Source organism: Streptomyces sp. NPDC008092 (genome assembly GCF_042957285.1).
GTDB lineage: Bacteria > Actinomycetota > Actinomycetes > Streptomycetales > Streptomycetaceae > Streptomyces.
In genome coordinates, this window is record NZ_JBIBHY010000004.1 from 1 (window position 1) to 51,657 (window position 51,657).

The 51,657-nt window shown below is 67.4% G+C and carries 40 protein-coding genes; 9 read left to right on the plus strand and 31 right to left on the minus strand.

What is annotated here, in order from left to right; genetic code table 11:
- Window positions 1–101: 101 nt before the first annotated feature.
- Both ACFZB3_RS13090 and ACFZB3_RS13095 read left to right on the plus strand, forming a co-directional pair.
- Window positions 102–2,636, plus strand: coding sequence for a CHAT domain-containing protein (locus ACFZB3_RS13090; RefSeq protein WP_391374109.1), 2,535 nt, complete (start codon window positions 102–104; stop codon window positions 2,634–2,636).
- Window positions 2,633–3,118, plus strand: a complete 486-nt coding sequence (locus ACFZB3_RS13095) for a hypothetical protein (protein WP_391374112.1) — start codon at window positions 2,633–2,635, stop codon at window positions 3,116–3,118. Before ACFZB3_RS13090 ends, ACFZB3_RS13095 begins: the two co-directional genes overlap by 4 nt.
- Window positions 3,119–3,357: 239 nt before the next feature.
- Here ACFZB3_RS13095 and ACFZB3_RS13100 read toward each other — a convergent pair whose 3' ends face one another.
- The 13 genes from ACFZB3_RS13100 to ACFZB3_RS13160 all read right to left on the minus strand — a co-directional run bounded on the left by ACFZB3_RS13100 (window position 3,358) and on the right by ACFZB3_RS13160 (window position 18,015).
- A complete protein-coding gene (locus ACFZB3_RS13100; RefSeq protein ID WP_391374114.1) occupies window positions 3,358–6,282 on the minus strand; it encodes a hypothetical protein in 2,925 nt (974 codons plus the stop codon).
- Window positions 6,279–7,382, minus strand: a complete 1,104-nt coding sequence (locus ACFZB3_RS13105) for a hypothetical protein (RefSeq protein WP_391374117.1) — start codon at window positions 7,380–7,382, stop codon at window positions 6,279–6,281. The genes ACFZB3_RS13100 and ACFZB3_RS13105 overlap by 4 nt, the downstream gene beginning before the upstream one ends.
- 54 nt (window positions 7,383–7,436) lie before the next feature.
- Window positions 7,437–8,366, minus strand: a complete 930-nt coding sequence (locus tag ACFZB3_RS13110; RefSeq protein WP_391374120.1) for a hypothetical protein — start codon at window positions 8,364–8,366, stop codon at window positions 7,437–7,439.
- Window positions 8,367–8,381: 15 nt separating this feature from the next.
- Window positions 8,382–9,281 (minus strand): phage distal tail protein, encoded by a 900-nt coding sequence (locus ACFZB3_RS13115; protein ID WP_391374123.1) that lies wholly within the window; start codon window positions 9,279–9,281, stop codon window positions 8,382–8,384.
- Window positions 9,281–14,110 (minus strand): phage tail tape measure protein, encoded by a 4,830-nt coding sequence (locus ACFZB3_RS13120; RefSeq protein ID WP_391374126.1) that lies wholly within the window; start codon window positions 14,108–14,110, stop codon window positions 9,281–9,283. Before ACFZB3_RS13120 ends, ACFZB3_RS13115 begins: the two co-directional genes overlap by 1 nt.
- 1 nt (window position 14,111) lies before the next feature.
- Window positions 14,112–14,417: a hypothetical protein gene (locus tag ACFZB3_RS13125; RefSeq protein ID WP_043684329.1), complete on the minus strand. Its 306-nt coding sequence runs from the start codon at window positions 14,415–14,417 to the stop codon at window positions 14,112–14,114.
- Between the two features lie 26 nt (window positions 14,418–14,443).
- A complete protein-coding gene (locus ACFZB3_RS13130) occupies window positions 14,444–15,025 on the minus strand; it encodes a hypothetical protein (protein WP_391374128.1) in 582 nt (193 codons plus the stop codon).
- 16 nt (window positions 15,026–15,041) lie between these two features.
- On the minus strand, window positions 15,042–15,527 hold the full coding sequence (locus ACFZB3_RS13135; protein ID WP_391374130.1) for a hypothetical protein: 486 nt from the start codon (window positions 15,525–15,527) through the stop codon (window positions 15,042–15,044).
- 130 nt (window positions 15,528–15,657) lie between these two features.
- Window positions 15,658–16,092: a hypothetical protein gene (locus ACFZB3_RS13140; protein WP_391374133.1), complete on the minus strand. Its 435-nt coding sequence runs from the start codon at window positions 16,090–16,092 to the stop codon at window positions 15,658–15,660.
- A 58-nt stretch (window positions 16,093–16,150) separates the two neighbouring features.
- A complete protein-coding gene (locus ACFZB3_RS13145) occupies window positions 16,151–16,588 on the minus strand; it encodes an HK97 gp10 family phage protein (protein WP_391374136.1) in 438 nt (145 codons plus the stop codon).
- Between the two features lie 4 nt (window positions 16,589–16,592).
- Window positions 16,593–16,970 (minus strand): hypothetical protein, encoded by a 378-nt coding sequence (locus tag ACFZB3_RS13150; protein ID WP_391374138.1) that lies wholly within the window; start codon window positions 16,968–16,970, stop codon window positions 16,593–16,595.
- Window positions 16,971–17,071: 101 nt separating this feature from the next.
- Window positions 17,072–17,494, minus strand: coding sequence for a DUF6093 family protein (locus ACFZB3_RS13155; protein WP_391374141.1), 423 nt, complete (start codon window positions 17,492–17,494; stop codon window positions 17,072–17,074).
- The gene (locus ACFZB3_RS13160) at window positions 17,491–18,015 is read right to left on the minus strand and encodes a DUF6093 family protein (protein WP_391374144.1); all 525 of its coding nucleotides are present in this window, start codon (window positions 18,013–18,015) and stop codon (window positions 17,491–17,493) included. Before ACFZB3_RS13160 ends, ACFZB3_RS13155 begins: the two co-directional genes overlap by 4 nt.
- 287 nt (window positions 18,016–18,302) lie before the next feature.
- Between ACFZB3_RS13160 and ACFZB3_RS13165 the strand changes: the two genes are divergently transcribed.
- From ACFZB3_RS13165 to ACFZB3_RS13175, 3 genes are read left to right on the plus strand one after another with little or no spacing between them, the layout of a single operon-like run.
- Window positions 18,303–18,680 carry a hypothetical protein gene (locus tag ACFZB3_RS13165; protein ID WP_391374147.1) on the plus strand — a complete coding sequence of 126 codons (378 nt, stop codon included), beginning with the start codon at window positions 18,303–18,305 and terminating at the stop codon, window positions 18,678–18,680.
- Complete coding sequence (locus tag ACFZB3_RS13170) at window positions 18,673–20,463, plus strand: caspase family protein (protein WP_391374150.1); 1,791 nt, start codon at window positions 18,673–18,675, stop codon at window positions 20,461–20,463. Before ACFZB3_RS13165 ends, ACFZB3_RS13170 begins: the two co-directional genes overlap by 8 nt.
- Window positions 20,460–22,172 (plus strand): hypothetical protein, encoded by a 1,713-nt coding sequence (locus ACFZB3_RS13175; RefSeq protein WP_391374152.1) that lies wholly within the window; start codon window positions 20,460–20,462, stop codon window positions 22,170–22,172. The genes ACFZB3_RS13170 and ACFZB3_RS13175 overlap by 4 nt, the downstream gene beginning before the upstream one ends.
- A gap of 169 nt (window positions 22,173–22,341) precedes the next feature.
- On the opposite strand, the gene ACFZB3_RS13180 is transcribed toward ACFZB3_RS13175, so the two are convergent.
- The 12 genes from ACFZB3_RS13180 to ACFZB3_RS13235 form a co-directional block, all read right to left on the minus strand.
- Complete coding sequence (locus ACFZB3_RS13180) at window positions 22,342–23,475, minus strand: hypothetical protein (RefSeq protein WP_391374155.1); 1,134 nt, start codon at window positions 23,473–23,475, stop codon at window positions 22,342–22,344.
- A gap of 115 nt (window positions 23,476–23,590) precedes the next feature.
- Window positions 23,591–25,672: a methyltransferase, FxLD system gene (fxlM, locus tag ACFZB3_RS13185; RefSeq protein WP_391374158.1), complete on the minus strand. Its 2,082-nt coding sequence runs from the start codon at window positions 25,670–25,672 to the stop codon at window positions 23,591–23,593.
- Between the two features lie 24 nt (window positions 25,673–25,696).
- Window positions 25,697–26,962, minus strand: coding sequence for a lanthionine synthetase LanC family protein (locus ACFZB3_RS13190; protein WP_391374161.1), 1,266 nt, complete (start codon window positions 26,960–26,962; stop codon window positions 25,697–25,699).
- Window positions 26,959–30,030, minus strand: a complete 3,072-nt coding sequence (locus tag ACFZB3_RS13195) for a thiopeptide-type bacteriocin biosynthesis protein (protein ID WP_391374164.1) — start codon at window positions 30,028–30,030, stop codon at window positions 26,959–26,961. The genes ACFZB3_RS13190 and ACFZB3_RS13195 overlap by 4 nt, the downstream gene beginning before the upstream one ends.
- A gap of 86 nt (window positions 30,031–30,116) precedes the next feature.
- The gene (locus tag ACFZB3_RS13200) at window positions 30,117–30,290 is read right to left on the minus strand and encodes an FxLD family lanthipeptide (protein WP_391374166.1); all 174 of its coding nucleotides are present in this window, start codon (window positions 30,288–30,290) and stop codon (window positions 30,117–30,119) included.
- A gap of 223 nt (window positions 30,291–30,513) precedes the next feature.
- Window positions 30,514–31,095, minus strand: coding sequence for a GntR family transcriptional regulator (locus ACFZB3_RS13205; protein WP_391374169.1), 582 nt, complete (start codon window positions 31,093–31,095; stop codon window positions 30,514–30,516).
- A 194-nt stretch (window positions 31,096–31,289) separates the two neighbouring features.
- A complete protein-coding gene (locus ACFZB3_RS13210; protein WP_391374172.1) occupies window positions 31,290–31,496 on the minus strand; it encodes a hypothetical protein in 207 nt (68 codons plus the stop codon).
- A gap of 43 nt (window positions 31,497–31,539) precedes the next feature.
- Window positions 31,540–32,493, minus strand: coding sequence for an endonuclease/exonuclease/phosphatase family protein (locus ACFZB3_RS13215; RefSeq protein WP_391374175.1), 954 nt, complete (start codon window positions 32,491–32,493; stop codon window positions 31,540–31,542).
- Between the two features lie 132 nt (window positions 32,494–32,625).
- Window positions 32,626–34,017, minus strand: a complete 1,392-nt coding sequence (locus ACFZB3_RS13220; RefSeq protein WP_391374178.1) for a glutamine synthetase family protein — start codon at window positions 34,015–34,017, stop codon at window positions 32,626–32,628.
- A complete protein-coding gene (locus ACFZB3_RS13225; RefSeq protein WP_391374181.1) occupies window positions 34,017–35,516 on the minus strand; it encodes an amino acid permease in 1,500 nt (499 codons plus the stop codon). Before ACFZB3_RS13225 ends, ACFZB3_RS13220 begins: the two co-directional genes overlap by 1 nt.
- 76 nt (window positions 35,517–35,592) lie before the next feature.
- The gene (locus ACFZB3_RS13230; RefSeq protein WP_391374184.1) at window positions 35,593–36,615 is read right to left on the minus strand and encodes a hypothetical protein; all 1,023 of its coding nucleotides are present in this window, start codon (window positions 36,613–36,615) and stop codon (window positions 35,593–35,595) included.
- 167 nt (window positions 36,616–36,782) lie between these two features.
- Window positions 36,783–37,364, minus strand: a complete 582-nt coding sequence (locus ACFZB3_RS13235) for an ATP-binding protein (protein ID WP_391374187.1) — start codon at window positions 37,362–37,364, stop codon at window positions 36,783–36,785.
- A 130-nt stretch (window positions 37,365–37,494) separates the two neighbouring features.
- Here ACFZB3_RS13235 and ACFZB3_RS13240 point away from each other — a divergent pair, with 130 nt between their 5' ends.
- Window positions 37,495–38,739 carry a helix-turn-helix domain-containing protein gene (locus tag ACFZB3_RS13240; protein ID WP_391374190.1) on the plus strand — a complete coding sequence of 415 codons (1,245 nt, stop codon included), beginning with the start codon at window positions 37,495–37,497 and terminating at the stop codon, window positions 38,737–38,739.
- A 66-nt stretch (window positions 38,740–38,805) separates the two neighbouring features.
- Here ACFZB3_RS13240 and cutA read toward each other — a convergent pair whose 3' ends face one another.
- On the minus strand, window positions 38,806–39,132 hold the full coding sequence (cutA, locus tag ACFZB3_RS13245; protein ID WP_391374192.1) for a divalent cation tolerance protein CutA: 327 nt from the start codon (window positions 39,130–39,132) through the stop codon (window positions 38,806–38,808).
- Between the two features lie 131 nt (window positions 39,133–39,263).
- Between cutA and ACFZB3_RS13250 the strand changes: the two genes are divergently transcribed.
- The 3 genes from ACFZB3_RS13250 to ACFZB3_RS13260 are packed head-to-tail and all read left to right on the plus strand — an operon-like array spanning window position 39,264 to window position 43,221.
- A complete protein-coding gene (locus tag ACFZB3_RS13250; RefSeq protein ID WP_391374195.1) occupies window positions 39,264–40,508 on the plus strand; it encodes a hypothetical protein in 1,245 nt (414 codons plus the stop codon).
- Between the two features lie 47 nt (window positions 40,509–40,555).
- Window positions 40,556–41,689, plus strand: coding sequence for a caspase family protein (locus tag ACFZB3_RS13255; RefSeq protein ID WP_391374198.1), 1,134 nt, complete (start codon window positions 40,556–40,558; stop codon window positions 41,687–41,689).
- On the plus strand, window positions 41,686–43,221 hold the full coding sequence (locus ACFZB3_RS13260) for a hypothetical protein (RefSeq protein ID WP_391374200.1): 1,536 nt from the start codon (window positions 41,686–41,688) through the stop codon (window positions 43,219–43,221). The genes ACFZB3_RS13255 and ACFZB3_RS13260 overlap by 4 nt, the downstream gene beginning before the upstream one ends.
- A 394-nt stretch (window positions 43,222–43,615) precedes the next feature.
- On the opposite strand, the gene ACFZB3_RS13265 is transcribed toward ACFZB3_RS13260, so the two are convergent.
- The 5 genes from ACFZB3_RS13265 to ACFZB3_RS13285 all read right to left on the minus strand — a co-directional run bounded on the left by ACFZB3_RS13265 (window position 43,616) and on the right by ACFZB3_RS13285 (window position 51,529).
- Window positions 43,616–46,720 (minus strand): DEAD/DEAH box helicase family protein, encoded by a 3,105-nt coding sequence (locus ACFZB3_RS13265; RefSeq protein WP_391374203.1) that lies wholly within the window; start codon window positions 46,718–46,720, stop codon window positions 43,616–43,618.
- 3 nt (window positions 46,721–46,723) lie between these two features.
- Window positions 46,724–47,995 (minus strand): restriction endonuclease subunit S, encoded by a 1,272-nt coding sequence (locus tag ACFZB3_RS13270; protein WP_391374205.1) that lies wholly within the window; start codon window positions 47,993–47,995, stop codon window positions 46,724–46,726.
- Entirely contained in the window at window positions 47,992–49,971 is a 1,980-nt protein-coding gene (locus ACFZB3_RS13275) for an N-6 DNA methylase (RefSeq protein ID WP_391374208.1), read from the minus strand. Before ACFZB3_RS13275 ends, ACFZB3_RS13270 begins: the two co-directional genes overlap by 4 nt.
- Before the next feature lie 395 nt (window positions 49,972–50,366).
- Entirely contained in the window at window positions 50,367–51,197 is an 831-nt protein-coding gene (locus ACFZB3_RS13280; RefSeq protein ID WP_391374210.1) for a hypothetical protein, read from the minus strand.
- Window positions 51,198–51,202: 5 nt separating this feature from the next.
- The gene (locus ACFZB3_RS13285) at window positions 51,203–51,529 is read right to left on the minus strand and encodes a hypothetical protein (protein WP_391374213.1); all 327 of its coding nucleotides are present in this window, start codon (window positions 51,527–51,529) and stop codon (window positions 51,203–51,205) included.
- Window positions 51,530–51,657 lie beyond the last annotated feature (128 nt).

A 51,657-nucleotide genomic window follows, 5' to 3' on the forward strand; every position in this document is an offset into this window, starting at 1 on the left:
TCCGAATAGTCCTTCATCGCCATCGGCGGTCTTCTCGCTTCCTCCGGATCAAGCAGATCCAGTATCAGCGTGTCCACCACTCAGGGGGAGGCTCCAGCATCGTGCACGAACGGTTCGCCCAGGACGAGGTCGATTCGGATCTGCTCGATTCTCTGCAGCAGGCGCTGGACAAACTAGGGTACGAAGGCTTGGTCGACGCGGTGTTGAGTGGGCTCTTCGAGCTCGCATGGCATGGAACCGTCCGAGAGATGCTGCCGGTCGTCGGTGAAGGGCTGCCGCTGGATACGCTCCTCAACCGGCTCAGCGCGATGCGCCGCCACGCGACCAGTGACAACCCAGTCGTAGATCTGACCGCGGTGGGCGATGAGATCCGGACCCAGTACGAGCACGACAAGGACGTCGAGGCGAAGGTGAACGACTGGTTGACTCGGTCCATCTATCACCTGGCCGACGCCCAGACCGCCCTCGACCACGCGGCAGACAAGCCCGGGCCAGACCACATGGACCTGCACGCCGCAGCACTGATGCAGGTTGGCCGGGTCCGGGAGGCGATAACCATTCTTGAACAGGCGGTGGCAAACCCGGCGGCAGACGGGGCACCCGCGCCGGAATCCACCGTGATGCTGCTCGCGGGCGCGTACGAGCAGGCCGGCGCGGTCGACCGCGCGCTGATAGTGGTTGAGGACCTGAATCGGCGTCGGCCCGGCTACTTCGAAAGTCTCGACGCGCTGTTCGTCCTAGCGATGCTCCAGACCAGCAATGGCCAGCATGCCGACGCGCTCAACACGCTGAACCGGGCAGCGCCGTTCGCCCGTACCGCAGCGGCACGAGCGATGGTGGCGGCGTCCCGGGCGTTGACAGCGTACGACCTCGGCCAACGTGACGACGCACTCGACATCCTGATGGGCATCGACCCAACCGATGCCGAGCGGACCGACGACTACTGGTGGGGCTTCATCCGTATCCTGGCGCGAGTATGGCGCAACCTCATTGTTGCCGGAGCCGTGTCCCCGCAGGCGCACTCGGATCTGCTCGACCGCATCGACGCGGAGCTCGCAGCCCTCGCCAACGGCACATCCGGCGTCGCTGCCGACGCAGCAGGGCAACGGGCCCAGCTAGCAGAGGCGCGCGGGCAAGCCGCAACGCAGCTCTACACCGAAGCCGACGCCCACCGCCGAACCCTGGGCCCATCACGCGAGCCTCGTGAGGTCATCGAGATGGCGCGGGCGGCCTACGAAGGCGGGAACGCTGTAGGGCGCGCGCCGCTTGAGGAGGTCGCCGAGGCGGTGGCCGCGAGCATTGGCGAACTAGACGACCCGCTCATCGCCGCGATCCAACTCCGGCCGCTCAGCGCGCGGCTCACGGAGCTGGCAGGGGCGGTATGGGACTACGTCGCGCGGGGCAGCAATGTTGCCGAGCAGTGGGAGACGTTGCTGGCCGTCGGCGAACTACAGCGCGACACCGTGCACCGGATTCGCTCGGCAGCCAGCGGTGCCGTGTCCGGCTCGGTGCGAACGCTGCCCGATCTGTCCGCGGCCAAGCTGTCTCGACTCGCTCGGCCAACTGGGACGTTCGCAGTCGTCACCTGGTTCCAGCTGGGTGTCGGCCGGGACGGGACGAGATTCCAGCACATAGCCCAGCCAGCCGGCGTGATCATCACCCCCGACGGCCAGGTCCGTCTCTGGCTGCCGATGGCCGACGACATCCCATCCGGCCTGCAGCGCACGGTGGGGAGAGTGCGCAGCCGTCTGGCCAACTGGCACGACGGCCGCGCCGGCGATCCTCTTGACTTGTCCGCATGGCAGGAGGCTGCGGCATGGATCCGCGACTTCCTTGCCGCGGTGGAGGTCGGTCAAGAACCGCACGTTGTGTTCATGGAGTACCCCGAAATGCCGGGCGCCCCATGGCACACCGCGATCGGCCCGAACTGGACCGCCTCCTACGCCAGCAGTTGGTCGGAGCTCCTCGACATCGCCAACCGCGTGCCCGGGCCGCCTGGGAACACTATCGGCGTTGTACATGTGCCGCGCTTTCATGAGCCACAGGCCATCCGCGATGCCCTGACCGCCTCGGTCGAGCACACGCTGGAGCGCCACGGCCGCGACCGAATCGTGCACCACCGCGCCTCGCAGGAGTGTGACCGTGACTGGTTGCGCAGACTGTTGCGCGATGCCGACATCGTGAAGATTCTCTGCCACGGCTTAGTCAGCCCGAACGAGAACGAAGTGTGCCTGATGCTCGCGCACCAGGGCACCCTGCCGATGGCCGGCTCACTGGCGGCCGACGCGCGGGGACGTCAGCACCGCTTCAGCTGGCGCGACTGCCGCGACATCACGGACTCACACGCCACGATCTTCTCGGCTGCTTGCTCGAGCCGAGCGGCGGTCTCGACCGAGGCGGGAGACCGGCTGAGCATCTTCGCCGCGTTACGCCGCAGCGGCGCCCGCAGTCTGGTCGCACCAGCTTGGGATGTCCAGGCAGGACCGACGGCTGCGCTGCTGGACCACACGCTCGATCTGTACACCTCAGGCACGCCCCTAGCACACGCTGTGCGGTCGGCGAGTGACGCTGCCGAGGCCGCTGGCATGAGACCCTGGATCGCCCGTTCGCTCGCAGTCGAAGGAGACTGGCGTTGACCAACAGCCTGAGCGAATTCCTGACTGAGCACCGCGCGGACCGCGAGACGATCCTGCAGGCCGCCCGCTACTCAATCGCCGAACTCAGCGATGATCTCCCAGTCGCCGAGATGCGCGCGGAGCTCGACCAAAACTATGCCCAGGAAGCCCAAGCCGCGGCCACAAAGCTGCGCTCATCACCCTTGGAGCTGACCGACGACGCCCTCGCCATTCTGAGCTGGCTTTGGTACGACCAAGACCAGGAGGAGACCGTCCGGCAGGCGGTCGCCAATGCCCAGACCAAATTGCCGGTGATCGAGATCAGCGTCATCGTCTCGGCCGTCCTGTACGGACTGCACCTGTGGCAGACGAAGGGCGTCAAGCGTACCTACCACCGGATCGAGACGAAGTCAGACGGGACGTTCGTCGAGACCGTCGAGACCGAGAACTTCTCGCCTGGCCTCTCACTGCGCCTGGGGCAGTCGGACAAGAAGAACTCCTAGTCGGTAGCTGTCGTCTTTCCGACCTTGAGCATTATCCGTCATCTACGGAACATGCAGATCGGAGATCGGCTGCCCACAACGCCCGCACTGGCCCCGGTAGAGGGGAGGTTCGGGGTTCTCAAAGTAGACGCCTTCGAAGGGGACTCCCTCGACCAAACACCTTGGTGTGCGGCAGACGGCGATGAGCGTTGCGGACGGCCAGTCCGCGATCTCGGTGGGGTAGGGCTCGGTCATGGTGGTCAGCTCCCGACGATGAGGTACCAGACACTGGTGGCAGTTGTGGTCGTACGGTTGATCCACACGGTCAGGCCGGTGGCCGTGACGCTGGTGGCAGTGCACTCGACCACCGTGCCGGGCACGGTCGATGAGGCAGTTACAAAGGCACGGAAAACGGTGCCGGCGACGTTCAGTCCGCTGACGGTGACGGACGTGGGCGTGTTCGCCACGGGGGTGATGGTCACAACGCCGGTGACGATGTTGGGCGCCCGCAGGACGCCATCCGTGAAGGTCATCTGCCGGGTGCTGCCGTACCAGGTGATACCGGCACCTTTGATGATCATGGAGTGATAGCCGCCGCCCGCGCCGCTGCCGCGCGCCCCGTACAGGGTGATGGTGGAGTCGTCGTTGGGTCCACCGTTCTGGGCGGTGATGTGCGCGTAGCCGTCGAGCTGGTCGGACGGTTCCAACCGTGCGAGCCCCTTGCCGTTCAGCTCTGGGGAGCGGAGGGTCACGTCGGCCCGGGAGCTGGCCACGAGGGGTGATTCCAGGACCACTTCAGGCTGTACCCAGGTGCCTATGTCGAGGACCGAGGCGCGGACTCGGCCGGGGGCCGTCTCGGACGAGGAGTTCGAGAACATCTCCAGGGCAGGCTGTGAGTCCGACGACGGATTTAGGACGAGTCGACGGCCGGTCGCCGCCGTGCGTACGGTCGCGCCAGTGACGACCTTGCCGTTGATCGCGTCGGCATCGAGTTTGTCCGCCGTGATCGCTCCGGCTTTGATGTGGGTCGCGTCAACCGCGCCCGCGGAGATCTTTGTCGCCGTCACGGCGTTGGCTGCGATCTTGTCCGCCGTGACGGACAGTGCGCTCAGCTTGTCCGTGGTGATGGACAGCACCGCGATCTTCTCGGCCGTGATGGCCAAGGCCGCGATCTTCTCTGCGGACACAGCTCCGGCGAGGATCTTGGGCGCGGTGACGGCGCCGTCGGCGATCTGGACGCCCGGTACCACCGGGCGGACGACTGCGTTGTCCCACAGCACAGCTCCGGCGGTCGACTGGTAGGTCTCCACCCAGACCGTGGCTGCAGTGGTGTTTGCCGGCGCCGTGACGGTGGCGGCGAGGCGCTGCCACGAGCCGCGGGCCGGGACGTCGACCTGGGCGACGCCGAAGCCGACGGTGGCCCCGGTGCCGTCCTGCCACCGGGCGTAGAACTTGAGCGCGCCTCCCGCCCAGTCGGCGGACGCGTTGGCGTCGACGGCGAGGTAGAGCTGCTCTCCGCTCAGGATCGGCATCGACGTGAGATTCAGGGACCGTGTCGTGGCGGCCGTCGCCGTGGCGTCAACGCGGAGGGCCTTCACCGAGCCGTTACCGCCGGAGACGACGGACCATACGGTCGTGGCGATCGCCGCGGTGTAGGCACCCTCGAACGAAGGGTCGCTGAGCACGTTCGTACCGCCCGCGACCACCAGCTTGTCCGCGGAGATCGAGGCCGCCGCGATCTCGGTCGCCGTGACCGAATTCGCGGCGATCTCACGGCCCGTGATCGCGTCGGCCGCGACCTTCCCGGCGATCACCGAGTCAGCCGCAAGCGCGGCGGCGGTCACCGAGCCGCTCACGAGGTTGGTCGCGTCCACGATCCCGGTCTTCAGCGCCTCGATGGCAACGGCGTCGACCTGCATGACGGCCGGGGAGCCGGAGACGCCCATGGAGACGTAGTTGAGCCACAGGTAGGGGGTGATGTACCGGACGGCATCGTGCACGGTGCCGGGCGAGCGCGGGTCGTTGTTGGGACCGGCGGAGCCCGCGGTTGCGCGATCCTTGAGGTAGCCGACTACCGTGACCCAGCCGTCCGTGGTCGGCAGTGACCGGTACGACGCCGCGGTGTAGTAGTGGCTGTTCGGGGTGTTCGCTCCGGCGCGGTTGACCAGGGTGGTCTGGTCTGCGCCCACGCCGAGCACGCCGACGTAGAACGCGTCCTGGCCGGAGGCGAGTTGGGCTGTGGCTCTGATCCGGGCACTGATCCGGTACAGGACACCGGGCTCGTACGGGACGAGGGTCATGCCACGGAGCCGGATGAACCCGCGGGCCTCACCGACGCTTCGGCCGGTGGGAGCGTCCGGTACGCCGGTGAGGTGCGCCCACGAGGCGCCGCTGCCCTGATCGGTGGTCTGCCAGACGGCGGCCTCGCCCATCGTGTCGACGAGGCGCTGGCTGGTGGCGTCCGCGAGCGCGCCACCGAGCGCGCTGAGGGTGATCGCGCCGCTCGCGACCTTGCCCAGCGTCACGGAGTTGGCGGCGAGCTTCTCTTCGAGCACCGCGCCGTCCGCGAGCGCGGTGGAGTTGACGGCCCCGAGGGCGAGCGCCGCGTCGGTGACCGCGCCGCGGGCGAGTTTGGTTTCGTCGATGATCGCGTTGACGAGGTCGTCGGGGACGGCCTTACGGGCCTGGCCCTGCACAGCGGTCGAGGTCTCTCCGGCCGTGCCGGAGGTGTTGACCGCGATCAGGCGCACCCACAGCGGGGTGTAGGTGTCGACGGCGAGGGTGATGCTGCCGCCAGCGGCCGTGCGGAAGGCGGCCACGGGGCTGCTGGTGTCCGGTTCGGCGTCGGCGGTCGTCGCCAGGTGGACCTGGACTTCGGCCAGATCGAGCGGCGCAGTCTCGGCGTCCGTCCACGTTCCGGGCCAGGTCACGGTGAGCCCGGACAGCGCGGACTCGACCACGGGCGGCGTGGGGGTGGGAGGCGGCGGCCCGTTGTGGGCGACGAAGCCGACGGTGCCGTCGTCCTGGAGGCCCATGCTGCCGCGCAGGGTGCCGTCCTGGTCGTAGACCTCGATCGCGCCGTCCTCGACGGACGAGTACGCCATACGGGCAGTGCGGGTCGTACGGGCCAGCTGCCGTTCCAGGACGGCGACTCGGGCGGCCAGCCGGGCGATGTCGCTGCTCACGCGTTGCCTCCCCCGTAGGTGAAGCGGTCCGCGCGCTGGAGCTGGAGGACGGCTTGTTCGGGGGTGTCGCCGGAGGCGGGCTGGATCTGCCAGCCGACGATGCGGGACCAGGCGTCGAAGTCGGTCCACTGGTCGTGGATCCGGGCCCGTACGTCGTCGCCGATCTGCCAGGAACCGAAGCGGGCCGCGGGGTGGTCTCGGACGGTGATCTCGGTGACCTCGCCGATGACCTGGCGGGAGATGCGTTCCGTGCGCGCCCGGCTGGCGAGCCGGTCGTTCGCCTTCTCCTCCGGTACTTCGAGGAGGTGCTCCAGGCGCAGTCGGCCGTCCCGTACGGCGTCGACGGCGCGGCGCCGGTTGCGACCCTCGCCGGCGCCGAGCGCGATGACGACCTGGGCGAGGTTGTCGGCGTCGTACTCGACGGGGACCGCCTTGACGACGTTCACGCCGGACTCGAAGTGGATGTCCGTGCGACGGCGTCCGAGGCGGGGCCAGCCGATCCGTACGCGGCCCTGCGGCGTGCCGTTCTGCCAGGCAGCTTCCTCGGTCCACTCGGGGCCGCCTTCGACGGCGACCATGTCCGCGATGACGTCACCGAGCGAGGGGGTGTCCCACCAGTCGATCCGGTAGGGGTCCTCCGGGGTCCCGACGGTGACCTTCGAGGTGGTGTCGTCGACCTGGATACCGAGCTGGCCGTCCGGCGTCTCCTGACAGTACGCCCACACGTCGCGGATGACCTTGCACGGGTCGGCGTAGGTGTAGGGGCCGCGTGCGTTGAGCTGGCCGTGGAGGTCGTAGCGCCGGTAGGGGTAGGAACCCCAGCCGGACGCCTCGATGGTGAGCTGCTGGCCCTGGGGGTCGGCTCGCCAGATCAGGCCGCCCCACAGCAGCCGACCGTCACGCTCGGCGTAGATCTTGGTGTTGCCGGGGTCGAGCTGGGAGCGGACGAGGTGGACCAAGCGGGGTTCGACGGCGCCGGTGAGGCTGCCGGTCGCGGACAGTGCGGGCCCGAACTCGACGCCGGTCAGGGGCAGGTCCCAGGCGAGGACCTTGTTGGTGAGTGCGTCGGTGGTGAGGTAGCGGTACGACGGCGACGCCATCAGGCGCGTTCCTGCTTCTCCCCCGCGCCGTGGTGTGGTGGTGTCGGTGCCGTGTCAGACGACGCCTTCGGTGAACTCCACGTCGGCGATCAGGGACGTCGCGGCGTCGACGCCGAGGTTGCCCCACTCGGATTTGGAGGGCTGGGTGCGCACGAAGAGGTCCTGGGTGGTGCCGCGCAGGGCCGCAGCCAGGGTGATGGTGTCGGCGAGGACGACGGTGTTGCGGCGGATGTTGGCGCCCTGGTCGTCGTCGATGGCGGTGGTCTGCCCCGTGTCGGTGCCCAAGGAGGTCTGCATGTTGGCGAACACGTCGGATTCCGAGAGGCGCAGGCCCGCCAGCGTCACCAGCAGCTTGGCGCTCGTCGCCCAGCTCGGGATCGGGACCTTCCAGCGGGCGGCGGCCGGCCAGTTGTACCACTGGCCGTTCTGCGCGACCAGCCGGTTCAGCGTGCTCGGGTAGGCGGTGTACAAGGTCCGCTCGCGTCGAGGGTTCGCGATCAACCGCAGGTCCGTGACCATCGCGCTGGTGATGGTGGCCGTGTTCGCCGGAATGTCGAGACGCGCTAGCGGAATCGCCGTCATCCCGGCCGGGACTGCCTTCGCGGTGGTGGAGACGCCGGACACGACGTGGAAGTAGCCGATCTCGTCGGCCGCCGGGTCGCGGTTGCCCTCGTACTCCGGGTCCTCAACTCGCAGGCACAAGAGGTCGGATCGGGCCGAGGAACCGGTGGGTGCGATCGGGACGATGGCGTCGCCCACGTTGTACTGCGTGTAGGAGCCCTGGCCCCACGCGGCCCCCGTAACAACGGCCGAGCCGTCGCCGACCCGGACGCCAGCGCCGGGGGTGGTCCACTCTCTGACCTTCAGGTCGTTGCCTTCGGTCACGCCCTGGTTCCCGGACGCGAGATCGCGCACCATCATCCGGAAGGCGCGTGCGGGGTGGGTGCCGCCGTGCGTCAGCATGGGCGGCTGGATCAGTGCCATCTGAGAGTGCTCTCCTTACAGGGCGGTGTAGGCGTCGCGCCACGACACCGCGAGACGGGTGGAGTTGGTGTAGTCCGCGCCAGTCCAACGGACTTCGCTCGTTCCGGGCGGGATCTGGAACAGGTCCAGACGGGACACAGCAGACAGCGCGTACGCGGCGTTGGCACCGTTGCGCAGCACCCAGCGCGTACCAGGGCGCGTGTCGATCTGGAGGGTGTCGCTCTCGCCGATGGCCAGCGACAGGTCGAGGACGCGGCCTGTCTCGGTGATCCATATGCGAGGGTTCACGACCGGGCCCTTGATCTTCAGCGAGGGCCAGGCGGGAAGGTCCCCGGCGTTGGTGACCCAGCCGGGCCGCTCCTCGGGGTTTGCCACGCCGGTCGTAATCGGCGCAGTCACGGGAGCAGTGAAACCTTCCTCATCGTCGTCGCGCGCCAGAGGAATCATGGTCTGCCGTTCCAGCTCTCCGTGCCATCGCGGATCGGTGGCCGCGAACTCCAAGGTCACGGGGATCCAGCCGTAGACGACCTGTGCCATGGACACGGCCTCGACCCGGCGGACCCTGCCGTACAGCCGCTTGACGCTCGCGCGTCCGGGCCACAGCAGCCGTAGTGTCTGCAAGGCGCCTGCTGTCTTCCGCACGGCCGGGTCGGCGGCGGCCTGGTCGAGCGCGGCGAGCGCGTCGACGGCGGCCTGCGGGTCACCCGGCGTCCTGATGCCGGCCTCGATCGTCACCGTGCGAGGGCTGTAGTAGTCCACGCCGGGGAATGAGCCGTCCTCGGTGGGCAACTCGACGTCTTGGGACCGGACTTCGGGCGTGCCCAGTCCGATGATCTCGCTGATCGGGTACGGCGTTCCGGGTCCCATGAGGACACCGGCGAAGTCGACCTGCCACTGCTGAGTGATCGTGGCCATCAGATACGGCCTCCCCTCTGGGCGTTGCGCAGCCGCCGCATGATCTCCGTGCCGACCTGATCGGCCGCTTTGGCGTCGGCGCCGCCGTTGACGGTCACGGGCATGGACCCGACGAGCGCGGCGGGCCGCTCTTCTCGGACGACGACGACTTGGACCGGGGCGGGCCGGGCATCGACGAGTCGTACGAGGCCGCTGTCGCCCGCGGGGGTGAGCTGGTAACCGAACCTGTTCGCCACGTCCGCCAGGACGCCCGTCGCCGATCGCCGCTTGTTCACACCGAGCGGCACGTACGCCTCTCCCCCGGTGGACGGCTCGGCGAAGCGGATGATCCCGTTGTTGGTGGCGTACAGGCCGGTACGGATGCCGCCGTCCTCGTACGCGAGTTGCTTGTTGGCCTTGTCCAGGTCGGAGAGGAAGCGGGTGGCCTTCTTCCCCAGTGCGTCCTTGATCCGGGTCCGGCCGAGTGTGGCGATCTCGATGATTCGGTCTTCGCCGAGTTCTGTCTTCTCAGCGACATCGTGGATTCCGGTCTTGCTGGAGGTGATCGAGGAGATGATCGCCACGAGGTCCGGGAGGTCGTCGTCCGGGATGGCCTTCGAGGCGGCCTTGGCTTGAGTGTTGGCATTCTTGGCCTTGCTGGGGGACTTGGCTGCTTCGGCGGCAACGTCCTCCGCGTCCTTGTCTCCCTGCTCGGCGAGCATCGTCGCGAGGTCGCCGTAGCCCATGGCTGCGAGCTTGGAGAGGTTCTTCTCGAACGCGGCCTGGTTCTTGATGGCCTGCTTGAGCTGGGTGGTGTAGTCGGACAGCGTGGCTCGCGCGACCACGCCCAGCTTCTCCAGGTCCTTGGTCATCTCCGTGACGTACTTGGAGCTGCCGGTGGCCATCTTGTGGGTGAGCTCCACACCGTCCTCGCCCATATCCTCCAGGGCGTCAGCGACATCCTGGCCAGCGCGCCGGGCGACGGTGGCGAGGTCCTTGCGCCACCGCTGGGCGCTCTTCACCGCCTTGTCGAGGTTCTTCTCGAACAGCTTCAGGTCGAAGACCTCGGTCTCCTTGCCACCCTTCTTCACCGTCCGCGTGGAGTCCGCGCGGACCGACGAGATCGAGACCAGCTCTGTCGATCCCGAGGAGCTGTAGGACCAGCCGGTCAGTCCTCCGTCGGCGTACCAGTCGACGTTCCTGCCGCCGAGGCGCCGGACGACCTCCTCGGTGATCGCCCGTGACCGGGTGCGCTTGTTGTGGGCGAGCGGGATGTACGCCTCGGGGCCCGCGGCCTCTTCGGCCCATACCCGCCACGTTCCCTGCCGCGCGATCTGCGCGACGTGTCTCTCGCGCTCACGGACACCTCCGCCGGCGTAGAACTCCAGCACGGAGCCGTTGGCCTGTTTGCTCGGGGCCTGGATGGAGTCGGGGACACCGTTGCCGTCGCGGTCCCAGGACGTGGCCTGCCGTTTGAGCACGAGGGGGATGACCACGGGCGGCGGTTGGTTCGTGGACACGCTGACGGTGACCGACTTGGTGCCGGGGATGTTCTGGACCGACAGCCCGATGGCGTTGAGCTGCGCCTTGACCGCGGCCATGTCGCCGGAGAGCAGGGCGGACGTCAACGCCGCGGCGGCGTCGGTGCCCTTGGTGTCCGCGACTTGCCGGATGAGGTCCAGGGCCCCGGACCATTCGGCGTTCGCGTCCTTTCCTGCCTTGGAGAACGCGGCCACGACCTTCGACAGGTCCGGGGCGTCGATCGGTACGTCCGCTCCCCAGATGCTTTTCAGGGTGTCCATGGCTCGTTCGGTGTCGCCCGAGAGAAGGGCGTCCTGGAAGGCTCCGGCAGCGTCCTTCCCCTTCCTCTTGGCGACCTCGGCCAGGAGGTCCATGCCGCGGTCGAACTCGCCGCGCGCGTCGCCCACGGACTCCTTCACGGCCTTGCGCAGATCGATCAGGGCCATCTGCTCGGTGACCTTCTGGAAGGCGGCCGGGTCGTTGCGCTCCGAAGCCTTGGCCCAGGCACGGCCGATCTCCTTGCCGTACTTCTCGGTGATCTCGGCGGTCTTCTGCAGGCCGAGCCGGTACGCCTCCGTGGACCGTTCCGCGTCCTCGGTCACGATGTCGCGCAGCTCGTCGGCGACCTTCGTCTTGCCCTTCTTCAGCTGTCCGACGAGTTCGTTGAGCATCGGCGCGGCGTCCACGCCGAGTTCCGCGAAGTGGTCGGCCAGGTCGTCGTAGCCGAACACCGCGAGTTCGGACAGATTCCCCTGGAAGTCGCGTTGCGCCTGGAGCTGCTTGTGCAGTTCCTCCATGTAGTCGGACAGCTTCACCTTGGCGGTGTCGGCGTCCTTCCCGGCTTTGCGCATCGCCTCGGCCGCGGCGCTCTGCGCGTCCCTGAAAGCCCGGGACGGGTCGACGGCGTCACCGACGGCCTCAGCGAGCGCCTTCATCTCGTCGGTGATCTCGGGCGCACCGGTGCGGTCGATGTCCGCGAGGGAGAACAGGTCGAAGATGCCGCCGCTGGTCTTGGCCTGCTGTTTGATCTTCGCCTCGACGATCGCCTTCTGCTCGGCAATCTCGGCTTCCTTCTTGACCGCCTCCGACCACATCTTGTGGCGCTCTTCGAGGGTCTTCTCCGCCTTGGAGTACTGGGTGATGCTCTCGAAGTCGCCGGATGCATCACCGGACTTCGCCTTACGCGAGTACTCGTAGGAGTCCTGCTGAAGGCGGCTCTGGAGGATGGCGAGCTTGGCCCCTCCGGAGGTGATCGCATCGATCGCCTCGGTCGTGCCGATGCCGACCTTCTCCAGGTCCTTCAGCGCGCCGTCGGCGGTGAGCTGGTCGTACAGCTTGTTGATACTGGCACCGGTCGTCGCCTCCTCGCGCTCCTGTTGCAAGGCTTGGACCAGTTCGTTGGTCGCGTCCTTCGCCTTCTGCTTGGAGGCGGTGTAGGCGGCGTATCCGGCGATGCCCAGGGTGAGGACAGCGGCAAGGCCGGTGACCGCGAGGCTGGTACCCGCCAGCACGGCGGGCATCACGGCCCCACCCGCCTGAGCGGCGGCCAGGGCTGTACGGAACGCGGCGATCTGTACGGTGACCTTCGTGTAAGCAGCCCGGAGCAGCAGCAGTCCCACGACGGACACGGTGACCATCGCCAGGACGGACTTCATCGGTCCGGGGAGGTCCTCGATGCTGCCGACGACGGTGTGGACGACGGACCCAACACTCTTGAGCACCGGGAGCAGGGCCCGGCCGACGTCGATAGCCAGTGCACGGGCCTGGTTGGAGGCCAGCTGCCACTGGCCGGTGACGGTGTCGGTCTGGAGGGCATACGCCTTCTGCGTGGCTTCGGCGCGCGACACTTCGTTCGCGATGCCCGCGTAGGTGTTGGCGTAGTTCTCTCCCCCAGCGGAGGCCAGGGCAAGGGCGGCGCGTGTGGCGCGGATGTCCTTCCACATGTTCGAGATGCCCTCGGCGGTGTTGCCCGCCGCCCCGTTCAGCTTGTTCACGACCACGTACAGTCCGTCCTGTTCGACGGCGGAGGCGGCCGACTCGTAGCCCAGGTCCTTGATGGCCTGCTTCAGGTCCTGCGTCGGCTTCATGACGCGGGTGAGGAGCATGTTCAGTGCCGTCACAGCCTCGGCCGCGGGGATGCCGGTCAGCGTGACCGCGGCGAGAGCGGCGCTCATGTCGTCGAACCCGACGCCGGCCGCCGCCGCCATCGGTACGACGTCGCCGAGCTGCTGCGCGAGTTCCTCGAAGGAGATGACGCCGTAGTTGACGGTCTGGAACATCACGTCCATGACGTCGCTGGCGTCGGACGCCGACATGCCGTACGCGTTCAGCACCCCGAGAACAGCGCGGGCAGAGGTCTCCGTCGTGGTCAGGCCCGCTGCCGCGCCCTGAGCCGCGACCTGGAGGATCTCCATGGCGTCCGCGCCGTCGAAGCCGGACGAGACGATCTGGTAGAGGCCATCGGCGAGCTGGTCGGCTGTCTGTGGCAGCTCGGTGGACAGCTCGACGATCTGATCGGTGAAGGCTCCGACGTTCTCGGAGGTGATCTGCTGGGAAATCGTCAGCACGTTGGCCATCGCCCGCTCCAGCGAGATCGCCTGAGCCACGCCGACGCCAAGAGCGGCACCGATGAGCAGGCCGTTCTTCGCGGTCCGCGCAGCCTGGGCGCTTCGAGCGGCGGCCAACTGGGCTTCGGCACGTGTGACTTGCTGTGCCTGGCGCTGCGCGTTGCGCGCGGCGGTGGTCTGTACCTCGTCCCTCATGCGGACTGCGGACAGGGCACGGGCGTCTGCCGAAGCCGCGAGGCCCGTGGCGCGGGTCGCCGTGGCCTGGGCCGCAGCCGCGCGCCGTTGGGCTTCGGCGTGTTCCTGGGCGGCGCGGGCGGCGGCTGTCTCAGCCGCAGCGGCGGTACGTGCGGCGGCTGCGGCCCCGGCGCCCGCCGTGGCCTGGGCGCGGGCGCTCATCGTCTGCGCCAGGGCTTGCGCCCGTGCGGCTCGTTCTCCCGTCGCCGCGACCGCAGCCTGTTCCGCTGCCGTACGGCGGGCCGCTGTCGCTGCCACCGTCTGTGCGCGGCTGGCGCGTTCCTGGAGCACGGTGGTCCGCTGCACGGCCTGAGCCACCTGCGCCTGGGAGCGAACCATCTGCGCGGACGCGGTCACTTGGGCGCGGGCCAGGTTGTCACCGGCCACGCGTACCTGGTTCAGCCGGGCGGCCGTTCCGTCCAACTGTCCGTCAAATACGCGGAGTTGGGTGGCTCCTTGCCGTAGACCGGTGGACAGCCCGCCGGTGGACGCGAGCAGGTTGACGTACAGGGTGTAGGCACCAGCCACGTCAGGATGCCTCTCTGGGCCTCAGCCCGATCTTGAGCCCCCGCGCATCTGGTCCGTCAGGAATGTGTTCGCGCTCCATCTCGATGACTTCGCAGCCCACACAGCGGTAGGGCTCGGCCACGTACGCGAAGCGGTCGCCGCCCTGGCTCTCGTCCCACTCCGCCGCCCGGGTCCCGCAGGTCTCGCAGACGCTGCGCTGGTATGCGAGGTAGGCCATCGCCTTCGCCCGGTCCAGAGCCGTCCAGCGGCCGTCCCCCGCACCCGTGAACTGCGAGTGCGGGAGTCCGTAGGCGTGGCACAACTCCATCTCGGCCCTGAATTGGGCGTCGGCGATCAGCCTTTTCCCAGGTCCGCCCGCATGGTCTGGTTGACCAGCAGCGCGGCCGTGAATAGGGCCTTGGCGTCCGCGTCGCTCCAGCTGTCGAGGAGTTCCTGCGCCTCCGCCTCGCTCATGCCGTCCACCGAGGAGGCCGAGACGAGAGCGGCGGGGAAGGTCTCGACGTTGTACTCGTGACCGAGATCCGCCTGCTCCTCCGTGGGGGCGTGCTCGCGAAGCAGTTGCTCCCAGGCGGGTCGCGGCAGAGCCCGGAAGGTGAGCGTGAGGGTCCCGGCTGCCAGGGCTCGCCGGGCCTGGTCCAGCGCGGCCTGGGCCGCCAGCACATCCGGCTGAGCGAGTGCCCAGCTCTCTCGGTCGTCGGCTGGTACCTCCATCTCGGAGGCACGGCCAACGGCGCTGGTGCGGGCCTTGGCCATGTCCAGCGCCGCATCGCTCACGCGCTGCTTCAGGTCCTGGTCGTCGAGGAAGGACACGGCGCGCTCGGGAAGTCGACGAGCCCGCAGACGGGCCATCTTGGCCGCCCAGTGTGGATCGCGGGCGACGGCATCGGCCGGCGGTTCAACGAAGGTCGTGGTCATGCAGCGCCCCCGCCGATCAGGCCGCGGCCGGGACGGCTACGTCCTGGACGGGCTTGCCGGTCACGTTGAAGCTGACCTTGAACTTCGCCGGCTCGGAGGCGGTCGTGTACGTGCTGGACCGGGAGCCGACGCGCACCGGGAAGATGTCCATGGACTGCGACGCCGGGATGTCGCCCTTGCGGAGGATGACCACGTAGCCCTCGGTCCCCTTGGCGAGGAGCTTCTCCAGGGCGTTGTCGACCTTGTCCTCGTAGAAGGTGAGGCTGGAGTTGTCGGCCTTGTCCTCACCGGGGATGTTGCCGGTGAACTCGGTGGCCAAGTCCGGGGTGTCGATGGGGGTGTTCTCGACGGCGAAGCCCTCGATGTCGCTGATGGCCGGGGACAGGTCGGTGCCGTTGGTGCCGCCGAGCTCCGGACGGATCGGGATCAGTTCCTTCGAGACGATGTCCTTCAGGAAGAAGAACTTCGTGGTGCCGCGACGGGTGAACCGCTGCTGTGACACTGATTCTCGCTCTCTGGGAACCGTGTTCCGGAGCGCGCACACGCCGGGCCGGTCCCCATGAAGGGGGAATCGGCCCGTGCCGGGTGGCCGGGCGTCCGCGAGATGCCTCCGCGGTGAGGTAGCTGGAACGTCAGGACCCGAGAGTGGTCACAGTGAGGACGTACCGCTGCACATAACTGTATACGCCACCGCTGACAGACATCCCTTCCTCCTTGTCCAGCTCGCGGTCGATCACGATGTAGCCGGTGATGGCGATGGTGTTGACGTAGGTCCCGCTCAAGCGCGCGAGGAGCGCGGTGCGGACCTTGTCGGCCATCCACTCGACCTGTTCGGCGGTTGAGGCGACCGAGGTGACCTGGACGAGCACGCGGGCGTCAGCATCACCATCACCGTACGGCGGGCCGCTCGTAGTCACGCCCAGCGGGTAGAGGACGCTGTAGGGAATCGTAGCCCCGGTGGGCGTACTTGATGCAGTGGGGGCGGTCCCGTACCCGCAGCTTCGGGCGGTTGCTATGGCCAGTGTCTTCTGGATCGCGAGGGACACCTCTCTGCCGGAGACGGGCACTACTCCTCCTTGTCTCCTTCGGGAGTGGTGATCTCTCGCCCGGCGGCGTGGCGGTCACTCACGAGTCGTCGTCGATCGTGTCGCCGAGCGCGGCGATGAACAGCGGCCGGATCTCCTCGACAGCTGGCCCGACATGCGGATAGGGCGGCTGGTTGAAGACGCGCCCCAGGCTGTCGGCCCCGACGAAGCCGTACTCCAGACGTCGGGCCTGGGGCTTGTTCGTGCCGACGACCGCCGTGACGGAGAGCCCGTCCGTAGACACCTCGTGCGTCCAGGAGCGCCGGTAGTCGCCCGTGGGCGCGTTGGGGCCCGGCCTGCCGCTGGCCTTGGCCTTGATCCTGGTCTCCAGCAGCATCGCGTAGTGCTGGACAGTGGCGGTGACCTCGGGCAGAGTGCTTGCGGCCCTGGCGTCAAGCTGCGCGGCGATTTGGAACGCGTTGGAGTAGGCGCCCGCAAGAGGGTGGGCGTTGGGGTGCGGATTCAGCGAGGACGCCACTGGCTCACTGCCCGTCTTCCGGTTCCGGCTCGCCCCACTGACCGAGGGCCCATTCCCGCAGGAGGGCGAGCATGGCGCGGGTCAGCTCGTGCGAGCGGCCGTCCATGAGGTCGTGACGGTCGAGCGCGGCCTTCTCCAATTCGGCGGGACTGATCGCGGACAAGAAGGCAGCCGCTGCCGGGCCAGGGTCCGGCGGGTCGCCGATGACGACGTGCGCCAGGCCCTCGAACACACCGGTCGCCGTGGATCTCGGGGAGAGCTCGATGACCATCTGCGGTACGTCGCCCGCGCGGTGGGCCAGTGAATAGGCAGAGAGGTCCCGGGAGACGTCGTGACCGCCGATCTCCACGACGGCGGTATGCCCCTGCCCGGTGACACGCACCGACAGGGGCTCACCCTCGGGAGAGATAGGTTTTGCACTCTGACGTGTTGGCATCTATCTGATGTTACGGGTATCCGCTGACAGTCCAACTCGCCCGGCGTCTACGGAGGGGTGATCTCGTCGAGACGGGTCACCCGAACGATCTCGACCGTGGACGCCTCCGACGGATCGAGGACCTGCCACACCCGATTCACTGTCGCCGCGTGCTCACCCGCTGCGGCCACAACTTCCACGCGGTCGTACCGCACAGGAACGGGCGCCGAAATCGGCGTGAGGAGCCGATACCAGCTGACCGTGTCGTCCAGCCATTCCCGCCCGAGAACGTGCTGCGCGGTGACCTGGCCATGGCCGGACAGGACAGCTCCCGGTCCCTCGTAGACCGACTCCGCCGGCACGGACCCCAGGAGGCCGGTTGAGGTATCGAGTTGGGGCGCTCCCGTTGGACGGGTGATCCGGACCATGTCCACCATCACCGCCGACTCCAGCCTTTCCCGTTCCGCCTCCGTGTCGATCGGTGTGGTCACGAAGTGCCGCCGGAAGTGCTGGACTGCGTGTTCTGGTCCAGGAACGTCGTACGGACCACGGCCAGAGTGGAGGTCTGCCCAACGTCGAGGACACGCCACGTACGACCGACAGCAGCAGGATCGGCGGCGTTGACCACGCTCACCGTGTCCGCGCGGGAAGCCACAGGGGCATCCAGCGGCGTGATCAGCTTGTACTTCGAGGTGGAGTCGTCGACGTACGCCTGTCCTTCCAGATGCAGGACGATCCCAGGGGCACCGTTCGGAAAGATCCCTCCGTGACCTTCGTAGATGATGACCGGCGGGCCGGGTTCGTACTGACCCGTGTCGGGATTGAAGACCGGCTCGCCCTCCCTGCTGATCCGTACGGTGTCGGTGAGGATCTTGCGTTCGATCAGGTCGCTGACGGCCCCCAGCGTCAGCCCTTCGGTAGGTACGCTCATGCGTTCGAGAGTAGTGCTGGCTGCGGACAGGTCGATGTGACGTTCAGCGATAATTGGCCACTCGCGCCCGACGCTGCCCAAGGCTGACCTCGTTCCTCGATCGCGGCTTTCGGGTGTATGCCGGGCGCGGTTGCCTGCACTCCCCGACGGAACTTCACTCGATAGTGTGGGATCGTCGTAGCAACTCGCCTTTCTCGCCGACGGGTTCACAGAATGTCCTCACTCGTGGAGTGCACCGAGTGATCCTGGCCGGGGCATAGCGTTTGAGGTGCCCGGATGGGACGCGCAACTGGTCGACTGGGCAGGCGGGGACGATCTGTGCTGCCGCGCCATGGGTACACATCAGGAGTGTTCATAAAGGGGGGGCCATGGCGTCAGTTGGTATCGGACTGGTGGGGGACGATGCGGTCGGACAACTGATCGCTCTACGTGAGTGGTTGCAGACCGAACCCGAGCTACGCGGACGTGTGCGTCGTGTGGACCAGCCGATTCGGCCCGGCGAACTGGGCGGAACGGTGGAACAGTTGGTCGTCGCGCTCGCCTCCGGCGGCGTCGGTGTGACGCTGACTCAGTCGCTGATCGCATGGCTGCGCAGCCGCCCACGGTCGACGCGGTCAAAGCTCGTGCTGACCGTCACACGAGGGGATCGTACAGCCAGTCTCGAGATCGGCCAGGCCGACCTCCGCCAGTTCGACGAGGCGCTGGCAGTGCTCCACGCGGTCCTGTCAGCAGGCAGCGATGAGTGACCGTCTGGACCTGGCTCCACCCGAGTCCTGCGCGGTCCTGATCGGGGTCTCCGACTACAGCGACAAGCACTTCCCGAACCTGCCTGCGGTCGATAACAGTCTCCGTGACATCCGACAGATGCTCACAGACCCTGGTCTCTGCGGTTGGCGTCCAGAGCAAGTGATCACCATTGCCGACCCCGAAGAGGCGGGGCAGACAGCGACAAGGTTGCACGAACTGGCCTGTGCCACCAGCGGCGTATTGTTGTTTTACTACGCTGGGCACGGTGTTCTGACTCAGCACGGCCAGTTGTCCCTGACGGTCAGCGGCACCCGCAATGCGGCAGTGGACTTCACCGCTCTGCCCTTCGACTGGATCCGTCGAGCCCTGGAAGCGAGCCCCGCCCGGGTCCGCATCGTCGTCCTCGACTGCTGCTTTGCAGGTCGCGCCCTTGGACCCCGCGACCGCGAGGCATCCTTTGCCTCAGCCACCGCGATGGCCGGTACGTACGTTCTGACGGCGACCACGGGCTACAAGACGGCGCATGTGGCGGCCCCCGAGCATCAGACGTCGGTGAGTACGTCCTTCACCGCAGCCCTGGTCGATGTGGTGCGGAGCGGAATCCCGGGCGGGCCGGCCACGCTCACGCTGGACGATCTCTTTCCCGAACTGCGTCGGCGGCTACGTGCTCAGGGGCTGCCGCAACCCTCCCAGCGAAACAACAACAACGCCGGCATATTTGCGTTCACCAGAAACGCCCACACCACAACGCACCAGACCGCAGAACCAGCCGTCACAACCGCGGCCCCCGCCCTCCGCGTCGGCCGCCGGGCTGTGGTCGCGGCAACGGTGACCCTACTGGCTGGATCAGGCACGGCAACCGGTATTTTGCTGCGTGATTCTCCCCAGTCTGCCCTGCGTGCCACCCTGAAAGGCGGCACTGATGACGTGCGCACCGTGGCATTCAGCCGTGACGGCGCCGCCTTGGCCGGCGCGGGCCAAGACGGCAAGGTCCGGCTGTGGAATGCGGGTACTCAGGACAACATCGCGACGCTGACCGGACACGAGAAGGACGTCCTTACGGTCACCTTCAGCCCCGACGGTTCGTTGCTGGCCAGCGGAAGCGAGGACGCAACCGTCCGGATCTGGGACCTGCGTCGCCGTGGAACAGAGGTCACCGTCCTCCGGCACCCCGGGACGGTCTTTGAGTTGGCCTTCACTGCGGACGGCAGGCTCCTGGCTAGCGCCGGGCAGAACGACGTCCGCTTGTGGGACGTGAAGACCCACAAGCTCGCCGCCGTCCTTGCGAGTAATCTGTCGGGTACCGCCCTAGCCATGAGGTCTGATGGCCGCATGCTGGCCACCTCGGGCAGCGAGCCGGGGAGCATCCACCTTTGGAACCCTGCCACAGCGCGCTCGCAGGCAACCATCGACGTACCGGCTGGCGCCGTGCAGATACTCACCTTCAGCCCGGACGCGAAACTGCTCGTCAGCGGTAGCTGGGACGAGACCGCCCTACGGCTGTGGACCGTAACCGATAGAAAAGCGGCTGGCGTCCTTACCGGCCTCGCGGAAATAGTGACCTCAGTCGCCTTTTCGCCCGATGGCCGCACCCTGGCCAGTTCCGCCGGCGGCAACAGGCGGTCCGACGACGCCATCCACCTGTGGGACCTGGCCCGCCGCAACGTCAAGGGCACACTCACGGCCAATGGCGGCGACATTGCAGAACTGTCCTTCAGCCCCGACGGCAAGACGCTCGCTTCCGCCGGAGACGCCGTCCGCCTGTGGCGGGTATCGGCATGAGGAGCGAAGCACTGCGGCAGGAGGGCTCACACGCGCTCCTGATCGGCGCCTCCCGGTACCGCGACTTCCCTCCGCTACCGGCGGCCAGGCACTGTCTCGCCGGGATGCGGAAAATCCTCATCGACCCGGATCGCTGCGGCTGGCCGGCCAAGACGGTGACAACTCTGGCCGAACCACGGCGCTCAGACGAGACCGCCGTGCGGCTACGCACACTGACCCGCACGGCCACGGAGGCGCTGCTGGTCTACTACGTTGGACACGGCGTCCGCACCGCCACAGGAGAGCTGTACTTGGCGGTCACCGAAACCTCGCGGGAAGACGCGGACCTCACCGGATTACCCTTCGAAGTGATCCGCCGCGCAGTGAGTGAGAGCCCGGCGCAAGTTAAGTTCGTCATTCTGGACTGCTCCTGGTCGGGACTGGCCACCCAAGCACTCGGGGCTACGGAGACCGTCGCCGACCTCACCGACATCGCTGGCGCCTACACGCTGACCTCCACCAGAGGCAGCGCCACCGACAACCGGGACACCCCTCCTAATCTCCGCGGACTGACCCCGTTCACCGGTGAACTGATCCGATTGATCCAGGAAGGTGTCCCCGGCGGCCCGCCCTACCTCACGCTCGCCAACCTCTACCCCCAACTGCAGCATCGACTGCGTGCCCACGGTCTGCCAGCCGCTGGCCGGTACAGCACCGACACCGTCGGAAACTGGGTCTTCGCCAGGAACGTGCATCGGACCAGCGTTTCATCCCGTCCAAGACGGATCTCCCTCGCAGCCCGTGACGCTCTCTTCGTCCCGCGTCTGCGGATCCGGCGCCGCACCATCCTGCTATCGAGTCTCGGACTTGCCGCCGCCGCGGGCGTGCCCACCGGCATACGACTTCTGCGCGGACCGCAATCCAAACCGCTGGCTGTGCTGGCCGACCCGCTTGGTAGCGTCACTGACATCGCCTTCACACCAGACGGTAAAACCCTCCTTGCCGTCAGCGGCGGAACGCCTACCATCAGACTCTGGGATGTGGCCAACCGACGGAGCCGGGCCACCCTCACCGATCCCGACTTCGACATCACGGTCGCCCTCGCCATCAGCCCCGATGGCAGGACCCTCGCCACCGGCACGCAGTCCGGGAGTCTGCACCTCTGGGACCTCGCCGCTCGCAGCGTCAAGGCGAGCTTCCCGAAGTATGTGACCTCACTGAGCTTCAGCCCCGACGGCAGGACGCTTGTGTACTGCCTGGGCAACGGGACGATTCGACTGTGGGATCCGGCGACCCATCACGTCGCGGGTACCCTCACCGATCCCGACTCGCCGGCGGACTCCGCAAGTTACAGCCCGGACGGCAAGACGCTCGTCACCGCGGCGGGCACCTTGGACGCACTGTCCCGCATCCGGCTGTGGGACATAGACAGCCACAAGATCACTACCACGCTCTACGGTCCACACGGTCGCGTCTACTCGGCGGCCTTCCACCCCGACGGCGTACTATTGGCCACCTGCGATGGCACCATTCGCTTCTGGGATCTGGCCTCCGGAAAGATCGTCGCTGAAATCGCCGACCCCACCGGCCCGGTCTTTTCTGCAGTGTTCAGCCCGGACGGTACACAGCTCGCCACGTGCAGCGGTAACGATGGTACCGACGAGCACAATGCCTCTACGATCCGGCTTTGGCCTCTGCCTAAAAAACTCTACACGGCTGATGCGAAGTAGTCGGCGCGCAGAGCCGTCATCCCAAGCAGCTCTGCGATGACGTCAAAGCAGCAGCGGCCAATTACCTCCGAGCGAAATGGCCAACTGTCCTTAAGTACAGCCCGGTCAGCAGGGGGCCTGCCACCACCTCTGGCTCGCTATCTCTGAAGGTCACAACCGAATATCCTAACTACTGCTTTCTTGCCGTAGAAATGCCCGGCTCTTTCGCTCCTTTCAATGCATGGTCGAGCACCATCTCACCGATGCCCAGGGCGGTTTCGAGGTCGCGGTGCAGCCCGTCTGGGAGTACGCCGGAGTCGAGCGCGCAGCTACGGAGCAAGTCCTCGCAGTCCTGCCGCTGGGTGTCCTTGGCGAGCGCGTCGAAGAGAGGGTGGGCCAGGACCTCGCGGGCCGCGTATCCGTTGCGCGCTTCCGTTGTTCGCCGACACAGATCATCGATGAGACGGCGAGACCCAGGATGCGCAGCTGATCCGACGACATCCACGACGGTGAGACCGAGACGGACATCGAAGACGGTCATGCCCGCATGTGCCTCGTGACTCAGGAAGGTGTTCACCAACGACGTTAAGGAGCCGTCGACTGGTTGGCCTGCGGCACGGCGGCACAGCGTCATCAGGCAGGCCGTGACGGCGTGTTCCCACGGATCGCCCGGCGCTGTGGAGGCGAGGAATTCGTGAGCACGGCTGGTCTTGCCGGAGGTGAGAGCCGCAATGACGGCGACTTGACGCCCATCCAGCATCCTGGTGCCCACGCCCCGGTGCTGTTCGATGTGGGCCAGTGCCTCAGACCATCGTCCTGTGGTGGTGAGGCTGCGTGTGCCGTCAGCGAGTAGTACGCGCCATAGCCATGCCCGCACCTCGTGTCGGTCGCCCTCGATAGAGGTGAGGTCGGCCGGTACGGTGATGCCTTCGAAGGAGACGTCGACACCGGTGCCGACGGCCTCGTACAGGTCCAGGAGTCGCTGACGCCCCTCGTCGGTTCGGCCGGCGCGGATCTGCAGGCGGGCGAGGTTGACCAGGGGCTCCAGTGCGCGGATGGCGGCCATGGCGGGGAGCGGGCAGGCATTGAGGTATGCCTCAGCGTGCCGGTGGCACATCGCTCTCGCGAGATCTGGAAGGCCAAGGTCGGAGGCGATGAGCGCCGTCTGGTTGAAAACGGTGGAGGCAAGTCCCTGGTCACTCTGCTCCACGGCTCTTGAGGCCAGCACGGTCACGGACCGTACCCGTTCGGGCAGGGGGAGACAGGCGGGGCGGAAGCGGGCAACTAGCGGGAAGCGTCCTGCTATTGGGCCGTGTGGATCCATGGTCCCCTCGGGCGACGTTGACGTGATGGTGGGTGAACGAGCGGGGGCGGTGCTCGTCGAAGCGGCCAACGGGCACCGCCCCTCATCTATGGGCAGTTGTCTGTACGGGCCGTTGTCAGTTCCAGTCGACGACGATGCGGTTGAGCGGTGTGTCGAGGACGAAGCGGCCGGGGCGCGGCTCGCGCACGGAAGCGTCGAAGGGCTGGATCTCGAAGGTCGCTTCGCGGCCGCGGTACTCGCGGTCCCAGGTGCGGATCGCGTCGGCGATCTTCGCGGTCAGCTTGTCGCTGCCGGGACCGTGGCCGATGACGCCGAACTCCCAGAGCTTCCCGCCGTCGGAGGTCTTGTTGTCCGACAGGCGACGGGCGAGGTAGGTGATGGCGCCCTGGTCGACGGCTGCGGTGGAGGAGGGGTAGGGGTCCTCGGTCAGGACGGTCCCCTTGGCTTCCTGCGGGAACAGCATCCGGATCAGGCCGCTGGGCACCATGCAGGCGACAAACAGCTCCATCCACTCGGGCGACTCCATGGCTCGGACCGTCATCCCGGTCCATTCCTCGGTGTGCGGTTGCTCCAGGACTCCGGCCAGGGCGTCGGCGTCGATGTTCTGTCCGGCGGGGGCCTGGAGACGCACGGTGCCGTCCGTGCTGAGGGGGATGACGCGGCGGTCGTCGTCGGCGATGCCCCTGCGCAGCGGCATGAAGGTGTTCATCTTGCTGCTGACGCTCGTCCAGCGGCCGTCGCGCTGCTCGTAGGCGATGGAGCGGGACACGCTGCCCTTGAGCCGTTGGGGTACGACGAGGCGTCCGCCGGGGGCGAGTTGCTGCATCCAGGCGTGAGGGACGCCGTGGGCGCCGACGGTGGCGATGATCCGGTCGTAGGGGGCGCCTTCGGCGTGGCCGACGGCTCCGTCACGGGTCAGGGCCTGCACGTTGGTGAACCCGGCGGCCGTGAGGTGTGCGCGGGCGCCTTCCACGAGGTCGTCGTCCACGTCGACGGTGGTGACGTAACCGGCCTCGCCGACCAGGTGGGCGATCAGCCCCGCGTTGTAGCCGGTGCCGGCGCCGAGTTCGAGGATGCGCTCGCCGGGCCGGGCCTGAAGCTGGTCGAGCATGAGCGCGACGATTCCGGGCTGGGAGGCGCAGGAGATCGACGTGCCATCGGTGTCGTACTTGATGTTGACCGGCACGTTGGCGTAGGCGTCGTCGAGCGAGGCGTCGGGCACGAACAGGTGCCGTGGGACGGTGCGCAACGCGGTCTCGACAGCAGCAGTGCGGGCGTGCCCGGATGCGCGGATCTGGTCGACCAGCGCGTTGCGGAGCCGGGTGGCCTCGGAGTCGGGGGTGGTGATCGTGTCGGTGTTCACCGCCTTGACGCTAGTGGTTTCGGACGTGCCCTCGGCGGGCGACGCGGGGTTGTCACTCGATCCCATGACGGCCTTTCTTGCGATGTTGAACAGGGTGCTCTGGTCTACAGAAGGGAGACCAGCTCGGTTGGCGTGGAAGATCAGGTGGTGCGCGATGACGGCTCGCAGACCGCGGGTGAGATGACCGCCGACAGCGAGGCGGGCGAGGGTCGTTCCGGCCTGTTCGAATGCCTCAACCCATTCGGCTTGTCCTTCGAGCGGCCCGCTCGGGCGGCACAGGCTGTGGGCGTCGACCGTCATCAGCCTGTGCATGGACGGAATCAGGGCGGTCGCCCGTTCGGGGGCGAGCGGGTGGGCGGCTGGCCTTAGTGCGGCGGCCTTCGCCCAGACGTCCCCCTGCTCGAACCAGTCGAGGCGGGCGGCCCGCATCAGGGCGCTGTTCAGGAGGACAGCCATCTCCCGGCCGCCCAGCCGTCCTGGGCGGGGCTGGTAGGTGAGAAGGTGTCGGCTGTCGTGGTGGAACAAGTCGTGGGCGGCGTCCATGGCCTGTGGACCGCCGAAGGCGTCCGTCTCCGGTTCGTAGATTCCCCGGACACACGACGCTGCCGTGCCGTCGTCGACAAGGTCGCTCAACAGCAGCTCGACGAGTGGGGACGGTTCGGGGGCCTGGTACCGCAGCGGCCAGGGCCGTTTGTTCATGAACCACCAGTCGGTGAGCTGGCCGTCTTCTTCTGCCGCGCGAAGGGCGGGGCCGATGCGTTCGGCGATGGCGCGCTTGCCGATCTCACGGTTGGTGAAGGTGATGTTGTGCTGGTGCCAGGGGGCCGAGCGCATGGCGGTGGTCCTTCGGTGGATGGGTCAGGCGATGAGCAGGCAGGCGTCCCAGGAGGTTCGGGGCGGAGCCTCGGTCGCGGGGACCAGGAGCACCAGAGCGATGCCGGCGGCGCCGTTGAGGAAGCCGCGCCCGGCTTCGTTGACGATCGCCGTGGCGGCGTCGTCCGGATCAGTGCCTGGCGGGCAGAGGAGGGTCAGGAGGGCGGGGATCGCCGCTCGCAGGAGACCTGCGGTCGACGAGTGCGCGTCCTCGGCGGTGCGGGCGGCGATGTGGGCGAGACCGGCGAAGCCGTGGCACAAGCCGTTGTCCGTGGTGGCTTTGAGCTGGGCGGGGTCGGTGAGGGCGGCCACGAGTGCGTTCTCGACTTCGACTTGGCGGCCGGTGTCGCCGAGTGCGAGAGCGGCAAGTTGCTGGGCGCGGGCCAGTCCCGCGGTGCCGTAGCACCATGACGGTCGCCGGGGCGCGGACGGATCGAGGAGACCAGTCCGCAGTTCGTCTCGCGTGATCCAGTACGGCCAGACGGGGCCCCGGTCGGATTCCTCTTGCCATCGGTCCAGCCAGGCCAGGATGGTCCGCAGGGCTTCATGGTGATCACCAACGGTGGTGCCGCGACGGGCAGCGAGCGCCAGGAGGGCTAAGACCCCGCCGATTCCGTGTGCCATGCCGATGTTGCCGTGTCCGTCAGGGAACCGACTGTCCGGCCGCCCGGAGGGGCCGGTCGGTGTCCACCAGCCAGGCACCATCTCGCCGTTGTGCGTGACCGGTCGGGTGAGGCGTACGCAGTAGTCGAGGATGGCGCACGCTTCGCCACCGGCAGGGTCGCGGCGCAGGAAGTAGGCCCCGTAACCGGTCAGGCCCCGGATCGTGTCGAACTCGGCCAGGTGCGGTAGGTGTCCGGCGTCGATGCGGCGGTGCGCGGCGTCCAGCCTGCGGCGGACGTCTGCGCTCAGTTGGCTCTCGATCAGGCCGAGAGCGCGCTGATAGGCGCCGGCCGCGTGGTCGGCGGCGCAGGCCATGGCGTGCGCCAGGGCGGGCGCCCCGTAGAAGGGGTGGCTGTCGGAGCCGCTGGTGAAAGGGGACTGTGCAGCTACGTCGAGCCAGTCGTGGGCGCGATGCCACGGGCCCAAGCCAGCCGCGGCCCGCTCGATGTGCAGCAGCGCAAGCCCGGTCGGCCCGTACGCGAGGTGCTGGCGTGAGGGTGCGCCGTTTGGGCCCGGCAGTTCAGTAGCCGGGTCGGCCAGCAGATCGGCGACGGCTTCGGCCACCTTGAGCGTGATCGGGTCGGTCACCGTGTCCTCCTGGAAATCCAGGCCATGGCGGCGGCGCGGGTGAGGTACAGGCCGACCGCTTCCTCGGGAAAGTCGACCGCCACATGGCGTACGAAGTGGACATGCAGCAGCGAAGAAAGGACGTCGTCCTCCGCGATGCCCTGGGTGTCCGGACCGGGGACGTGGGCTCGGTAGGCCGCCACGGCCGCCTCCCGGTCGGCCCACGCCTCCACGATGGCCGCTCCCCCGGGCGTACTACGAAGGGCCGCCCAGTCGCCGGACGGGTCGGACAACCTGACCGTTTCCTTCAGTTGAGCGCGGGGAACCGATGTGGGCGCAGTGCGCGGAATGTGATTGATCAGCCAGCTCATGGCGGCCTCGGTGCTGCCGAGGAACGCGCTGGCGATGGCGATGCTGTGCGCGGCCACCAGGGCGCGCTGGTGGGGACGCTGAGGCTGGCGGAGCTGGGTGATGACGGCGCTCGAGTCGGCTCGAAACACCTCCTCGGCGGCATCCCAGGCGGCTCCGGAGCCCCAACGGCCCATCTCGCGGTAGGACGTGGGGTAGCGCAGATCCGACAGCAACCCCTTTGCGCGCAGTTCGTCGGCCCAGGTGCTGATCGTCCGGGTGCTCTCGGCGAAGGCGGCGGGGTCGGGCAGGGCGATCCTTATGCGCAGGTGTTGGTTGGGATCTCGGAAGCGGATGAACCACCAGGGTGGAGCGCCGAGTCGGTTCAACAGCTCGGGGATGTGCTGGGCCAGCAGGAGGTCCTGGCGTCGTACATCGCCGTAAAGGGTGGCGAGCAGCAGCGAGGAGACGCCCGGGGTCTGTGTCTGTGCCGGGAAGAGTGCGCGTGTTGAGGTGGGGGCGGGCAGGGGTGGCCATGCTGGTGACCGCGTCGCTTTGAGCGGCACGACCACCTCGTGGGCGCGATCGCCGCACCATCCATATGCGTCGCGGGTCGGGGCTTCAACGATGTGCGCGGGTCGGGCACGGTTCAGGTGCTGACGCAGCAGGCAGCGGTGCCCGACCTGGTCCAGGTCTAGGAGCAGGCGACGGTCGTCCTCGGCGAGGAAGACCCGTTGCGGCATCCGCCGTCGGATCCGCCAGTCTTCCAGCGCCGCGTCCCATTCACTCTGCGGGCGGTTGCGTCCAGGGAGCTCTGCGGGCTCCAGTCGCCATCGCGCGGGGGCGAGCACGGTACGTCCGTAGCGCAGTCGGGGCAGGAACGGCATGGCCAAGGCCGCGCCCCAGTCGAACAAGGTGACCTGGGCGCACTGAGCGCGGGACAGTTCGGTGAGGAATCGGACGAGCGGCGGGGTATGCGTGGCGAGGTTCAGCGCGTGCATGCCGACGGCTTCGATCCGGTACCCGCGCTGCGGGACGGCCAGGTACATGCGGCGTCCGTCGCACGCCACCGCAAGGTCGTCGGGCGTGAGGACACCGTCGTCGGGAGTGCGGTGTTCCTGAACGCTGATCACGGTGGGCAGGATCTGCGGGGTGCGGGTGACGTGGGCGCTCGTCGGCAACAGCGGTGGAAAGGACAGCTGGGCAGGAACGGTCGCACCGTCCGCCGCCGGCAGGTCGGCCAGCTCTCTCTCCAGGGCGATACGGTCCGCTGGGGCGAGCACGCTGAGGAATCTGCCAGAGGTGACGCCGACGCCCCGGGACACGCTGACCATCTCCAGGCGGAACCTCCCGCTCTGCAAGTCGCAGGTGCTGGCTGCGTGCACACGGATACCGATCTCCACGTGCGGCGGAATCCGGGGCTGCTCGGGCCCGATATCCATCGCGGAGATCAGTTCATCGGTGAGGACCACTTCATCACGGCCGTCCAGCACGGCGGCCTGCGCCAGGGCGACCAAGGTGTCGTCTCGCGCAGAGGTTCGGCGGCGGCGCACCTCTGCTGACGTGCCGGGGTAGCCGTCGGGGAAACCGGTGCCGCTGTCGGCGAGGACTTCCTTGAGGGGCACCATCGTGCCGATCCCGTACCGCTCGTAGAACCGCCGCTGATACGCCTTCCACGCTGCGGTCCCGTACGGGAGGGGGCTGACCCGGGTCATCACCCAGGCGGCGCGCTCGACCTCGCGGGCGACTGACTCGGGCAGAGCGACCTGGGCATCGAGCTGGAGATCAAGGGCGAGCGGATGGCGGCGGACCCCGGGAACCAGGGCCCGCATCCGCGCCGCCGTGCCAGCCCGGCCGCTACGGGAGTCACATTGCTGCAAGTCTGCCTGCACTGCGCGGAGTTCTCCGACGGTGTCGGCGACCGATGACACGGTCTCGGCGTGAACCGCGTCGAGGCTGCGCAGCAAGTACTCCAGTGCATCGGTCTCGGTGCTCGGCGCGTGCAGGCCGGAGATCAGAACTTGGTGTCGCATCAACTCCTGAACGAGCCACAGCGCCTTCTCCGCCCCTGCGTGAGGGAACTCCGAGACCAGCTTGTCCGCCAGATCACCGACGCGGATCGGTGATCGTGCGGCATCCAGGATCAGGCGCACCGGCGCGGACAGGCCGACGGACGCCTCGACCGCGTGTCGCGGGTCGTTATGGGTGTCGGGCTTGTACGGCACGACGAGCCGATCTCCACGTTCCGCCACGGCGCTGTTCAGCACCACCGGCAGGCGCCCAAGTAGTTCCGGGCACGACTCCAGCCGCTCGATGGCGGCCACCAGCCACTCTGCGCTCACCCGGCCGATCGTCAGATGATCCGCACCCCACACCGTGGCCGCCCTGGACCCGAGAGCCGCTGTCGTTACGCCGGCGAACAAACCGAAAGGAGTAGCCCGATGCTCGGCGCGCAGCAGATAGCGGGCCACGGAAGTGACCGCGCGGCGCACGTCACGCGTGGCCGGGTTGTCGGATGAACACAGGGTGCGGACCTGGGAGGCAAGCACAGGGCTAGCGTGCTCCAGGGCCTCGGCAAGGTCCCCGTCGGACCACGCCTCCCGCAGCCACGCGAGCCGCGTAGTCGCGCCGCGAGGAGAGGGGTCATCAAGGTCAGGGCACGGCGAAAGAGGAAGCTCCGGCCGGGCAACTGCACGAACAAGAGCCGTCTTACCGGCGCGGAAACCGGTGCTCGAAGCCATCACAACCTCCGTGATCCAGAAGGACGGCCGGTGCCCTCGCTGTGCGAGGTGCGAAGGCACCGGCCTGTACTGATGCGTGCCTTAGGTCAGGCCACGTTGGTGGTGCAGGCGCCGCAGGTCTCGCCGCAGCCGTCGTCCGTCAGGTTGACCAGGCCGGCGACGTCGGCGACCTCGACGAGGGTGACGTCGAGGTCGAAGCCGTCTGCCGTCGCGGCGGCCGGCTGTGTCGCCTTCGTGCTGTGCTCGATGCGAGGACTCATGTCAACTCCACTTGCTCGATGGGTACTTGCCTTGGAATTTCAGCCGGGCGCGTGCTCAGCGAGCGTACGGAGGCCGCTACGTCGAACTGTGCTTCCCGGCCACCGGTCCCAGGGGCCGTGCCTCGACCTTGGAGTGAATCGGGGCCGCTTTTCCCGGGGCTGGTGTCTTACGCCGCCTTCCGAAGACCGGCTCGAAGAGAGCGGTTCCAGGGGCGACCGTTTGTTAGGCCCCTCGGGGGTCTGTGCCGTTCAACTCGGCACTGGCCAGACGGCTGCGGGCAGAGGAATCGACGAACGTCCCCTCCTGCCGTGTACCGCTGAGGATTCCCCGTTTCTTCAGCGGCCGGAGCGCGGACTTGAGCGTGCCTTCGGTGGTGCCGAATTCCTCGGTGAGCGCCTTGGTGCCGGGGATCCTGCTGCCTTCCGGATAGGTGCCGTCTTTGATCCGGGCCGTGATCACGGCCCGGATGTGCGGGGATTGGGTCCTCGGCAGGGTCCAGGTCTGTATCTGCCCTGATCGCGTGCGCACCTGGATTGTGGATCCCGACGGCGGTTCGTCAGGGTCGGTGACCACGGTGCCGAGAGCGGAGACGCCGAGGGTGAGCCCAGCCTGGGCCAGCCGGGCCAGAGCTCGTCGTACAGACTCATCGCGGACACCAAGTTGCACGCACAACCGCTCCGGTGAGGGGAGCACATCACCGACCTCGTAGGTGCCGTCAGCGATGCCAGCCCGCAAGACCGTTTCAACCCGATGGGCCTCGCTCGCTTCGTCCAGGCCCTCCCCGAGGTCGAGGAGCCTTTGCACGAGAGCGAAGGAGCAGCCTAGGAGGGAGGCAATGCCCAGCTTGGATCCCCCGGCACGGCGGGCGCTGGCGACCGCCTTTGCGTACCGCGCGCGGTCTTCGCGGGTGAGCCGTACGCCTGATCTGTAGACGGGTAACTCTTGCAGGTGCTGTTGCCAGGGCGGAGTGCCGATCTTCCCAGGACCGGAGCGCGTCCTCATGCAACTGCATCCGTCGTGAAGGGGGCGAAGTCGTCGACGTCGTACACGGCCAGCTGGCTCCACGGGTTGGCGGCGGCGCCGAAGCGGGCGGCTTGCTGGGTCAGCTCGAACAGCAGGCCGAGGACGATGTCGGCAATGCGGTCCCAACGGGTGTCGTGGATGCGGGGCGGCGTGGTGGAGACGACATGTGCGTAGCGGGTCAAAGCGGTATCTCCTGCGAACGGAGCGGGGCGGGGACGGCTGGAGTTATGCCGAGAGGTCGTACGGCGCAAGGGCGGTCATGCGGCGGCGAAGGCCTTCGGCCATGGCGGCCCTGGAGAACACGAACGCCACGGCGTGGTGGTCGCTGAGTCCGGCAGTGTCGATGACGTGGACCGCGATCACGGCATTGACGAGCCAGGGGTCGACGTAGAGGCGGTCAATGCGGCGCTCGCCGCCCTGGGATGGCTTGACGTGTCCGGCGGTTGGGAGAAGGGCGTCCTGCTGGGCGAGGAGCCCGTGCGCAGCGTAGCGAGCAGGGTCGTGCAGCCCTGCGGCCAGCAGCGTCCGGTCGGCGTAGGTGCAGCTGACCCGGCTGCCATCCGGGCCGAGGTTGGTGCGGTGTGCTACGTGGAGCCTGTCTGTGACCGTGTCGCTCGTCCAGTCGATCGGTAGGACGCTCTCGCCGGCGGGGTGGGGGTACTCGTTGCAGTCCCCGCCGCCGATGAACGCCCACCCCTTGTTGATCTTGTCGGCCAGGGCGAGGATCTCGTCGGTCTCTCGCTCCCGGCCGCGGGGCGAGTTGAAGGCCAGATGCCAGCTGGTCATCACGATCGGGACGTCGGGAACCTCTCGCAGGCTGGCGACGATGTTGGTGGGAGGGGTGCGCCAGTGCCGGGTGTGCTCGAACTGCTGCTGCACGTCGAAGACTTCCGGCCGGACGAAGAGGCCGGTGCCGTTGCGGCCGGACCCCTGTGCACCGAGGAAGCCGCGCATCCCCAAGAGCCGCTCGGCCGCATGGAGACGGCGGTGGCCTTCGGCCCGGCTGTAGGTCATCTCCTGGCGCAGCAGCACGTCCGGGTGGTAGCCCCTGATCAGTGCGTGGAAGTCACGCCACCGCTGGGGCGACTCGCCGTCTTCATCGGCTCCGCCGTCGTGCTCAAGGTTGGCAATCACCACGGTGACGACGCGTTCGCTGTATCTGTCGATTGCGACGTTCAAGGTGTCCTCCAGGGACTGCGGGTGGGTGGAGTCCGCCGCCGGGCGAGGAGTCCCGGCAGCGGGCCGTGGGTTCAACGGCGGTGGAGCGGATGCCAGGGGACGCCGTGTTTCGAGGCTTGTTCCGGGTAGGCATCAGGCCCGCCCGATGCCGTACTCCCGCTCAACGTCGGTGACTTGGGAGCGTTGCCAGGCGATCTCCGCCTGGGCCGCGCGGACGTAGTGGCGCACGACGTTCTCCCCGAACGCGTCCAGCGCGATCTTGTTGCCGTCGAAGGCGCGGACGGCTTCGGTGAGGTCGGCAGGCATGGGGGTGGCGTCGTCGGCCGTGTACGGGTCGCCGACGCGCGGCGGGGGGAGGTCGGGATGGTCCTGGATGCCGTGGATTATGGCGGCGCAGGCGGCGGCGACGGCGAGGTAGATGTTGGCGTCGGCACCGGGCAGGCGGACTTCCAGGTGCGCGTTCTCGCCGATGCCGGTGACTCGGACGGCGCAGCCGCGGTTGTCGAAGCCCCAGGTGTAGCGGGCGGGGGCGAAGGTGTGCGGGGCGTACCGCTTGTAGGAGTTGCCGGTGGGCGCGCACAGCGGGGCGAGGTGCGGCAGCGCGGAGAGCAGGCCGGCGATGGCCCGTTCCATCACCGGGGGCAGGTCGTCGCTGCGGTGGTAGGTGAAGGCGTTGCCGTGGGGGGACCACAGGGACAGGTGCAGGTGCAGGCCGTTTCCGACGCCGTTGGAGGGGGCGGCCATGAAGTTGGGTGTCATGCCGCGGCGCTGGGCGAGGTCGTTCACGATCATCCGGAAGGCGGTGTAGGCGTCGCACGCCGCCATCACGTCCCCGTAGACGAAGGTCAGTTCAGTCTGTCCTGCCGCGCCCTCGGTTTTGATCGCCTCGACGGGGATGCCAGCTTCCTGGAGGACGTCGTGGAGGTGGTGGAAGAAGTCGGCTGCATGCGGGGGATACATCAGGGCGTAGTCGAGGTTGTGGGGCCAGGCCGGGAGCAGCCCGTGGTATCCGGCCTGGTGCGCGTCCTCGGCGGTGCCCTGCTGCAGCAGGAATTCCGCTTCTGTGCCCAGCGCCACGTGGTAGCCGAGGTCGGCCAGCCGCTCCAGCTGGGTGCGCAGGATGTACCGCGGGGCGACCTCGACGGGGGTGCCGTTGTGGTGGAAGACGTCCCCCATGACGAGTGCGGTGCCGGGCTGGTGGGGCAGCAGACGGATACCGGCCGGGTCCGCCTTCACGCCAAGGTCGCCATAGCCCTGCTCCCAGCCCGTGAGGTCGAACCCGTCGAGCGGGGTCATGTTGATGTCGGTGGCCAGGACGTAGGCGCACATCTCCGCCTGGGAGTCCATCCGGTCCACGAAGACGGGCGCAGACAGAATCTTGCCCTTGGGACGGCCCTGCATGTCGGGCACGGCCAGCCGGACCATGGTGACCTCCCCGCGGTCGACATAGCCTCGCAGGTCGCGCGGGGAGACCAGTCCCGCAGGCCAGGGCTCGGGGTCGGTGTGTTGTTCTTCGTCGGTCATCAGACGACCTCGTCCATGCTGGCCTGATCGGCGGCGGTGGTGAGCTGGTAGTCGCGGCGGCCGCGGGTGACCCACGTCAGCCAGGCCAGGAGCAGCGCGATGGCCAGCGTGAGGCCCGCGTAGTTGAAGGACTCGGCGGTGATCGGGGCGGACTGCGGCAGGCAGAAGACCACGGTGATGACGACCACGTAGACCACGGCGATGTAGCCGACCGGGCGCCGCCATCGGCCCAGTGTCCACGGCCCGGATATGTAGTGGTCGCCCTTGCGCAGGGCGAGGAAGACGGGGATGCCGTAGGTGGGGATCATGCCGACCGCGTTGATGGCGGTGATGGCGCCGTAGGCGGCGGGTGACCACAGGGCGGGCAGGGCGAGTAGGAACGGGAGCACGACCGCGAGCCACACGGCCGGGACGGGGGTCTTGGTGCGGCTGCTGACGCTCCGGAAGAGCTGCCAGCGGGGCAGGGCGCGGCTGCGGGAGAAGGCGTAGATCATCCGGCTCGCGGCGGCTACCTCGGCGTTGCCGCAGAACAGCATGGCCACGATGACGATGAGCAGCAGCGCCTTGGCGCCGCCGGTGCCGAGGACGTCGATGAAGATCTGGGCCGGTGGGACGCCGGTGGGTGAATTCTGGGTGGCCGTGTAGTCCTGGATGGCGAACAGCATTCCCGCGAGCAGGATGAACCCGGCGATCCACGAGACGGTGATGGCGTGCACGATCCCGCGCGGCGCAGAGGTCTGTGCCTGGGTGGTCTCCTCGGCGACGTGGGAGCTCGCGTCGTACCCGCAGAAGGTGTAGCCGGCCAGCAGGGCGCCAATGAGACAGACGTACAGCGGGTTGTTGAAGCCGCTGTCGTTGTGGAATTGGGTGAACACGAACTGGGCGGAATGGTGCTTGGCCGGGGCGAGGGTGAGCGCGCCGACGATGATCGCGACGCCCAGCAGCTGCCACCACACCGAGATCGAGTTCAGGACGGTGACCAGCCGCACGCCGCAGACGTTCAACAGGCCGTGCAGCAGCAGGATGCCCCCGAAGACGGCCATCGTCATGCCGCCGGTCGGCGCGATGTCCCACTGCATCTGGGCGAAGGCACCGATGAACGTCGCGGCGCCGTAGTCGATCCCGGCGATCGCTCCCAGCAGACCGAGGAGGTTGAGCCATCCGGTCGTCCAGCCCCAGCGGGGGCCGCCGAGCTTGTCGGCCATGAAGTACGGCCCGCCGCTGGTGGGGTAGGCGGAGACGACGTCGGCCAGGGACAGGCCCACCAGCAGCGTCATGAAGCCGATGACGATCCAGCTGCCCAGCATGACCGCGGGGCCGCCGTGGCCCAGGCCGAAGCCGAACAGGCTCATGCCTCCGGCCAGGATGCAGATCACGCTGAAGGAGATCGCAAAGTTCCCGAACACACCCATTTTCCGGGAGAGTTCGGCTCGGATGCCGAGCTGGGCCAGGACGGCGTCGTCGTGCGCTAACGAGGGGGCCGTTGTTCTTCCAGGCACAAGAGTTCCTCTGTAGTGACGTGGGGACGAGACGGGTGGGAGGGAGCGTGCTCCCCAGGCGGGGGTGCGCGACTGCTCATGAACGGTGCCCCCCTCGCCGGCGCAACGAGGAGTCGCGCGTACGCCGGAACTCGCTCTGCCAGTCGCGGCCCAGGGTTTCGCTCACCTGCGCCCACGGCGCGCTGGTCGCGTACGGGCCGATCGTCTCGAACACCCCGCTCGCGCCGATTTCCCCGCAGGTCACCAGGACGAAGGCCAGGTGGTTGAGGTCCAGTAAGGACAGCCGCGAGCGTGCCGGGACGGGTGTCGCGTAGAACCAGTCGTCGCAGGCTTTCCGCGCGTAGTGCTTGACCTGCGCGGTGGTCCAGAAGGAGATGGCGCCGTCACGGCCATCCGGGTGGCGCCGCCGGTACAGGGAGACGAACGCGTACAGAGGCAGGACGTTCAGCGGCGAACCATGCGGAGCGTAACCCGTCGCCCATCGGGTGAAATCCATCGCCTCGCCGCCGGACAGGCAGGTATCGGCGTACTCCCTCATGCGGTGATACGCCTCCCGGTTGCCCGGATCACGCCGGTCCACCTCGTGAAGCAGCGGCCACGGCCCGCCGAACAGGCCCATCTCCGGCGGTAGGCCCCACTGATAAGGGCGTTGTTTGAAGAAGGGGTCGAGGTGCCGAAGGTCGATGGGTAACTTGGCCAGGTCCAGCAGGCACACCCACGGCACCGGGTCCTCCGGCCAGTACCGCATCGCCGTCCAGCAGGCATCCCGTGCGACAGCAGCGGCCCGGTGCAGCAACGCCTCGTCCTTGCCTTCGCGGAGGGCCCGGACGGCCTGCCGGGTTAGGACGCGCGCCCACATCATCAGCGCGTCCGGGCTGCCCGGCTCCTCGTCGAGCCAGGCCGCGACAGCGCCGCCGTCGCCTGCTCCGACCGCGAGCACCTGGCTGCGCGCGGTACGCAGCGGCCAGTCACCGAACGTCTTCATCAACACGTCCCGCATGGCGAAGTGGCGATTCATCCGGAGATCTTCGAGCGCGCGGCGCAGCTCGTCGTCACGGCCCGCCAGGTCCACAATCAGGTCTATGTCATGGGCGGCCATCGGTGCACTCCCGCCGTGTGGGAGTCGAGAGAGCGGCATGGATGCTCTGCCCGTCTAAGAGGGGAATGGGGGACACGACAGCCTCACGATGTGGGGGGTACGGAGGCCGCCGGGTAGCAGCCGGGCACACACCTTGGGGAGGTAGGCAGCTGCGGCCCGACGGCTGTTCAGGGGGTCCCGACGGTCAGGAGGGTCTGGACGGCCGTCGGTACGGCCACCGATCGCTCATCAACGCGATCTGCTCGGCGTCTCGCTGGAACCGCCGTGGGTGCCAACGCTTTAGTGGCTCGCGCCTCCGCCGGCACGGTGAGGGAGCACCACGTCATCGTGCCGTCGCAGCTCACGCCCCACGCTTTCGACAGAGCGGCGACGAGTAGCAGCCCCCGGCCGTTCTCGGCATCGGCGTCCACGTCTCGTTGTCGAGCAGGAGTGGTGTTTCCGTCTGTCACCTCGATGCGTAGTTCTTCAGCCGCGCTCACGACCCGCAGCCGGATCGTGTTGCCGTGGCAGTGCCGCACCGCGTTGGTGACCAGTTCCGAGACTGCGAGCGTGGCCATGTCGTTCAACGCCATGAGGTCCCACAGGCGCAGGTGCGCCGAGATGATCCGCCGCATGACTCGGACGCGTGCGTCAGCTGGAGCGAAGGCCACCTCGAAGGTACGGATGGCCGCCCGCTCTGGTCCGGCGGGGGTGCGCTGGTCGCAACACCGCCGGCCATCCTCGAAGGTGGGTGCCTCACGGAACGTCATGGACCTATCGCACCGCGCTCTCAAGCAACCTGCCAGGGGAAACTAGAGGGGGAAAAACTTGTCAAGGGGGAAACCAGCAGGGGGATCTGACGCCATGATTGGGTCCAGTCCACCAACAGAGGTCACACTCATGCCAGCAGATCCGTTCGCTGAGCTGCTCGTCCGGCTGCGCAAGGAAGCTGGACGCACACAGGACGAACAAGCAGAGGCGATCAACACGGTCTCCGGCCGGGAGACCATGACCCGTCGCGAAATCAACCGGTACGAACACGGGCAGAACATCCCCACCAACCACACGGTTGCGCATATTGCGACGGCTTGCGGCTTACCCCCTGAACAGTTACAGCGGGAGGCAGCAGCCGCCCGCGCCCGGCGGAGGAAGGGACGCCGCCGTGAAGGGGAGGACCTGGACGACGTGAACCGCAGGACGCTGATTGGCGGCGCCGTACTCGGCGCAGCTGCCGCCGCCGAGCCGTGGGGGCGCCTCGCGCACGCCATCAAACGGGGAACGAAGGTCGATTCAGCCGGAGTGGAAGCTCTCACTGATCACGCCGCCGCCCTCCACGTCAGCGAGCATCACCTCACAGCCCGACAGCTCCAGAACAGGGTTGAAGCACACCTCGACGCCATCACCGCGGTACTGCCCCGCGTCGGCGAGCGCGAGCGCGCTGTGACCATTGCCGCTGGTGAGACAGCCGCCCTGGCCGGATGGGTAGCTTGGGATCTGGGCGACTCCGAGAGGGCGCGCGCCTTCTACGAGGTCACGAGCGAGTGCGCCGAGGTCGCCGGACATCCCCCACTCCGGGCCCTGGCCCTGGCGTACGCCAGCTACGGGGCCGCCACGCCGGAGAAGGCAATGAAGCTCCTGGCTCAAGCTGCCCAAGATGTACGGGGGCCGGGCAATGCTGCCGCTGCTGCCTGGGTCCACGGCCGTTATGCGGAAGAGGCGGCGACCGCCGGCGATGACATCGTGGCGTTGCGAGCCCTGGAACGTGCCCAGGCCGTGTACGACTTCGCAGACCACACCACCGAACAAGCATGGGTACACTTCATGACCCCCTACCGCCTCGACTCTCTGTCGTTGTCGGTATACGGCCAGCTCAGGCGGCAGGAGTTGACGGAGACCGCCGACAACGCCGTGAACCGCCTCGGTGATGAGCTGCCGGACTCTGGGGTCGTGATCCTGGGCGACCTTGCTTCAGCACTGCTGCGCGGAGGAGACGTCGAACAAGGTGTCTACGTGTCGCATCAATTCGCAGCTGCGGCAGATGCCCGGCCGAACACCATGGGCAGGGCACGCGCGCAGGACATCGCCACGCTGCTTCCCAGCCGGGAGAAGGAACTCGCCTGGCACCTGCAACAGTTGGCGGCGTGACCTGACGTAGCGGCTGCTGCACGCAGAGGCCGTGCAACAGCCGCTCCTCAGGAGTGGTTGCTCGCCCTACCTCGCAGTCGACTGTTCGGCTACCCAGGACAGGTAGGCCGGTGAACCCCCGATAATCGGCAGGACGACCCACTCCGGAACCTCGTAGGTGTGTTCCTGAGCCACCCATGCTTCAAGCTCCGGGAGGCGGTCGGCGGTCGTCTTGTACGAGATCCGCCATTCCCGGGCGGTCTCGATCTCCCCCTTCCACCAGTACACCGCGGTAAGCGGAGGGTCGATGTGGGCGCCGGCGGCTAGTCTGTTCTCAACCGCGCCTCGCGCCAGCGCCGTTGCCCTGGCCTCGTCATCGATGGTCGTCTGCGCCACCACGGTCTCGCTCGCCATGCGACTCCCCTCCTGGTCGATGTGTAACGACCCTACCTGTGTCAGGTGGTTGACCGATCTGTGGACATCGCACTGTGGGAACCCTCGGTGCCGCACAATGAGGTGTCGGTGAGTGGAAGTCAGGGGGCGCGGTGGCACTGGTACACGTTCACGGCATCGGAAACCGGAAGGCCGACGCCGTGGGGCGCTCCGCCGCACTGCGCGACGAACTGTTGCGCCGACACCTCCTCCCCGCGACCGGCCACTCCCCCGGCGCTCTGTTGTCGAGCCCCTGGTGGGGCGAGCTCGTCGCGGAACCGGCCTGGGGATGGGCCTCGCTGGCACCGGACGAGGTGGAGTCGCTGGGCGGCGAAGGCGAGGATCTACTGGAAGAGGCCCTCGCCGATGCTCTGGCGGATGCCGTTGTCGGACTGGAACAGCGGCACGCCGAGCAGGTCCTGACAGCAACCGCCCGCGTCTCGTTGCAGCGAGCGATCGATCTGGTCGCGCTGGCCGGCAACGACGACGAGGAGTCCGAGCCCGGCGCCCTCGCGGAGCTGGTGGCCTTCTGCGCGCGGGCCACCGCTTACTGGGCCGAGAAGACCGACGAGGGCGCCCGGGGTGACGGCGCGGCGTTCTTCGCCTGGCTCGAGGACGTCGAGGAAGACGACGAACTCCTCGACCGCCTGCACGACGAGGTCACCGACTGGGAGCGGCGCACGGGCCGCGGGTCGGCCGAGGCGGGCCCTCGGCCCTGGGAGAGTTTCGGGGTGGATGACGGCCTGCCCACCCGCGCCGTCCGCGCGGTGCACCGGCTGCGCGCCCTCGAAGTCTCCGTCCGCACACGCCCCTTGGTTGCTGGTGTCCGCCGCTGGGCCGCCCGCCCGATGGCTCTGCTGATGGGCGACGTCATGGGCTACTTCGCCGAGCGCGGCACCCGAGACATGCCCGGCCAGATCGTGAAACGGATCGCCGACTCCCTTGACGAGGCGGCGCGGGACGCCAAACTGCGCGGTGAACCGTTGGTGGTGCTCGCCCACAGCATGGGCGGGAACATCGTCCATGACGTGCTGTCTCACTTCCGGCCCGATGTGCGGGTGGATCTGCTGGTGACTGTAGGCACCCAAATCGGCCTTTTCGAGGAGCTCAAGCTCTTCGCGTCCAGCGACCACAAGGTGCCGAACCCGCGCTGCCCCAAGGTCACCGCGCTGCCGAACGTGGACCGCTGGATCAACGTCCTGGACCGGTCCGACCCGCTGGCTTTCTCGGCCGCGCCGGTCTTTGCCGGTGCAGAGGACCTGGTCTTCCGTACCGGCGCCTGGTGGGCGCACGGTGCCTATCTCACGTCCTGCGACTTCCACGCGCGACTGGCACGCAGGGTGGGGCAGCCGACATGACCAGGGTCTGGGAGAGCGGCCTCGATGGACCTGCCGCTCACGCGCTGGTGATCGGCGTCGGCGAATATGACTGGTTTCCGGGCGGAACACGGTATCTGAAGGGCCGCAAGGGCGACCGCCTTTCCAAGGAGTTCACTCAGCTAGCCTCTCCCCCGGCGTCCGCGCGTGCGCTGTGCGAAGGACTGCTCGAAGGGTTTCGGGACCTGCCCGGCGGAATGTCGCTCGGCAGCCTCGAAGCAGTCGTCTCGGCCCGCGAGGAGATGGTCCTCAAGGGTGACGACGGCGCCGAGGTGCCGCTCGGACCGGCCACCCTCGCAGGGGTGGAGGAGGCGTTCGATGCCTGGTACGACAGGTGCAACGGCCACCCGGACAACGTGGCGCTGTTCTTCTTCTGCGGTCACGGGGTCCAGGTCGGAAGGGGCTCTCAGATCCTCCTGCTTCAGGACACCGGTGAGAACGTGCGGGACTACTTCCGCACCGCAGTGGACCTCCGCGCTCTGGTGGAGGGCATGGAGAAGAACAGCGCCCGGGTCCAGTGCTTCTTCGTCGACGCCTGCCGTTTCGCTCCGGAACAGCTGTACGAGGAGGGGGATGTGCACGCCACGCATCTGTTGACACCCCCGCGTCGGCCGCGCCCCCGCGACAGAGTCGTCGTCCACTCCACTCTCCCGGGCATCAAGGCACACGGCCCGGTGGCAGGAGTCACCCGCTTCACCGAGGCGGTCCTAGGTGCCCTGCGAACACCCGACTCGGACTCCGCGGGCGAGTCCTGGGCGGTGACCACAGAGACCATCGGGAAATTCGTGCGCGAGCTCATGGCCTGGCCTGGCCTGCGATCGGACGGCATCGTAATGCCGAAGCAGCACTGCGACTTCTCCTCGCTGAGCACGAGCACCGGCGGCGTTCTCTTCTCGTTCGACGAGGCTCCGTCGGTCCCCTTCCACTTCGACACATCGCCCGGGGAGTCACTGTCCGACGCCGAGTGGGCGCTCACGGACCAAGAACACCAAAAGCTGTACGCGTCCCGCCCTCCAATGCCGGAACCTTGGATCGGGCACGGACCCGTCGGCCCGGTGCGGGTCGAGGTGTCGTTCGCCGACGGTCGATTCCGGGGCCGCGGCGACGACGTCTGGATGCAGGCGCCCTGCCGTGCGCGAACGGTGGAGGTGCAGGAGCTGTGAGCATCGCAACCGCACACGTCGAGATCGTGGCCCCCGCGGTGCTTGGTGCCACGCCAGGCACGGTGGTGGGCGCGGCCGAGGTCCTTGATCGTGGCAACCGCCGGCTGGCCCGGGTCCCGCTGCGCGCTGGGATGCCGACCCCAGTGGAGATCCCGCACGAGGAACGGTGCCTGGTCCACGGCTGGTCCCCCTACCTGTCGGTCCAGTCCGTCGTGGTGACCGGTGGCCGCACCCAGCAGGCCGTACTCTCCGCGCGGCGCCCGAGCGAGGTGAGCACGGGCGCCAAAAAGTCTGGCCGTGCCGCAAACGGCTGGGTCCGGCTGTGGAGCCAGGAGCCAGACGGCCACTGGACCGTACGGAACCCGTCGGACATGGCGACAGGCCAGGCCGCGACGGTGGCCACCCCGCGAGGTGGCCCCGCCGTCCTTCAGATCGGCGGCGGCCGAAGGCGTCCGGTGTGCACGCTGGTGCCGGAGGCATCCCTGTTCACCCTGCGGCCGGCCGCGCATCAGCCGCACGGTCCGGTGGAGGTCCGCCCCGTCGCGGACTCGGGATTCACCCTGCTGGAGGCGCTACGACTCGGGGAGTGGGGCTGGGCCGCTGTCGTGGAGCGGGTCTGGTGGGATGACCCCGGTGTACGAGGCACCCCGCTCTTCGATCTGGCGGTGGCCTATCTCGCATGCCGTCGCGGCGACTTGGACCGGGCCGACCAGTGGAAGGAGATGAACTGGGGCCGCTATGAGACTGGCGCCGCTCGGATCGACCTCCTAGCCGTGGACGCGTGGCTCGCCCGGCGCCGCGGTGACTCCCGGGACCTCGGCTGGGTCCTGGCCCGACTCGCCGAAGCGCGAGGGGCCCCACTTCTGTCCGAGGGTATGGACCTACTTGCCGCGGAGCTGGCCCGCCCGGGGCTGGAATCGCAGGCACTGGATCCAGGCGAGGCGCTACGCCGCCTTCTGGCCCCCTATCTGCGCGCATCACTGCCGTCGTCGCTCTCCTCCTTCACCGCTGCTCATCCGGAAAGGCCGGAGCCCCGGGCTCCGAAAGGAACGCGGCCCGGCAACTCGCTGCCATTCCACGTGGAAGCGGACGCGAGTGCCTTGCAGATCCGGTGGCGTGTGCTGAGCGGTGCGACCGCGCGCGGTAGGGATTACGAACTCGCTGCCGCCGAGAGTGCAATGCCCCGCGAGCCCGGCCTGATGGTCAGTGAGCCAGAGGGGCTCCGCGAGTGGCTCATCATCGAGGACGAGGACCCGATGGTGCTCTGGCGGCTGGCCCGCAGGCTCCTCGACGAGGGGGCGACCACCGGAGTGTCCTTCGTCCCGGGCCGAGATGCAGTCGCGGTGGCGCTGCCGGGGCTGCGAGCGGGTCGAGTGGCGGCCGTTCTGGCCAGTCTCCAGAGACAGGGCCTAGCGCAGCACCTAGAGCTCAGTGTGGGCGACGCGCGCCGGGAGCTGGGCATCGGGGGCGCTGGCGACGCCGAGCGGATTCTGGCCGTGCTGCTGCGGGAGGGCCGCCAATCGTCGCCGTAGTGGTCCGCCCGTGTCCGCTCTCCGCACAACACCCCTCCACCACTCTCGCACACGCTCAACCACCCGCCCATCATGACGAACAGCGCGCCGTCCGGATCACCATCCGGACGGCGCGTCATACGGTGTGCTCGGCGACGGAGATGCTCACCCTGTCTGCGCACGCTTCCTCGGCCGGCCCTGACAGGTCACTCAGCTTTCGATGGCACAGGCACAACTTTCACTGTCCGCGGGACACTGGTGTCCGTTGTCGGCGAACTTTGGGCGGCAGTAGCAGCTGCCCCAGCTGCGAGGCGGGGCTTCAACACCCGGTTCGAACGTCGGGGTGATGACCGCGGTGGAGGCTGCAACAGCCTGCTCGAACAGCACCTGCACACGGAGTTCCTGCGCGATGCCATCAGTCGGCCTCCTCCTGCTCGGCGTCCAGACGCACACCGTGGAAGGCGCCGGCGATGATGCTGTCCAGGCCCTTGCCATCACCGACGACCTCGGCCACTACTCTTCCAAGTTCCCCGGGGGCAGCGAGCAGAGTGTCGAGGATCCGGTCGCGGACCTTCTCGGACTTCAGGAAGTTCTCCAGGCTGTTCTCCAGGGCCCGCGACCTCAGCACCTCATCCGACTTGGCCGCCTTGATAACAAGAGCCATCAGTCCGGCGACGGCAGACTCCGATAGGTCGTCGAACAGGGTGTTGAGGGTGTCGATGACCTCCAGTAGCGGGACCATCTCAGGGTCCTTCACCTTGGCTGTGCCCAGCGCGCTCGGCCCGGTCAGCTTGTCGCCCCTCTCGGTGACCGAGGCATTCGTGACGCCCTTGTCCTTCTGTTCAATGGCGACAAGCCGGGCGCTTGAAATGTCGATCTCGTCGTGCGTCCGCTCGGCCTTGATCCACTGGGCCAGTTCACGGCAGAACGCACACAGGTCTTCCAGCGGGGAGCCAGAGTAGTCGTACACCTGGGACAGAAAGTCGTACAGTCGCACGAACGAGGAGACATTCTTCCGGAACTGCTCTAGCCGCTCCACGGCCTGAGTGTCCTCGTCGTCCTGCGCCTGGTCCCATGCCTGGGCGAACCGGTCCTGCGCCCGGCTCATTGCTGCGGTGATGGCATTGCGGTCACCGTCCTGGGCGCCCTGGACGAACTGGGCCACGTCCTGCGTGTCGAAGATACCGAAGGTGCGCAGCCCCACCGCCAGCACGTGCAGCTGGTTCGGGTTGGTCTCGGTCTCGATCTCTGCTTCTTCGTAATACTTTGCGAACTCCGCCTGGATGTCCTTGGGCTCGTTGACGAAGTCCAGGATGAAGACGCGGTCCTTGACCAGGTTGCCTGATCGGAAGGTGCGGTTCAGGCGGGAGAGGGTCTGCACCGCCTGAATGTTGTCCAGGCGCTTGTCGACGTACATCGCGCACAGCAGGGGCTGGTCGAACCCGGTCTGGAATTTGTCCGCGGCTATCATGACGCGGTAGTTCGGCTCGGCGAACGCCTCGGCCAGGTCCGGGCCAGCTCCCGGGTTCATCTTGGCTTCGGAGACCTCGTCGTGGATGCCGGACTCCGGGTCGTCCAGGGTGCCGGAGAAGGCGACCAGGGTGCCGAGGTCGTAACCCTTGGACTTAATGTACTTGTCGATCGCCAGCTTGTACCGCAGCGCGTGCTTGCGTTCCGAGGTCACGATCATGGCCTTGGCGTGGCCGCCAAGCATGCTGGCCACGTTGGCGCGGAAGTGCTCGACGATAATCTCGACCTTTTGGGCGATGTTCGTCGGGTGCAGGCGTACGAACCTCTTAAGGGCCTTTGCTGCCTCGATCTTCTCGACCAGGTTGTCCTCGTCAGCAGCGGAGACGTTGACACCGTTCTTCTTGATCGCCTCGGCGATCTGGTAAATCGTCCCGTAGTTCTGGTAGCGCGGCAGGACGTCCAGGATGAACCCCTCCTGGATGGCCTGCTTCATCGAGTACACGTCGAACGCGGACGGCTTGGCGTCGGACGTCTCGCGGCGCCCGAACAGCTCGATGGTCTTGGGCTTGGGGGTGGCGGTGAACGCGAAGAACGACACGTTCGGGGTCGGGGCGTCGGCAAATACATTGATGGTGTCCTCGGCGTCGACTTCCGTGCCCTCGTCGACTTCCTGACCGCCGGCGCGCAATACCTGCCGCACCTTCTTGGCCGTGGCACCGGCCTGTGAGGAGTGCGCCTCGTCCGCGATGACCGCGAACCGGTGCCCGGCCAGCGAGTCGTCCTGCGACAGAAGCTTGAGTACGGCCGGGAAGGTCTGGATGGTCACGACTACGATGCGGCGACGGTCCTGTAGGGCCTTGAGCAACGCACGTGACTTGGAGCCCTGGTCGGTGCGGGCCCTCCTGTCAACGTTGTAGACGTAATCCGGCTTGCCCTCGATCTGCAGGACCGCCCGCTGCATCTGGTCGTCCAGCACCATTCGGTCGGTGATCACCACTACCGTGTCGAAGACCTTGCGACCACTGTCGTCGTGCAGGTTCGACAGGCGGTGCGCTGTCCATCCGATCGTGTTCGTCTTGCCCGACCCGGCTGAGTGCTGGATCAAAAACCGTCCCCCCACGCTCTCAGCCTCGACCTGCCCGACCATCCGTGAGACGGCCTGCCATTGGTGGAAGCGCGGGAATATGACGTTGGTGGAGGTCTTGCGCTCACGCGTGATCGCGTTCGTGGTGGTCTTGACGTCCACGAATAGCATGGACCCGAAGATGTCCAGCCACGTATTGCGGGCCATAACCTGCTCCCACAGGTACGCGGTGGCTGGCCCATGCTCGTTGACCGGGTTGCCCGCGCCGCCGTTATTGCCCTGGTTGAACGGCAGGAAGTAGGTGTTCTCACCGTCGAGATGCGTGGTCATGCGGACCTCGGACTCGGTGACCACGAAGTGCACCAGCGCCCCGGTACCGAACGCCAGCAGCGGCTCTCCCTTGGGGTTGCGGTCCTGGGCGTATTGCTTGACGGCGGCGTCGATGGACTGCTTGAAGTTGGTCTTCAGCTCGAAGGTAGCCACCGGGACGCCATTGATGAACGCGACCAGGTCGATACTGTCGTGAGGCTTCTGCCGCGAGTAGTGCACCTGCCGCATGATCCGCAGGCGCACCTTGTCGTAAGCGGCCATGCGGGTGGCGTTCGTCGGGTCCGCCGGGCGCCACTGGACCATCTTCAGCTCGTCACGCAGCCCCACAGGGACTTCCGAGCGCAGCAACTGCAGGGTCCCGCCAGGGCCACCGCCCCTGTTGTCCAGCGGGGTGGAGCGCAGCTGCACGATCAGGTCCAGCAGAGCCTCCTTCGCCGAGTCTGCCCGCGGGCCGGAACCGATGCTGCGCTTCCATGCCTGCGGGTCCAGGTCCTTGAACCAATCGAACACGTCCTCTGGGAACAGGGCACGTTCGGCGTCGTACCCCTCCCCGTTCGGGGAGTACTCCCATCCGTGGGCTGCCAGGTATTCGCAGATGCGCTGCTCGAACTCCGACTCGTAGGTCAGGTCCACCACGGCTCAGGCCTCCTCGGGGATGTCGATCTGGCCGGTCACGGCCGCAGTAATGAGCGCGCTACGGCGCTTCCTGACGAGCTCGATGTGCCGCTGCGTCTTCGTGATCAGGATGTCGATCTCCGCTGTTTCCTCGTCGAGGTGCTTGAGGATGTGACGCTGTTCAGCGGGGTCAGGAACATTCATCGGAAGGTTCACGATGTCGTCCCTACTGATGTTCAGCATCGAAGAGCTCGCGCCAGACGCGGCCATCTCGATCAAATCCCTGACTCGGCGGCTGGCCATCAGGTGAGCGACATACCGGGGCAACGCCTTGGACTCGTCGAGCGCGAGAGCGTAGAGCTTGTCGCTCAGCATGAGCCGCGGGTAATCCCCGCACACTACTGCCGCGCTACCGACAAGGTTACGGGTGTTGGCTCGGGAGACCACGAGATCACCGCGCCGCACCACGGTCGACGGACGCGGCTCCAGGTCTTCGGGGAGTTCTTTGTTCTCTTCCGGGCGGAAGACCCCGCGGTTGGCCGCCCCAGCTTTCAGGACTGCCCAGGTCTGGACTCCATCCGCAGGCCAGGGAAAGCACTGCGGGCTCCACCCCTGTCGAACAGACCGCACCAGGTGCTTCAGCCGTGTGCCGGCCGCCGCCGGCACGACCTCCGCAAGCTCATGCTCCACGACAGCTTGACGTCGTTCCTGCAGCTGTCCAATGAACCGCTCCAGCGCGGCAATGAGCCTGTCGATCTCTGCGGTCTCGCGATCCAGGTGATCAGCGATGGCGCATTGCTCAGGACCAGAGGGAAGCGGGAGAGGAATAGCGGCCAGCTTCTCGGCCGTCAGGTGCGGCATGGAAACGACGTTGCAGTACCTCCGGAGGTACCCGGTGGCGCGCAGGGCGATCAGGTAATACGCAAGGAATCGCCCATTATTACCAGTTTTCGACCGGACACGGTTGATCGAGTTCTGGAACCCCCAGCCGTCGAGGTCTTCACCGACGTACGCGGCACGTCCGAAGCCCCCCTGCCCGCCCTCGACCACGACCACGTCACCCTGCCGAAGGGTGAGGTCGCCCAGTTCAGAGGGCGAGAACCACATTTCCTTCACGTCGTCCAAAGCAAGGACGCCGTCAGGCTGGACGTTGGCCGCCCTCATGTACGGAGCAAGGACGTCTTGGCCTGTGTCTCTTGCCTGGAGCATCTTGCCGAGAGTGACGCTCCCCAGGTGCTTGACCTTACCGATCGTCCACGGCGGCTGGGTGTCTCCCCAGGGAAGAGGGGTGCTCACTTGCTTGCCTCCACCTTGTGCAGCAGGCCAAGGATCTCCTGCAGGGACTCGTCGAGGGCGGCGTCGATCTCAGCGAGGGTGGGCGGGGGCACGTACTTGTAGAAGTGGAGGGTGAAGGGGATCTCGTAGCCCACCTTGGTCTTGGTGTGGTCGATCCAGGCGTCCTCGATGTGCGGCTTGACCTCCGCGTTGAAGTACGCCTTGATGATGACGTCCTTGGCGTCGTGCCTCTTGGGGTGCCCATTCCAGCCGAAGGGGACAATCTCGGTATCGCGGAGTGGAACGTCGGGCTCCGGCTCCCCCTTGTTCTTGCCGGACTGGAAACGGCAGATGTCGGCGTTCTCGTCTCGCTCGCCGAGGGTCTGCCACAGGGCCTTGCGCTGCGCGGAGGTCAAGCTGATGCTGCGGGAACCAAGGTGCTTGCCCAGGTCGTTGAGGAAGTCCTCGCGGTTGAGGTACTGGCCCCCGTTGAAGGAGTTCAGGGCGTCGATGAGGCCGTCGATGTTGCCTAGGGTCTTGTGCTCAGCGACGAGGGCGACCCGTTCAGGTGTGGTCTCGAAGTTCCGCCGCATAGGCCGCTCGACGGTGATCTGCCAGAAGGCGAAGTCGAGGTTGCCGAAGATCTTGGACGTGTCCGAGGACTCCATGTCCGCGTACTGCTGGAGCACGCGCTCACGGGCGGCGTCGTTGATCTTGACGCGCTTGGAGCCTAGGGACTTGTCCATCTGGGCGCCCAGGGCGGTGGCGTCGATGAGCTGCACCTTGCCCTTGCGCTCGGGGCGCTTGTTGTTGTCGAAGATCCACAGGTACGTGGGAATGCCGGTGTTGTAGAACATGTCGTTCGGCAGCGCGACGATGGCTTCGATCAAGTCGTTCTCCAGCAGCCACCCTCGGATGTTGCTGGAGCCGCCCCCGGCGCCGCCGGAGAACAGCGGGGAGCCGTTCAGGACGATGCCAGCACGGGCGCCGCCGTCCCGGCTGTCAGCGAGGTTCATCTTGGCGATGGCGTGTTGGACGAACAGCAGGGCGCCGTCGGAGGTCGGGGGCAGGCCAGCCCCGAAGCGACCACTGAAGCCCCTCTTGTGCTCCTTCTCCACATCCTCGGCAATGTTCTTCCAGTCCACGCCGTAGGGCGGGTTGGAGAGGATGTAGTTAAACCTGTCGTCTGGGAACAGGTCCTTGGTCAGGGTATTGCCCAGCACGATGTTCTGGGGGTTCTGGCCCTTGGCGAGCATGTCGGAGCGGCACATGGCGTAGGACTCAGAACGCAGCTCTTGCCCGTACAGGAGGAGCTCGGCGTCCGGGTTCATGCGGTGCAGGTGCTCCTCCGCCACGCTGAGCATGCCACCGGTACCGACGGTGGGGTCGTAAATGCTGCGGATGGCGTCCCCGGACAGCGCGTTGTCGTCCTCGGCGAACAGCAAGTCGACAAGCAGGTTGATCGCGTCACGCGGAGTGTAGTGGTCACCGGACTCAGCGTTGGACGACTCAAAGTCCATATAGATGAGGTGCTCGAACAGCTCACCCATCTTGGAGTTCGGCACGGCCTTGGGCGACAGGTCGAGATCGCGGAACTGGCGGACGATCGTGGCGAGGATGCCGCCCTTCCTCATCCGTTCGATGTGCTGGGGCAGGTGGAAGTTCGCGAAGACGTCGATGTCACTGCTGAACCCGCGCACATAGTCCAGCAGGTTATCGGCCATGTCGTCGCCCGAGTCGTACACCGAGGCCAGGGTGTGCTTCGTCGTGTTGTAGAACTTCACACCGCCAGTGAAAGACTTGATCATCTTCACGCGCAGCGTCTCGTTCGGCTGCTGGGCGATGATCGCGGCAACCTGGGCGCGGTGGGGTGCCATGACGCACTCCAGGCGGCGCAGGATCGTCATGGGCAGGATGACGTCGCCCGCCTTGTTGCGGGCATAGACACCGCGCAGGGTGTCCGCGATGGCCCAGACGTCCTTCTTCAGGTCGACCACTCTAGTTGTCCTTCCTACTGACCAGTGACAGTGCTGGTCCACAGACGAAAATGTAGATGGTGCCACCGACAATCGACGGCACTCCGGGGGCGATGCCCGATTTGGGCGGAAAGTTTAATCGTACGTGCGGTGCGTATTGTTCCCGTCGCGCTGAGTGCCATAGTGCCTGGCGCGCGGGGACCTGCAGTGCACGGGGCACTCTCCGCCGGCCGGAGCCCGCTGTGTCGGGCTGGCCGCAGGAGCGACAATCCTGGATCATGTTCACGGTCTTGCAGTCGGACTGCGCGCGCGTGATCGGCGGTGCTGCACAGACGGCGGATCGACCCGCATAGGGACCGCGCCGAGGCAGAGTCGGAACGGCTGACTCAACACCCCTCGGCATGTAAAGGCCTCCATCAGAGACCGGGTCCTGGGCTCTCCGTAGTGTCCGGACGCGGCCCGAATCCACGCCGACAGCGTGGATGGGAGATCGGCCACTCGGCCGCCTCTTCGACAGTGCGCACTGTGCGATTGGCCTTGTCGGTGTCTTGATGGGTGGTCCAGCCACAGTCGGGGCCGTCGAAGACCTCGACCATCGTGACGCCCGCCTGGCGGCTTCGGTTGAGGGTACCGGCGTTGTAGGCGACGGCCGACTTGGCCAGGGTGGCGGCCTCGGCCCAGGCACGCACCGGGACGCGAGCGCCGTTGCGGTAGACGACGTGGGTCAGCTTGTGCTCGGCGGCGAGTCTGGCCGACAGATTCTTCGCGGCTTGCTTCGCCGTCATGTTGCCCGCAGCAAGTAGTGGGACCTCTCGACGGGCTGCCTCTCGTGCCGCCCGATAGAACCGGTTCGCCATTCGCTCGGCCTCCTGGGAGCGGTGCAGGAAGTCGGCGTAGGAGTCGGCCGCGAGCGACTGTAGGGCGTCGCGGTGGAAGGTGGTCCAGGTGAAGGTCACGTCGAGGGCCTCGGCTGCGGTCTGAGCGCCAGCGGCGTACAAAAACGGCAGTTGCCGTTGGACGAACTGCCGGGCCTCCTGGTCGACGCGTTGGCGGAAGGCACTGATCGCCTGCTTGAACTCCTCCAGCGTCGCCGCGGTGTGCGGAGTCCTCGGGTTGTCGGCGAACTGAGCGAGGACGGCGCGCTGTTGGTCGGCGAGGCGTTGCCAGGCGTCTTCAAGTACGGCCGCGACACGGCGCGCGATCTCGTCCGGCTCTCCGGGCACCAGCGGTGGCCACTCGTGCGGCATGCGGGCTACCGGCCCCGGCGAGCGCGCAGCAGCGGCGCGGTCACGAGGTCTGTGCTTTCCTCACCGTCAGCCAGTTCATCCGGTGCGACCAAGTCCACGAGCGTGGTGATCTGGCGTTCGAGCCCCGCGAGGTTGTTGCTCTGGTCGATGGTGACCACGCCGTCCACAGTCATGCGGAGCGGGTCGGCAAGCAGCTTCGCGCGCCGCTCGGCCAGGACCTCGTTGGCGACGGCGCGAACGGAAGATAGGCGCGCGTAGCGTGCGTCCAGGTCGGCGGTGTCCGTGGTGGGGCCAAGCTGAGCCAGCAGCCAGGCCCGTACAGCGATGTCCATCAGATGCTCCTGTCGTACGAGGTGAGGCTCGGCACCGTCACGGTGCCGAGCCTCACCGGTGATGGGCCGCTACCTACGCACCTGCGCCGGCAGCCTTCGCGGTGCGTCGCCTCGGAGCCTTGGCGGGC

Excerpts from the sequence above, each read along its gene's own strand:
- ACFZB3_RS13105 (WP_391374117.1), bottom strand. The coding sequence starts at position 7,382 with ATGGCGTCGCCGTCGTACCGCTACCTCACCACCGACGCACTCACCAAC.
- ACFZB3_RS13110 (WP_391374120.1), bottom strand. The coding sequence starts at position 8,366 with ATGGCACTGATCCAGCCGCCCATGCTGACGCACGGCGGCACCCACCCC.
- ACFZB3_RS13115 (WP_391374123.1), bottom strand. The coding sequence starts at position 9,281 with ATGGCCACGATCACTCAGCAGTGGCAGGTCGACTTCGCCGGTGTCCTC.
- ACFZB3_RS13125 (WP_043684329.1), bottom strand. The coding sequence starts at position 14,417 with ATGGAGTTGTGCCACGCCTACGGACTCCCGCACTCGCAGTTCACGGGT.
- ACFZB3_RS13130 (WP_391374128.1), bottom strand. The coding sequence starts at position 15,025 with ATGACCACGACCTTCGTTGAACCGCCGGCCGATGCCGTCGCCCGCGAT.
- ACFZB3_RS13165 (WP_391374147.1), top strand. The coding sequence starts at position 18,303 with ATGGCGTCAGTTGGTATCGGACTGGTGGGGGACGATGCGGTCGGACAA.
- ACFZB3_RS13170 (WP_391374150.1), top strand. The coding sequence starts at position 18,673 with ATGAGTGACCGTCTGGACCTGGCTCCACCCGAGTCCTGCGCGGTCCTG.
- ACFZB3_RS13175 (WP_391374152.1), top strand. The coding sequence starts at position 20,460 with ATGAGGAGCGAAGCACTGCGGCAGGAGGGCTCACACGCGCTCCTGATC.
- ACFZB3_RS13180 (WP_391374155.1), bottom strand. The coding sequence starts at position 23,475 with ATGGATCCACACGGCCCAATAGCAGGACGCTTCCCGCTAGTTGCCCGC.
- fxlM (WP_391374158.1), bottom strand. The coding sequence starts at position 25,672 with ATGCGCTCGGCCCCCTGGCACCAGCACAACATCACCTTCACCAACCGT.
- ACFZB3_RS13195 (WP_391374164.1), bottom strand. The coding sequence starts at position 30,030 with ATGGCTTCGAGCACCGGTTTCCGCGCCGGTAAGACGGCTCTTGTTCGT.
- ACFZB3_RS13200 (WP_391374166.1), bottom strand. The coding sequence starts at position 30,290 with ATGAGTCCTCGCATCGAGCACAGCACGAAGGCGACACAGCCGGCCGCC.
- ACFZB3_RS13220 (WP_391374178.1), bottom strand. The coding sequence starts at position 34,017 with ATGACCGACGAAGAACAACACACCGACCCCGAGCCCTGGCCTGCGGGA.
- ACFZB3_RS13230 (WP_391374184.1), bottom strand. The coding sequence starts at position 36,615 with ATGGCCGCCCATGACATAGACCTGATTGTGGACCTGGCGGGCCGTGAC.
- ACFZB3_RS13235 (WP_391374187.1), bottom strand. The coding sequence starts at position 37,364 with ATGACGTTCCGTGAGGCACCCACCTTCGAGGATGGCCGGCGGTGTTGC.
- ACFZB3_RS13240 (WP_391374190.1), top strand. The coding sequence starts at position 37,495 with ATGCCAGCAGATCCGTTCGCTGAGCTGCTCGTCCGGCTGCGCAAGGAA.
- cutA (WP_391374192.1), bottom strand. The coding sequence starts at position 39,132 with ATGGCGAGCGAGACCGTGGTGGCGCAGACGACCATCGATGACGAGGCC.
- ACFZB3_RS13280 (WP_391374210.1), bottom strand. The coding sequence starts at position 51,197 with ATGCCGCACGAGTGGCCACCGCTGGTGCCCGGAGAGCCGGACGAGATC.
- ACFZB3_RS13285 (WP_391374213.1), bottom strand. The coding sequence starts at position 51,529 with ATGGACATCGCTGTACGGGCCTGGCTGCTGGCTCAGCTTGGCCCCACC.